At 62.9% G+C, this 56658-nt stretch carries 54 protein-coding genes and 5 tRNA genes; 25 read left to right on the top strand and 34 right to left on the bottom strand.

All coding sequences use genetic code 11. The features are described 5' to 3' along the window. Positions 1-162 precede the first annotated feature (162 nt). A complete protein-coding gene (gene icd / locus CDE01S_RS12530) occupies positions 163-1416 on the bottom strand; it encodes an NADP-dependent isocitrate dehydrogenase (protein ID WP_066707971.1) in 1254 nt (417 codons plus the stop codon). Between the two features lie 180 nt (positions 1417-1596). Here icd and CDE01S_RS12525 point away from each other — a divergent pair, with 180 nt between their 5' ends. Continuing rightward, a complete protein-coding gene (locus tag CDE01S_RS12525) occupies positions 1597-2052 on the top strand; it encodes a DUF192 domain-containing protein (RefSeq protein WP_066707968.1) in 456 nt (151 codons plus the stop codon). Between the two features lie 139 nt (positions 2053-2191). Here the strand turns inward: CDE01S_RS12525 and CDE01S_RS12520 are convergent, their stop codons facing one another. The 3 genes from CDE01S_RS12520 to xseA all read right to left on the bottom strand — a co-directional run bounded on the left by CDE01S_RS12520 (position 2192) and on the right by xseA (position 6682). Further along, the gene (locus tag CDE01S_RS12520) at positions 2192-4429 is read right to left on the bottom strand and encodes an NADP-dependent isocitrate dehydrogenase (RefSeq protein ID WP_066707966.1); all 2238 of its coding nucleotides are present in this window, start codon (positions 4427-4429) and stop codon (positions 2192-2194) included. A 301-nt stretch (positions 4430-4730) separates the two neighbouring features. Then, entirely contained in the window at positions 4731-5312 is a 582-nt protein-coding gene (locus CDE01S_RS12515) for a superoxide dismutase (RefSeq protein ID WP_066707964.1), read from the bottom strand. Between the two features lie 44 nt (positions 5313-5356). Further along, positions 5357-6682: an exodeoxyribonuclease VII large subunit gene (gene xseA / locus CDE01S_RS12510; protein ID WP_066707962.1), complete on the bottom strand. Its 1326-nt coding sequence runs from the start codon at positions 6680-6682 to the stop codon at positions 5357-5359. 344 nt (positions 6683-7026) lie between these two features. Between xseA and CDE01S_RS12505 the strand changes: the two genes are divergently transcribed. The 6 genes from CDE01S_RS12505 (at position 7027) to adk (ending at position 10879) form a co-directional block, all read left to right on the top strand. Beyond that, positions 7027-7662 carry a MotA/TolQ/ExbB proton channel family protein gene (locus tag CDE01S_RS12505; protein ID WP_066707960.1) on the top strand — a complete coding sequence of 212 codons (636 nt, stop codon included), beginning with the start codon at positions 7027-7029 and terminating at the stop codon, positions 7660-7662. 2 nt (positions 7663-7664) lie between these two features. Beyond that, positions 7665-8093, top strand: coding sequence for an ExbD/TolR family protein (locus CDE01S_RS12500; RefSeq protein WP_066707958.1), 429 nt, complete (start codon positions 7665-7667; stop codon positions 8091-8093). A gap of 4 nt (positions 8094-8097) precedes the next feature. Then, entirely contained in the window at positions 8098-9138 is a 1041-nt protein-coding gene (lpxK, locus tag CDE01S_RS12495; RefSeq protein ID WP_066707955.1) for a tetraacyldisaccharide 4'-kinase, read from the top strand. Further along, a complete protein-coding gene (locus tag CDE01S_RS12490) occupies positions 9119-9301 on the top strand; it encodes a Trm112 family protein (RefSeq protein WP_066707953.1) in 183 nt (60 codons plus the stop codon). The genes lpxK and CDE01S_RS12490 overlap by 20 nt, the downstream gene beginning before the upstream one ends. Before the next feature lie 12 nt (positions 9302-9313). Then, positions 9314-10075: a 3-deoxy-manno-octulosonate cytidylyltransferase gene (gene kdsB, locus CDE01S_RS12485; RefSeq protein WP_066707950.1), complete on the top strand. Its 762-nt coding sequence runs from the start codon at positions 9314-9316 to the stop codon at positions 10073-10075. Between the two features lie 147 nt (positions 10076-10222). Continuing rightward, entirely contained in the window at positions 10223-10879 is a 657-nt protein-coding gene (adk, locus tag CDE01S_RS12480; RefSeq protein WP_066707947.1) for an adenylate kinase, read from the top strand. 66 nt (positions 10880-10945) lie between these two features. Here the strand turns inward: adk and CDE01S_RS12475 are convergent, their stop codons facing one another. Beyond that, entirely contained in the window at positions 10946-12025 is a 1080-nt protein-coding gene (locus tag CDE01S_RS12475) for a GGDEF domain-containing protein (RefSeq protein ID WP_066707944.1), read from the bottom strand. A gap of 67 nt (positions 12026-12092) precedes the next feature. After that, positions 12093-13064 carry an asparaginase gene (locus CDE01S_RS12470; protein ID WP_066707941.1) on the bottom strand — a complete coding sequence of 324 codons (972 nt, stop codon included), beginning with the start codon at positions 13062-13064 and terminating at the stop codon, positions 12093-12095. 88 nt (positions 13065-13152) lie between these two features. On the opposite strand from CDE01S_RS12470, the gene lexA reads away from it, so the two are divergent. From lexA to CDE01S_RS12450, 4 genes are all read left to right on the top strand, one after another. Continuing rightward, entirely contained in the window at positions 13153-13836 is a 684-nt protein-coding gene (gene lexA / locus CDE01S_RS12465) for a transcriptional repressor LexA (protein WP_439648676.1), read from the top strand. Positions 13837-13860: 24 nt separating this feature from the next. After that, positions 13861-14199: a hypothetical protein gene (locus CDE01S_RS12460; RefSeq protein WP_066707935.1), complete on the top strand. Its 339-nt coding sequence runs from the start codon at positions 13861-13863 to the stop codon at positions 14197-14199. 139 nt (positions 14200-14338) lie between these two features. After that, positions 14339-15346 carry a D-2-hydroxyacid dehydrogenase family protein gene (locus tag CDE01S_RS12455; protein ID WP_066707931.1) on the top strand — a complete coding sequence of 336 codons (1008 nt, stop codon included), beginning with the start codon at positions 14339-14341 and terminating at the stop codon, positions 15344-15346. A gap of 14 nt (positions 15347-15360) precedes the next feature. Next, positions 15361-16551, top strand: coding sequence for an MFS transporter (locus CDE01S_RS12450; protein ID WP_157077119.1), 1191 nt, complete (start codon positions 15361-15363; stop codon positions 16549-16551). Positions 16552-16566: 15 nt separating this feature from the next. On the opposite strand, the gene CDE01S_RS12445 is transcribed toward CDE01S_RS12450, so the two are convergent. Further along, a complete protein-coding gene (locus CDE01S_RS12445) occupies positions 16567-17232 on the bottom strand; it encodes a glutathione S-transferase (protein ID WP_066707928.1) in 666 nt (221 codons plus the stop codon). A 157-nt stretch (positions 17233-17389) separates the two neighbouring features. Here CDE01S_RS12445 and CDE01S_RS12440 point away from each other — a divergent pair, with 157 nt between their 5' ends. The 6 genes from CDE01S_RS12440 to CDE01S_RS12415 all read left to right on the top strand — a co-directional run bounded on the left by CDE01S_RS12440 (position 17390) and on the right by CDE01S_RS12415 (position 23950). Further along, entirely contained in the window at positions 17390-18910 is a 1521-nt protein-coding gene (locus CDE01S_RS12440; RefSeq protein ID WP_066707921.1) for a 3-hydroxyacyl-CoA dehydrogenase, read from the top strand. Between the two features lie 87 nt (positions 18911-18997). Next, positions 18998-19777: an oxepin-CoA hydrolase, alternative type gene (locus CDE01S_RS12435; protein ID WP_066707916.1), complete on the top strand. Its 780-nt coding sequence runs from the start codon at positions 18998-19000 to the stop codon at positions 19775-19777. Positions 19778-19890: 113 nt separating this feature from the next. Further along, positions 19891-20610, top strand: coding sequence for a Crp/Fnr family transcriptional regulator (locus tag CDE01S_RS12430; RefSeq protein WP_066707914.1), 720 nt, complete (start codon positions 19891-19893; stop codon positions 20608-20610). Between the two features lie 21 nt (positions 20611-20631). Then, entirely contained in the window at positions 20632-21735 is a 1104-nt protein-coding gene (locus CDE01S_RS12425) for a phosphotransferase (protein WP_066707913.1), read from the top strand. A gap of 33 nt (positions 21736-21768) precedes the next feature. Beyond that, a complete protein-coding gene (locus CDE01S_RS12420) occupies positions 21769-23043 on the top strand; it encodes an acyl-CoA dehydrogenase family protein (protein ID WP_066707905.1) in 1275 nt (424 codons plus the stop codon). Positions 23044-23257: 214 nt separating this feature from the next. Beyond that, entirely contained in the window at positions 23258-23950 is a 693-nt protein-coding gene (locus CDE01S_RS12415; RefSeq protein ID WP_066707902.1) for a glutathione binding-like protein, read from the top strand. Between the two features lie 15 nt (positions 23951-23965). Here CDE01S_RS12415 and CDE01S_RS12410 read toward each other — a convergent pair whose 3' ends face one another. The 26 genes from CDE01S_RS12410 to CDE01S_RS18500 all read right to left on the bottom strand — a co-directional run bounded on the left by CDE01S_RS12410 (position 23966) and on the right by CDE01S_RS18500 (position 50048). Beyond that, a complete protein-coding gene (locus CDE01S_RS12410; RefSeq protein WP_066707897.1) occupies positions 23966-25204 on the bottom strand; it encodes a cyclic di-GMP phosphodiesterase in 1239 nt (412 codons plus the stop codon). Between the two features lie 16 nt (positions 25205-25220). Next, entirely contained in the window at positions 25221-26624 is a 1404-nt protein-coding gene (locus CDE01S_RS12405; RefSeq protein WP_066707896.1) for a tetratricopeptide repeat protein, read from the bottom strand. Next, positions 26621-27592: an ExeA family protein gene (locus CDE01S_RS12400; RefSeq protein ID WP_084382865.1), complete on the bottom strand. Its 972-nt coding sequence runs from the start codon at positions 27590-27592 to the stop codon at positions 26621-26623. Before CDE01S_RS12400 ends, CDE01S_RS12405 begins: the two co-directional genes overlap by 4 nt. A 22-nt stretch (positions 27593-27614) precedes the next feature. Beyond that, positions 27615-29429, bottom strand: a complete 1815-nt coding sequence (locus tag CDE01S_RS12395) for a pilus (MSHA type) biogenesis protein MshL (RefSeq protein WP_084382866.1) — start codon at positions 29427-29429, stop codon at positions 27615-27617. 465 nt (positions 29430-29894) lie between these two features. Next, positions 29895-30536 (bottom strand): type II secretion system protein M, encoded by a 642-nt coding sequence (locus CDE01S_RS12385; protein WP_066707884.1) that lies wholly within the window; start codon positions 30534-30536, stop codon positions 29895-29897. After that, on the bottom strand, positions 30533-31156 hold the full coding sequence (locus CDE01S_RS12380; protein WP_169802259.1) for a PilN domain-containing protein: 624 nt from the start codon (positions 31154-31156) through the stop codon (positions 30533-30535). The genes CDE01S_RS12385 and CDE01S_RS12380 overlap by 4 nt, the downstream gene beginning before the upstream one ends. 59 nt (positions 31157-31215) lie before the next feature. Next, entirely contained in the window at positions 31216-32181 is a 966-nt protein-coding gene (locus CDE01S_RS12375) for a type IV pilus biogenesis protein PilM (protein WP_157077118.1), read from the bottom strand. A 136-nt stretch (positions 32182-32317) separates the two neighbouring features. After that, entirely contained in the window at positions 32318-36160 is a 3843-nt protein-coding gene (locus tag CDE01S_RS12370) for a DUF7933 domain-containing protein (protein ID WP_066707877.1), read from the bottom strand. Then, positions 36157-36564, bottom strand: coding sequence for a hypothetical protein (locus tag CDE01S_RS12365; protein WP_066707868.1), 408 nt, complete (start codon positions 36562-36564; stop codon positions 36157-36159). Before CDE01S_RS12365 ends, CDE01S_RS12370 begins: the two co-directional genes overlap by 4 nt. Continuing rightward, positions 36561-37433, bottom strand: coding sequence for a prepilin-type N-terminal cleavage/methylation domain-containing protein (locus CDE01S_RS12360; protein ID WP_066707865.1), 873 nt, complete (start codon positions 37431-37433; stop codon positions 36561-36563). Before CDE01S_RS12360 ends, CDE01S_RS12365 begins: the two co-directional genes overlap by 4 nt. A gap of 2 nt (positions 37434-37435) precedes the next feature. Then, positions 37436-37873 carry a prepilin-type N-terminal cleavage/methylation domain-containing protein gene (locus CDE01S_RS12355; RefSeq protein WP_169802258.1) on the bottom strand — a complete coding sequence of 146 codons (438 nt, stop codon included), beginning with the start codon at positions 37871-37873 and terminating at the stop codon, positions 37436-37438. Beyond that, positions 37866-38300, bottom strand: coding sequence for a type II secretion system protein (locus tag CDE01S_RS12350; protein WP_066707860.1), 435 nt, complete (start codon positions 38298-38300; stop codon positions 37866-37868). The genes CDE01S_RS12355 and CDE01S_RS12350 overlap by 8 nt, the downstream gene beginning before the upstream one ends. Positions 38301-38391: 91 nt before the next feature. Next, complete coding sequence (locus CDE01S_RS19180; RefSeq protein WP_066707857.1) at positions 38392-38778, bottom strand: type II secretion system protein; 387 nt, start codon at positions 38776-38778, stop codon at positions 38392-38394. Positions 38779-38972: 194 nt separating this feature from the next. Next, positions 38973-39482, bottom strand: coding sequence for a hypothetical protein (locus tag CDE01S_RS12340; RefSeq protein ID WP_157077116.1), 510 nt, complete (start codon positions 39480-39482; stop codon positions 38973-38975). Between the two features lie 22 nt (positions 39483-39504). After that, the gene (locus tag CDE01S_RS12335) at positions 39505-40761 is read right to left on the bottom strand and encodes a type II secretion system F family protein (protein WP_066707851.1); all 1257 of its coding nucleotides are present in this window, start codon (positions 40759-40761) and stop codon (positions 39505-39507) included. A gap of 5 nt (positions 40762-40766) precedes the next feature. Further along, complete coding sequence (locus tag CDE01S_RS12330) at positions 40767-42461, bottom strand: GspE/PulE family protein (protein ID WP_245636169.1); 1695 nt, start codon at positions 42459-42461, stop codon at positions 40767-40769. A 141-nt stretch (positions 42462-42602) separates the two neighbouring features. Beyond that, complete coding sequence (locus CDE01S_RS12325; RefSeq protein ID WP_066707847.1) at positions 42603-43235, bottom strand: DUF6806 family protein; 633 nt, start codon at positions 43233-43235, stop codon at positions 42603-42605. A gap of 38 nt (positions 43236-43273) precedes the next feature. Continuing rightward, positions 43274-43367 (bottom strand) — tRNA-Leu (locus CDE01S_RS12320). Between the two features lie 105 nt (positions 43368-43472). Next, positions 43473-43548: transfer RNA gene (locus tag CDE01S_RS12315), tRNA-Gly, on the bottom strand. A gap of 8 nt (positions 43549-43556) precedes the next feature. Then, positions 43557-43630 (bottom strand) — tRNA-Cys (locus tag CDE01S_RS12310). A gap of 80 nt (positions 43631-43710) precedes the next feature. Further along, positions 43711-43786, bottom strand: a tRNA-Gly gene (locus CDE01S_RS12305). A 66-nt stretch (positions 43787-43852) separates the two neighbouring features. Next, complete coding sequence (gene lon / locus CDE01S_RS12300; RefSeq protein ID WP_066707844.1) at positions 43853-46303, bottom strand: endopeptidase La; 2451 nt, start codon at positions 46301-46303, stop codon at positions 43853-43855. Between the two features lie 134 nt (positions 46304-46437). Then, positions 46438-47703, bottom strand: coding sequence for an ATP-dependent Clp protease ATP-binding subunit ClpX (clpX, locus tag CDE01S_RS12295; RefSeq protein WP_066707842.1), 1266 nt, complete (start codon positions 47701-47703; stop codon positions 46438-46440). A 121-nt stretch (positions 47704-47824) separates the two neighbouring features. After that, on the bottom strand, positions 47825-48457 hold the full coding sequence (gene clpP, locus CDE01S_RS12290) for an ATP-dependent Clp endopeptidase proteolytic subunit ClpP (protein ID WP_066707840.1): 633 nt from the start codon (positions 48455-48457) through the stop codon (positions 47825-47827). A 124-nt stretch (positions 48458-48581) separates the two neighbouring features. Continuing rightward, entirely contained in the window at positions 48582-49892 is a 1311-nt protein-coding gene (gene tig / locus CDE01S_RS12285) for a trigger factor (RefSeq protein WP_066707838.1), read from the bottom strand. Between the two features lie 79 nt (positions 49893-49971). After that, positions 49972-50048 (bottom strand) — tRNA-OTHER (locus tag CDE01S_RS18500). A 170-nt stretch (positions 50049-50218) separates the two neighbouring features. On the opposite strand from CDE01S_RS18500, the gene CDE01S_RS12280 reads away from it, so the two are divergent. The 7 genes from CDE01S_RS12280 to CDE01S_RS12250 all read left to right on the top strand — a co-directional run bounded on the left by CDE01S_RS12280 (position 50219) and on the right by CDE01S_RS12250 (position 55054). Next, positions 50219-50428, top strand: coding sequence for a hypothetical protein (locus CDE01S_RS12280; protein WP_066707836.1), 210 nt, complete (start codon positions 50219-50221; stop codon positions 50426-50428). Between the two features lie 6 nt (positions 50429-50434). After that, a complete protein-coding gene (locus tag CDE01S_RS12275) occupies positions 50435-50998 on the top strand; it encodes an RNA polymerase sigma factor (protein ID WP_066707834.1) in 564 nt (187 codons plus the stop codon). Continuing rightward, positions 50995-51453, top strand: coding sequence for an anti-sigma factor family protein (locus tag CDE01S_RS12270; RefSeq protein ID WP_066707832.1), 459 nt, complete (start codon positions 50995-50997; stop codon positions 51451-51453). Before CDE01S_RS12275 ends, CDE01S_RS12270 begins: the two co-directional genes overlap by 4 nt. 1 nt (position 51454) lies before the next feature. Beyond that, positions 51455-51931, top strand: a complete 477-nt coding sequence (locus tag CDE01S_RS12265) for a periplasmic heavy metal sensor (RefSeq protein ID WP_066707829.1) — start codon at positions 51455-51457, stop codon at positions 51929-51931. A 180-nt stretch (positions 51932-52111) separates the two neighbouring features. Beyond that, positions 52112-52738 carry a DUF6448 family protein gene (locus CDE01S_RS12260; RefSeq protein ID WP_066707981.1) on the top strand — a complete coding sequence of 209 codons (627 nt, stop codon included), beginning with the start codon at positions 52112-52114 and terminating at the stop codon, positions 52736-52738. 21 nt (positions 52739-52759) lie between these two features. Continuing rightward, positions 52760-53470 carry a DUF6448 family protein gene (locus CDE01S_RS12255; RefSeq protein WP_066707826.1) on the top strand — a complete coding sequence of 237 codons (711 nt, stop codon included), beginning with the start codon at positions 52760-52762 and terminating at the stop codon, positions 53468-53470. A 282-nt stretch (positions 53471-53752) separates the two neighbouring features. Then, a complete protein-coding gene (locus tag CDE01S_RS12250) occupies positions 53753-55054 on the top strand; it encodes an acyl-CoA dehydrogenase family protein (protein ID WP_066707823.1) in 1302 nt (433 codons plus the stop codon). A gap of 22 nt (positions 55055-55076) precedes the next feature. Here the strand turns inward: CDE01S_RS12250 and CDE01S_RS12245 are convergent, their stop codons facing one another. Then, positions 55077-56063, bottom strand: coding sequence for a Bug family tripartite tricarboxylate transporter substrate binding protein (locus CDE01S_RS12245; RefSeq protein ID WP_066707821.1), 987 nt, complete (start codon positions 56061-56063; stop codon positions 55077-55079). Positions 56064-56358: 295 nt separating this feature from the next. Here CDE01S_RS12245 and CDE01S_RS12240 point away from each other — a divergent pair, with 295 nt between their 5' ends. Beyond that, complete coding sequence (locus CDE01S_RS12240; RefSeq protein ID WP_066707811.1) at positions 56359-56628, top strand: hypothetical protein; 270 nt, start codon at positions 56359-56361, stop codon at positions 56626-56628. Positions 56629-56658 lie beyond the last annotated feature (30 nt).

The following is a 56658-nucleotide window of genomic DNA, read 5'->3' as shown; positions in this document are numbered from 1 at the left end:
GCGCGCCTGCAGCTCGCTGCCTGTAAGTGAATTGGTGACGTTTTTTCTGCATTCAAGCCACAAAATCCGGGCAGCATAAAAAAACCGCCCCCGGCGGATACCGGGCGCGGTTGATCGTTGGGTCTGCGAAACGGCCGTTACGGGCTGCCGCCCAGCCGGGCCTTACATGTGGTCGATCATCACCTGGCCGAAGCCGGAACAGCTCACCTGGGTCGCACCCTCCATCAGGCGGGCGAAATCGTAGGTCACCTTCTTGCTCAGAATGGACTTCTCGAGCGAATGGATGATCAGGTCCGCCGCTTCCTTCCAGCCCATGTGGCGCAACATCATCTCGGCCGACAGGATTTCCGAGCCCGGGTTCACATAGTCCTTGCCCGCGTACTTCGGCGCCGTGCCGTGGGTCGCCTCGAACATGGCCACGGTGTCGCTCAGGTTGGCGCCCGGGGCGATGCCGATGCCGCCGACCTGGGCCGCCAGCGCATCGGAGATGTAGTCGCCATTCAGGTTGAGCGTGGCCACCACGCTGTACTCAGCCGGGCGCAAGAGGATCTGCTGCAGGAAGGCATCGGCGATGACGTCCTTGATGACGATGTCACGGCCGGTCTTCGGATTCTTGAACTTGCACCACGGGCCGCCATCGATCAGCTCGGCGCCGAACTCCTTCTGGGCCAGCGCGTAGGCCCAATCGCGGAAGCCGCCCTCGGTGAACTTCATGATGTTGCCCTTGTGCACGATGGTCACATTGGGCTTGTCGTTGTCGATGGCGTACTGGATGGCCTTGCGCATCAGGCGCTCGGTGCCCTCGATCGACACCGGCTTGATGCCGATGCCGGAGGTCTCGGGGAAGCGGATTTTCTTCACCCCCATCTCGTCGATCAGGAACTTGATCAGCTTCTTCGCCTTGTCGGACTGGGCTTCGTATTCGATGCCAGCGTAAATGTCTTCCGAGTTCTCGCGGAAGATCACCATATTGGTCTTTTCGGGCTCCTTGACCGGCGACGGCACGCCCTTGAAGTACTGCACCGGACGCAGACAGACGTAAAGGTCCAGCTCCTGGCGCAGCGCCACATTGAGCGAGCGGATGCCGCCGCCCACCGGGGTGGTCAGCGGCCCCTTGATGGACACCACATACTCGCGCACCACGTCCAGGGTTTCCTGCGGCAGCCAGACATCGGGGCCGTAGATCTTGGTCGACTTCTCGCCGGCATAGACCTCCATCCAGTGGATCTGGCGGCGGCCAGCGTAGGCCTTGGCCACAGCGGCATCCACCACTTTCAGCATTACCGGGGTGATGTCCAGGCCGGTACCGTCGCCTTCAATGTACGGGATGATGGGCTGGTCCGGCACATTGAGCGACATGTCGGCATTGACGGTGATTTTCTGGCCCGCAGGGGGCACCTGGATGTGCTGGTACATGGAATCACTTCTCCATTTTCTGATGCAAACGCATGTCTTTGTAGGATGACCCGGGGCCATCCGCATCGGCGCCCGGGGTGCAATGCGCGAAGTTTAGTCCCAAATGCATGCCCGGCTCCCCGGCCAGAATGCAGGACAATGCCCTCGCACCCAACTGTTTCCCATGATTCAATGCCATCCATGAAGTCTCTTGCACACAGCCTTGCCGTTCTGCTCATGGTCATGACCGGTCATGCACTGGCACAGGACGCCCCCCAGCTGAACCTGCCACGCGTCCAACTGACTGTCGGCATGTACCGGATCGATGCCCAGGTGGCGCATACCCACGAGCAGCGTGCCACCGGCCTGATGTTCCGCCGTGACATGCCGCTGCACGAGGGCATGCTGTTCGTGTTCGAGCAGCCGGCCGGCCAATGCTTCTGGATGAAAAACACCTTGCTGCCGCTGACGGCCGCCTTTGTGGCCGACGACGGCACCATCGTCAATCTGGCGGACATGAAGCCGCAAACCACCGACTCGCACTGCTCGGCCCAACCGGTGCGCTACGTGCTGGAGATGAATCAGGGCTGGTTCGCCAAGCGCGGCATCAAGGCTGGGGCCAAACTGGGCGGCCAACTGTTTGAAGGTCGCAAGTAAGAGCCGACACAAGGCCCAAGCAACACCCGGCGTCGCAACACGGGTAGCCCCAAAAACAGAGGCGATCCGGACTTGCGTCCGGATCGCCTCTTGGTTGGGTGCCTGCCGGTCGCGTTGACCTTGACCGGCAGCAGGCGGCTTAGGCCTTCACAGAGGCCAGCGCGGCGTTCAAGGTCTTGCTCGGACGCATCACGGCATCGAGCTTGGCGAAGTCCGGCTTGTAATAACCGCCGATGTCCACCGGCTTGCCTTGCACAGCAGCCAGCTCGGCCACGATGGTCTGCTCGTTGTCAGCCAACTGCTTGGCCAACGGGGCAAACTTGGCTGCCAGCGCCGCATCGTCCTTCTGTGCCGCCAGTTCCTGGGCCCAGTACAGGGCCAGGTAGAACTGGCTGCCGCGGTTGTCCAGCTGACCGGTCTTGGGCGATGGGTTCTTGTTGTTGTCGAGCAGCTTGCCGGTGGCGGCATCCAGTGTCTTGGCCAGGATCTTCGCCTTGGTGTTACCCGCCTTGATGCCCAGTTCCTCCAGCGACACCGCCAAGGCCAGGAACTCACCGAGCGAGTCCCAGCGCAGGTGGTTCTCCTCCACCAGCTGCTGGACGTGCTTGGGAGCCGAGCCACCAGCGCCGGTTTCGTACATGCCACCGCCCGCCATCAGCGGCACGATGGACAGCATCTTGGCCGAGGTGCCCAATTCCATGATCGGGAACAGGTCGGTCAGGTAGTCGCGCAGGATGTTGCCGGTGGCGCTGATGGTGTCCAGGCCGCGGATGACACGCTCCAGCGTGTAGCGCATGGCACGCACCTGGCTCATGATCTGGATGTCCAGCCCGGTAGTGTCGTGCTCGTGCAGGTACATCTTGACCTTGGTGATGAGCTGGGCTTCGTGCGGGCGATACTGGTCCAGCCAGAACACCACCGGCATGCCGGAGTTGCGGGCACGGGTCACGGCCAGCTTGACCCAGTCGCGGATGGCGGCATCCTTGACTTGGCACATGCGCCAGATGTCACCTTGCTCGACGTTCTGGCTCATCAGCACTTCGCCGGTGGCCAGGTCGGTGATGTTGGCCACACCGTCTTCCGGAATCTCGAAGGTCTTGTCGTGCGAGCCGTATTCCTCGGCCTGCTGGGCCATCAGGCCGACGTTGGGCACCGTGCCCATGGTCTTGGGATCGAAGGCACCATGCCACTTGCAGAAGTTGATCATCTCCTGGTAGATGCGGGCAAAGGTCGACTCCGGCATCACGGCCTTGACGTCCTTCAGGCGGCCGTCAGCGCCCCACATCTTGCCGCCGTTGCGGATCATGGCCGGCATGGAAGCGTCCACGATGACGTCATTGGGCGAATGGAAGTTGGTGATGCCCTTGGCGGAATCCACCATGGCCAGCTCCGGGCGGTGCTCGTGGCAGGCGTGCAGGTCACGCTTGATCTCGTCCTGCTTGGACTGCGGCAGCGTGGCGATCTTCTCGTACAGGTTGGCCATGCCGTTGTTGACATTGACGCCCAGTTCTTCAAACAGCTTGCCGTGCTTCTCGAAGGCTTCCTTGTAGAAGATCTTGACGCAGTGGCCGAACACGATGGGGTGCGAGACCTTCATCATGGTGGCCTTCACGTGCAGCGAGAACATCACACCGGTCTTGCGGGCGTCTTCGATTTCCTTTTCATAGAACTCGAGCAAGGCCTTCTTGCTCATGAACATGCTGTCGATCACTTCGCGGTCGAGCAAGGACACCTTGGGTTTGAGCACGATGGTCTTGCCGCTCTTGGTGATCAGCTCCATCTTCACGTCACGCGCCTTGTCCAGCGTCATCGACTTCTCACCGTGGTAGAAGTCGCCGTGGTGCATGTGCGAGACGTGGCTGCGCGAAGCCTGGCTCCACTCGGCCATCGAATGCGGGTTCTTGCGTGCGTAGTTCTTCACGGCGGCCGGGGCGCGGCGGTCGGAATTGCCTTCGCGCAGCACCGGGTTGACGGCACTGCCGATGCACTTGGCATAACGGGCGCGGATCGCCTTGTCTTCTTCAGTCTTCGGATCTTCCGGGTAGTCGGGGATCTTGTAACCCTTGGACTGCAGTTCGCGGATGCAGGCGATCAGCTGGCCCTGCGAAGCACTGATGTTGGGCAGCTTGATGATGTTGGTGTCAGGCAGCAGCGTCAGGCGGCCCAGTTCAGCCAGGTTGTCGGGCACACGCTGTGCCTCGGTCAGGCATTCCGGGAAGGCCCCCAGCACGCGCGCGGCCACCGAGATATCGCTGGTGGCCACGTTGACGCCTGCCGGCTCGGCAAAGGTGCGGATGATGGGCAGAAAGGAGCTGGTCGCCAGCAGCGGGGCTTCGTCGGTCAGCGTGTAGATGATGGTGGGTTGCTGGGTGCTCATATACCTTATCTCCAGAGATCGTGGTCGAAATCCTGCCGGTCAGTGGTGCCGATCGGCCAAATCAGTTGATGGTTCGAGATTTTGCTTTCTGTGCTCTGACATTCAACCCGTTTTTTGAATCCGAATCTCACGATGCAAAATTTCCATCAATAAAAACCAGAATTTTTTTCATTTAGTCTTATAAAAGACACATGACTGCCGGCCAAGCCGCCGGTAACACCGCCGTGCCACCGCGTCATCCGGAAACAAAAAGGGCCTGAAGACCGTTGATCTTCAGACCCTTGCGCTGGCGCGGCGGAAATCAGGCGAAATTCTTCGCCGCGAAGTCCCAGTTCACCAGCTTGTCAAAGAAGGTCTCGACGAACTTCTGGCGCAGGTTGCGGTAGTCGATGTAGTAGGCGTGCTCCCACACATCCACCGTCAGCAGGGCCTTGTCGGCGGTGGTCAGCGGCGTGCCGGCGGCACCGGTGTTGACGATGTCCACCGAACCGTCGGCCTTCTTCACCAGCCAGGTCCAGCCGGAACCGAAGTTGCCGACGGCCGACTTGACGAAGGCTTCCTTGAAGGCCGCATAGCTGCCCCACTTGGCGTTGATGGCAGCGGCCAAGGCACCGGTGGGCTCACCGCCGCCGTTGGGCTTCATGCCGTTCCAGAAGAAGGTGTGGTTCCAGATCTGGGCGGCGTTGTTGTAGATGCCGCCGCTGGACTTCTTGATGATGGACTCAAGGTCCATGCTCTCGAACTCGGTGCCCTTTTGCAGGTTGTTCAGGTTTACCACATAGGCGTTGTGGTGCTTGCCGTGGTGGTACTCCAGGGTTTCCTTGGAGTAGTGCGGCGCCAGGGCGTCGATGGCGTAAGGCAGTGCGGGCAGGGTATGTTCCATGATGTCCTCGTGGGTTTGTTGTTCGAAAGCGCCGATTGTAGGAATTAATTTTTGCTGCGTGGTGACACGGTCAAATCAACCTTGCCATCGGCAAGGGTGGCTTGCAACGCCTGGCCGGCAAAGGTCTGGCCCACCTGCGTGATGGTGCGGCCCTCTTCGTCACTCAGCCAGGCATAACCACGCTGCAGCACCAGCGTCGGATCGAGCAGCCCCAAGCGCAAAGCGGCACGCTCCAGCCGCTGCTGCATGCCGGCCAGCCCGCGGCGCATCTGCTGCGGCAAGGCCAGCTCCAGTTGCTGCAGGTCGCGCCGGCACTGGCGGGTGGCGTGCTCCGCCGCAAAACGCAGGCGCTGGGCCTGGCCGGCCAGTGCCAGGCGCTGACGTGCGGCCAGCGCCGAAGGACGCCCGAGCCGGCTGGCCGCCAGGTCGAGCCGTTGGCTCTGGCTGTCGAGCACGCGCGTCACCGCATCGTCCAGCCGCCCCTGCAGCAGATCGAGCGCACCCAGCCAGAGGTCGCGCGGTTCGGCCACCAGCTCGGCCGCAGCTGTCGGCGTGGGCGCGCGCAGGTCGGCCACGAAGTCGGCAATGGTGAAGTCGGTCTCGTGGCCGACACCGCAGACGATCGGCACCGGGCTCTGCGCCATCGTGCGCGCCAGACGCTCGTCGTTGAAGGCCCACAGGTCTTCCATCGAGCCGCCACCGCGCACCAGCAGGATGACGTCAACCGCCGGTTTATCGGCCGAATCGGGCTCCAGCCCTTGTCCCTGCTGCGCCAGGCGATACAAATTTGATAGCGCCGCCACCAGTTCCGCCGGCGCATTGGCGCCCTGCACGGACGCCGGCGCCAATACCACCGGAATGTGCGGCACGCGCCGCTGCAACGCGGTCACCACGTCGTGCAGTGCCGCGGCGCCAAGCGAGGTCACCAGGCCGATGGCGCGCGGCATGGTCGGCAGCGCCCGCTTGCGCGCCGCCTCGAACAGGCCCTCGCCTTCCAGCTTGGCCTTGAGCTTGAGGAACTGCTCGAACAGTGCCCCCTGCCCCGCCCGGCCCATGGATTCGACGATCAGCTGCAGGTCGCCCCGTGGTTCGTACACGCCCAGCCGACCGCGCACCTCGACCAGCTCGCCATCGCGCGGGCTGAAGTCGAGCAGGCTGGCCGCGCGGCGGAACATGGCGCAGCGGATCTGCCCGCTTTCGTCTTTCAGCGAGAGGTAGCAATGCCCGCTGGATGCGCGCGAGAAGCCCGAAATCTCGCCGCGCACCGCGACGGGATTGAAGCGGGCATCCAGCGCATCAGCAATGGCGCGGCACAGCGCGCCAACTTGCCAGATGCGGGCCGAAGAAACGGGAAATTCAGGAGCGGACATCAGTTGAAATGCGGCTTGGCGAGACATGTTGCAGTGCATTACTCCACAAGCGGGCGGGCTGCACGGCCAAAATGGCGAAAGTGGCACCGGGCCACGGACTTTCGTTGCAAGTCATTGATTCTTTTGAGTTTTTCACTGCCTCATTTGTGATCGTTTTGTTGCGAGACCGCATGGATGCGGCCTGCGAGCACATATCAAGGTACTTCTTCACAAAGTTATCCACAATTTTTGTGGGATGACACAACTCGAAACATCCGGCCGCTGAACCCCTCCCCGGCAAGACCGAAGAGCCGTCAGGACGTGGGCCATAATCGCACAGCTTCAATCTGCGCGGAGGGCTCTCTTTGTTTTCGATCATACAAGCCGCAGGCTGGCCGATCTGGCCCCTCATCGCCTGCTCCATCCTGGCGTTGGCCCTCATCATCGAGCGCTTCCTCAGCCTCAAGACCGAAAAAATCGCCCCGCCGAAACTGCTCGATGAAACCCTGCTGATCTCGCGCCAGACGGTGCCGGCACTCGACATCGTCGCCCAGCTGGAACAGAACTCGGCGCTGGGCGAAGTGCTGGCCAGCGGCTTTCGTGCCCTGCACGCCAACCCGCGCTGCAGCGACGACGACCTGCGCGCCAGCATGGAGGCCAGCGGCCGCGCGGTCGCCCACCGGCTGGAGCGCTACCTGAGCGCGCTGGCCACCATCGCCTCGGCCGCACCGCTGCTGGGCCTGCTGGGTACCGTGATCGGCATGATCGAGATCTTCGGCTCGCAAACGCCCACCGGCGGCGCGCCCGGTGGCAACCCGGCGCAGCTGGCACACGGCATCTCGGTCGCCCTGTACAACACCGCTTTCGGCCTGATCGTGGCCATCCCCTCGCTGATCTTCTGGCGCTACTTCCGGGCCCGTGTCGACGCCTACCTGCTGACACTGGAACTGGCGGCCGACCGGCTGGCACGCCACCTCAATCATTTACGCAAGGCCGGATAACGATGAACTTCCGCCCGCGCCAGAAAGATGAACCGGAGATCAACCTGATCCCCTTCATCGACGTGCTGCTGGTGGTGCTGATCTTCCTGATGCTGACCACCACCTACAGCAAGTTCACCGAGATGCAGCTGCGCCTGCCGGTGGCCGACACCGAAGCCCAGCGCGACTACCCGCGCGAAGTGATCGTGGCCGTCAGCAGCGACGGCGCCTACATGGTCAACCGCGCACCGGTGGCCGGGCGCAGCATCGAAGCGCTGGTCAGCGCCCTGAGCGAGGGCGCCAAGGCCGGCAAGGACACCGTGGTCATCATCAGTGCCGACGCCAGTGCGCGCCACCAGTCGGTGGTCACCGTGATGGAAGCGGCCCGCCGCGCCGGCCTGACGCAAATCACCTTTGCCACCCAGTCCTCGGCCCGCGCCGGAGCCAATTAGGTCTATGCCCAGCCCGTCGCAGCCGGCCTGGCAGCGCACCTTGCTGCAAAGCTGGCAGCGGCGCGGCCCGCTGGCCTGGTTGCTGTGGCCGTTCTCGCTGCTGCTGGGCGCGCTGGTGCTGTTCCGGCAGGGCTTGTACCTCAGTGGGTTTCTGCGCCGCGAGTCGCTGCCGGTGCCCGCCATCGTGGTGGGCAATGTGGTGGCCGGCGGCGCCGGCAAGACGCCGGTGGTGATGGCACTGGTTCAGCACCTGCAAGCCCGCGGCCTGCGGCCCGGCGTGATCTCGCGCGGCTACGGCCGCCAGACCCAGGACTGCCGCGAGGTCCTGCCCGCCAGCGCCGCGCAGGACGTGGGGGATGAGCCGGCCCTGATCCAGCGCCGCACCGGTGCGCCCGTGTTCGTGGCCGCGCGCCGGATCGACGCGGCCCTCGCCCTGCTGGCACGCCATCCCGACACCCGTGTCCTGGTCAGCGACGACGGCCTGCAGCACCTGAGCCTGGCACGTGACATCGAGATCTGTGTGTTCGACGACCGCGGCATCGGCAACGGCTTCCTGTTGCCTGCGGGTCCCTTGCGCGAGCCCTGGCCACGCCCGGTCGATCTGGTGCTGCACAGCGGCGCCCGGCCGGCCTTCACCGGCTACCGCTCGCAACGCACCCTGGCTGATCACGCGCTGCGCGCCGATGGCAGCCGTGTCGAACTCACCACGCTGGCCCACAACAGTCAGCCGCTGCTGGCACTGGCGGCGATTGCGCAACCGCAGGCCTTTTTTGCCATGCTGCAGGCCCAGGGCCTGTTGCTGGCACAAACCCAGGCGCTGCCAGACCACTATGATTTTGATAGCTGGTCGCGCCCGTCCGACAAGGACTACATTCTCATTTGCACCGAAAAAGACGCCATCAAGCTGTGGCACCGGCACCCCGACGCCCTGGCGGTGCCGCTGGAGTTCATGCCGGAACCGGGCTTTTTCGCCGCGTTCGATCGTCTGCTCGAAGACGCCATGCACGCGCGGCTATCATCGCCCCATGGACACACGACTTCTTGAACTGCTGGTCTGCCCCGTCACCAAGGGCCCGCTGGAATACAACCGCGACAAGCAGGAACTGATCTCGCGCAGCGCGCGCCTGGCCTACCCGATCCGCGACGGCATTCCGGTGCTGCTGGAGAACGAGGCCCGGGTACTGACCGATGAAGAACTGGAACGCTGACGCTCGCCCGGCATGAGCTACACCGTCCTGATCCCGGCCCGCCTGGCCTCGACCCGCCTGCCCAACAAACCATTGGCCGACATTGCCGGCCTGCCCATGGTGGTGCGCGTGGCGCAGCGCATCAGCGCCGGCCTGCCGGCCGGCACCCGCGTGGTGGTGGCCGGCGACAGCCCCGAGATTCTGCAGGCCTGCCAGCAGCATGGCGTGCAAGCCGTGCTGACACGCCAGGACCACCCCAGCGGCAGCGACCGCCTGGCCGAGGCCTGCGACCTGCTGCACCTGCCCGATGACAGCCTGGTGGTCAATGTGCAGGGTGACGAGCCGCTGATCGACCCCGCCCTGGTCTCCGCCGTGGCCGAACTGCTGACACAGCGTCCCGAGGCCAGCATGAGCACGGCGGCCCACCCCATACACGAGGTGGCCGACTTCCTCAACCCGAACGTGGTCAAGGTGGTGCTCGATGCACGCAACCTGGCGCTGTACTTCAGCCGGGCACCCATCGCCTGGTGGCGCGACGGCTTTGCCCAAGGGGTGAAGGCCCTGCCCTCTCCGGCGCCACTGCGCCACATCGGCCTCTATGGCTACCGGGTCGGCTTCCTGCGCCAGTTCCCCCAACTGGCGCAGGCACCGCTGGAGGTCACCGAAGCGCTGGAGCAGTTGCGCGCCATGTGGCACGGCCACCGCATCGCCGTGCACGTGACGCCGGATGCCCCGGGTGCTGGCGTCGACACCCCTGAGGACCTGGAGCGCGTGCGCCGTCTGTTGGGCCACTGACCGGTTCGCGGGCTGTTAAGGTGAAGCAACCGCCGGTGTAAGCTTGGCCGCAGCCTGCCATGCTATCCTCAGCCCCCAAACGAGCGGTTTAACGCACCTTCGTGGTGCCTAGCATCGCCACTGGTTCTGATTCACCCGAGGATATCCATGAGACTGATTCTGTTGGGCGCCCCTGGCGCCGGCAAAGGCACGCAAGCTGCATTCATCTGCCAGAAATACGGCATTCCGCAGATTTCCACTGGCGACATGCTGCGCGCCGCCGTCAAGGCCGGCACCCCGCTGGGTCTGCAGGCCAAGGCCGTGATGGAATCCGGCGGCCTGGTCAGTGACGACCTGATCATCAACCTGGTGAAGGAACGCATTGCCCAGCCGGACTGTGCCAAGGGCTTCCTGTTCGACGGTTTCCCGCGCACCATTCCGCAGGCCGACGCCATGAAGGCTGCCGGCGTCAAGCTCGACTACGTGCTGGAGATCGATGTGCCGTTCGAAGCCATCATCGAACGCATGAGCGGCCGCCGCTCGCACCCTGCCTCAGGCCGCACCTACCACGTCAAGTTCAACCCGCCCAAGGTGGCTGGTCTGGACGATGTCACTGGCGAGCCGCTGGTGCAACGCGACGATGACAAGGAAGAAACCGTGAAGAAGCGCCTGGACGTCTACAGCGCCCAGACCCGCCCCTTGGTGGACTACTACGGCAACTGGGCCAAGGCCGACCCGGCCGCCGCGCCCAAGTACCGCGCCATCAGCGGCATGGGCAGCGTTGACGAGATCACCGCGCGCGCCCTGCAGGCCCTGGCCAGCTGAGCCCGGCTGCGCTGCAAAAGAAAAAAGGCCGCGTCAGCGGCCTTTTTCATGGGCGGCTGCGCCGCCTCAGAACAGCTCGATCACACCCACCTTGTCATCGGTCTGCAGCTGCCCCTGCTCGATCAGCTGCTCATAGGAGCGCACCTGGTTGCGGCCATGCCCCTTGGCGAAATACACCGCCTGGTCGGCCCGCTCACAGGCCACGCTGGGCGAGTCACCCCGCCGTACCTGGGTCAGGCCAATACTCACGGTGATGCGCCCGACCTGCGGAAACCGGTAGTTCTCCATGTTGGCGCGGACCCGCTCCAGCGCGCTCAAGGCCGACGCCTCATCCGGGCAGCGCAGCAGGACGACAAACTCCTCGCCACCGAAGCGGAAGACGCGGTCCAGCGAACGCAGTGTCGTCTTGAGCAGGCGCGCGACCAGCAGCAGCACCTCGTCACCGATCGAATGCCCGTGCACATCATTGACCTGCTTGAAATGGTCCACATCCAGCATCGCCAGCCAGTAGGCGGCCGGTGCCACATGGCGGCGCTCGGGCCAGCCGGCCGGCGGGGCCACCGCGTCACCTGATTCGTCACCAGGCTCATCACGCAGCACCTTGAAAAAAGCATCGTCAAATGACTTGCGGTTCAGCAGCCCGGTCAACGCGTCGCACTCGCTGTAATCCAGCATGCCCTGCATGTTGCGGTAGACACTCAACAGGCGGCCCAGCACGTTCAATGAGGCCGGGCTCAGGGGGGTGGAGGAGCGAATCTCGATGACACCCTGCCCTTGCGCGCGGAGGTCATCGAACAGGGGCCATATCGCCAGACAGGCGCCACCATCGGTCGTCGGCGCGACGTCCACCGCTTGCAGGTGCTCCAGACAACGCTGGCGATGCGGGTCCTCCTCCAGGCGCTGCAACTGCTGCACCTGAACCCACAAGGGGTCCGACAAGACCTTCAGCCGGCCGCCGCGCTCGCGTTGCACCAGCGGCAGCCAGTAGCGTTGGCCAGCTTCGCTCACCACGCCAACCAGTGTTACCTGCTGCGGCTTGAGCAACGCCATCAAGGCATCCACCAGCGCACCGTCGAGCAAGTCCCGGTCCCGATGCTGCGTCAGCGCAATGACATGATCGACCAGACTGGACATAGCAACGCTCATGTGATTTCCGTCATGGGGTTCCTGAACCGCCGAGGATGGCATTGTGCCGCCTCGCCACCGTGCCGCATCATACGAGAGACAGCATCAAAGCCAGCCGCGCCTTCACCGGGGACAAACCCTGTGAGTCCGGCCAGGCATCTCCCGGCCGCGGCCAGACACGGCCCTGAGCACAGCGGGTGGCCCGCACCACCCGCACACCCTGTGCCACCGCCCGCTGCAGCGCAACTTCCAGCGCTTGGTGCAGGGTCCCGTTGCCGGTGGCGGCCACCACCAGTCCGCGCACCGGCGGTGCCCCGAAACGCGCCGCCACATCCGGCGCCACCAGCGCGTCGATCGTCGCAGCGGTCACCGCCGCATGGCTCAGCACAATTTCAACCCGCGGCCAGGTCGCCAGATTTGCTATCTTTTCAATAGCATCTGGCGCATACTCCACGGCGGATACCGGCCAATTTCGCCACAAGACCACGCGCCCTTGCACCACCTGCCCCAGATCACCCGCCTCGCCCGAGGTGAAGGCGTCAAGCTGCCAGGTGTGGGCCTTCTGCACGTCGAAGGCGCTGTGGATCCGGCCTGCGCACACCACCACCACGCCATGCGCGCCCGGCTCGGCCGCCACCGCAAAGGCATCCAGCAGATTCTGCGGGCCATCGGCGTCAATGGCTGTCGCCGGGCGCATGGCACAGGTCAGCACCACGGGCTTGGTCGGTGCCAGCAGCGCCTGCAGCAGGTAGGCGGTTTCCTCCAGCGTGTCAGTGCCGTGCGTGATCACCAGGCTCTGCACCTCGGGCTGCGCCAGCCAATGCTGGCAGCGTCGCAGCAGGGCCTGCCAGACACCCAGGTCCATGTCTTTGCTGTCGATCTGCGCCACCTGCTCACTCACCAGCTCGAACGATTGCGGCAACGGCAGGCCCGCCAGCAACTCCGCCACCCCCTTTTGCGCGGCGACATAGGCACGGTCGGTCGGGCTGGCGGCGGTCCCCGCAATGGTGCCGCCGGTGCCCAGAACCACTATTTTTTTGCCTTGCGAACGTGTTTGCACTTGCAAATCCCAAAAAACTGGTTAAAAATACAGTTACTGGATATCAAGACAGTAGTCTTAGCCCAGCCGCCAACGAGGAGTCATCATGATGGACCTGCCCCAGTTTCCGGTGAAACTCACCGCCCGCCAGCAACAGATCCTGGACCTGATCCAGAGCGCCATTGCACGCACCGGCGCCCCACCGACACGTGCCGAGATTGCCGCCGAGCTGGGCTTCAAGTCAGCCAATGCCGCTGAGGAGCACTTGCAGGCCTTGGCCCGCAAAGGCGTGATCGAGCTGGTCAGCGGCACCTCGCGCGGCATCCGGCTGCAAGGCGATGCCCTGCGTTCCATCAACGAATCCCGTATCAAACAGTTCTCCCTGCCTCTGCCCGATCTGGCCCAACTGGCCCTGCCCCTGATCGGCCGTGTGGCTGCCGGTTCGCCGATTCTCGCGCAGGAACATGTCGACCAAACTTACTACGTCGAAAACTCGCTGTTCCAGCGCAAACCCGACTACCTGCTCAAGGTGCGCGGCATGTCGATGCGCGACGCCGGCATCATGGACGGCGATCTGCTGGCGGTGCAGGCCACCAAGGACGCCAAAAACGGCCAGATCGTCGTGGCCCGCCTGGGTGAGGAAGTCACGGTCAAGCGTTTCCGCCGCAACAAGCACCTGATCGAACTGCACCCCGAAAACCCGGATTACCAGACCATCGTGGTCGAGCCCGGTGAACCGTTTGAAATCGAGGGTCTGGCCGTCGGCCTGATCCGCAACACCATGCTGATGTAAGCGGCACACAAAGAGAGCACCTCCATGAACATCGCCTTCTTTGCCGAACCGCGTACCTGGGCGCCACTCCAGGGCCTGCTGCGCTGGCTGGCACCGGCCGTCGCGCCTCTGGGCCAAGCCACACCCCAGCCCCGCACCTCACCGGCCGCACGCCTGGACACCCTGCCGGCCTGCCAGCGCCGCTTGAACCGCAGCGATGTCGCTCCGTCGCGGCTGGTGCAGCGCCGCCCCTTGCGCGTTGTCCGCATCATGGAAGCCGGCCAGGCGCCGGCCCAGGTCGGACGCATGGTGATCTCCGGCCGCCTGGCCGATGTCTGCGCCGAACTCGACCGCCTGGCCGCCTGCGAAGCCGCGTCACACTAGGACCTGTTCACACTCATTTGGCGTGGTTTTCGCCTCGTTCGCACTTTGAAATGCGTGTGAACAGGCCTTAACACATTCAGCGGCCCAGTTTTACCCGCACCTGACGCCGTGCGCTGCAGCTCGCAGGCACAATAGCGTCATGAATATTGTGATTCTGGACGATTACCAGGACGCCGTTCGCAAGCTCGAATGCGCGACCAAGCTGGAAGCCTTCCCGGCCAAGGTCTATACCAACACCGTCAAGGGCATCGGCCAGCTGTCAGTACGGCTGCGCGACGCCGACATCATCGTGCTGATCCGTGAGCGCACCCACATCACGCGCGCCCTGGTCGAGAAACTGCCGCGACTCAAGCTCATTGCCCAGACCGGCCGCGTCGGCGGCCACATCGACATTGCCGCCTGCACCGAACGCGGCATTGCCGTGGCCGAAGGCAGCGGTTCACCGGTTGCGCCTGCCGAGTTGACCTGGGCCCTCATCATGGCCGCCATGCGCCGCCTGCCGCATTACATCGGCAACCTCAAGCATGGTGCCTGGCAGCAGTCCGGCCTCAAGGCCGGCTCCATGCCACCCAACTTCGGCCTGGGCAATGTGTTGCGCGGCAAGACCCTCGGCATCTGGGGCTACGGCAAGATCGGCCAATTGTTGGCGGGTTACGGCCGGGCCTTCGGCATGCGCGTGCTGATCTGGGGGCGTGAGCCCTCGCGCGAGAAAGCGCTGCAGGACGGCTATGAGGCCGCCGCCAACCGCGAGGATTTCTTCGCACAGAGCGACGTCATCAGCGTACACCTGCGTCTGAACGACGAAACACGTGGCATCGTCACCGCCGACGATCTGGCACGCATGAAAACCACGGCACTGTTTGTCAACACCTCGCGCGCCGAACTGGTCGAGCCCGACGCACTGATCGGCGCCCTCAACCGCGGCCGTCCCGGCATGGCCGCGGTCGACGTGTACGAGAACGAACCCATTCTGCAGGGCCAGGCCCTGCTGCGGCTGGAAAACTGCATCTGCACGCCCCACATCGGCTACGTCGAGCAGGAAAGCTACGAGATGTACTTCGGCGCCGCCTTCGACAACGTGGTCAATTTCATCAAGGGCACGCCGACCAACATCGTGAATCCTGGCGCACTGCAGGTCCGGCGCTGAGCCGCTGCACGCCCATGCCGGAGTTGCCACGCCACGCCCCCGCCCTGCCTGCCGCGTTGTGGGCGCTGATGGCCGGCAACTTCATCATCGGCACCGGGGTGATGATCGTGCCCGGCACGCTCAATGACATCAGCCACTCGCTGGAGGTTCCGGTCCCGGTGGCCGGCCAGCTGATTTCCGCCGCCGCCCTGATGATGTGCCTGGGCGCGCCCCTGCTCGCCACGCTGGTAGCCCAGTGGGACCGCAAACGCCTGCTGGCCCTGTCCCTGCTCTGGTACGGTCTCATGCATCTGCTGAGCGCCACCATGCCGGGCTTCTCGTCCCTGCTGGTGGTGCGCGTGCTCAGCGTCATTTCACCTGCCATCTTCACGCCACAGGCGGCGGCCTGCATCGGGCAACTCGTGCCGGCCTCGCAACGGGGCCGGGCCATCAGCCTGGTCTTCCTGGGCTGGTCCGTCGCTTCGGTGCTCGGCATGCCGCTGGGAGCCTGGATCGGTGGCACGCTGGGCTGGCGGGCGGCCTTTGTCGGGGTTGGCCTGCTGAGTTTTACCAGCGCCCTCTGGGTCTGGCGCGTCATGCCCGATGGCGTGAAGCCCCCCGCCTTCTCCCTGGGCGCCTGGCGCGAAACGCTGCAGTCGCGTCCGCTCATGCTGTGCGTGGCCGTGACGGCCCTGTTCTCCGCCGGCCAATTCGTCCAGTTTGCCTATCTGGCGCCGTATCTGAAAGCCCTGTTCGACGTCACGCCGCTGCAGTTGAGCCTGATGTTCGCCTGGTTCGGCGCCTTCGGCTTTGCCGGCAACCTCTGGGTATCGCGCCACATCGACCGGCTCGGCGCCTCGCGCGCCGTGATGCTGTCCATGGGTGGCATGGCCTTGAGTCTGGCCCTCTGGCCACTGGGCAGCAACCTGCTGCTCACGGCACTGGTGCTGGTGCCCTGGGCCTTGGGCTGCTTTGCCGCCAATTCGGCGCAGCAGGCCCGGCTGTCCGGTATGTCACCGGCGCTCGCGTCGGGCTCGATTGCCCTCAACACCTCGGCCATCTATGCCGGCCAGGCCCTTGGCGCCGCCAGCGGTGGCTGGCTGATCGCCCATGACCGGATGTCCATGCTGCACTGGGCCGGGTTGGCCGGCATGAGCCTGGCCCTGCTGACCAGCTGGCTGGCCACGCGGGCCGCCCGGAGCCAGACAGCAGGCCAGGGCAGCTGAGCGCCCACCGTCCGCTCAGGCGGTTTTCTTCGCGCGCAGCGCCATCATCTGCTCGGTGCTGCTCTTGCGGTCGGCATTGACGGTCTGCATGCTGGGGCGCTCGCCCATCTTCTTGACATAGTCGCGCACCGGCAGCGCGGCCAGCACGTCCTCACCGTAGATGATCTTGCTGGCGCTGGACACGAGCGGCAGGTGCGCCACGGCAGCACAGTCTGCCAGCGTGAATTCGGGCCCGGCAATGTAGGGCGCGAACTTGGCCAACTTGGCAAAACCATGCACGCCCTTGAGCAGCAGCTTGTGCGTGCGCTCCTTGACTTCGTCCGACACCTTGCCGCCGAAAAAGGCTTCCGGGTAGAGGTTGCGTGCCACCAGCTCCAGATGCAGCTCGCTGTAGATCAGGATCTCGCGCACCTTGGCCGCGGCATAGGGATCGGCCGGCAGCAGCGGCTTTTGCGGATAGGCCGCCTCGATGTACTCGGCACAGGCACCCGACTCGGAGATCGGGCCGTGCGGCGTGTCCAGGAACGGCACCTTGCCCATGGGCGAGCGGTCCACCAGCAAGGCCTCGGTATGACCGGTCCAGACCAGTTCCTCGACAAAAGGAACCTCTTTCTCCAGCAGTTGCAGCTTGATCTTGTTGTAGTAGTTGCTGGCGGAGAAGCCGCACAATTTCAAAGTCATGATGTCTCCAGAAGTTGTTGGTACACCCGGCTTGTTGTTCCATGCCCGGATGCAAGTGAATGGAATTCTTCAGCCACCCGAGTCTCGCCGATGGCTGGCCGCATCATAGTCCGGCAGGTGACTCGGCAGCATTTGAAGGCCGGGAGATAATTCCAGCATGAAACCTGTCTACGCACACATCGCCGTCGTCGGCACCGGCGCCATGGGCCGGGGCATTGCCCAGATTGCCGCCCAGGCTGGCAGCACCGTCACCCTTTACGACACCCAGCCCGCGGCCATGGCCGCCGCCCAACAGGCCATCGCCAGCCAGTGGGACAAGCTGCAGGACAAAGGCCGCATGGACGCAGCGACCGTCGCTGCCTGCAAGGCGCGCCTGCAAAGTGCCAACGCACTGACCGATCTGGCCAGCTGCGACCTGGTGGTGGAAGCCATCGTCGAGAAGCTCGAAGTCAAGGCCGCGCTGTTTGCCCAGCTCGAAGAGATCGTGCGCCCGGAAGCCGTGCTGGCCAGCAACACCTCCTCGCTGTCCATCACCGCCATTGCCGCCAAGCTCAAGCATCCGCAGCGCGTGGCGGGTTACCACTTCTTCAACCCGGTGCCGCTGATGAAGGTGGTGGAGGTCATCGCCGGCCTCAAGACCGCGCCGGCCGTCTGCACCGCCTTGAGCGAGTACGCCCGCCAGATGGGCCACACGCCGGTGACGGCGCAGGACACGCCCGGTTTCATCGTCAACCACGCCGGCCGCGGTTACGGCACCGAGGCGCTGCGCATCGTCAGCGAGGGCGTGGCCGACTTCGCCACCATCGACCGCATCCTGCGCGACCAGGTCGGCTTCAAGCTCGGCCCCTTCGAGCTGATGGACCTGACCGCGCTCGACGTCTCACACCCGGTGATGGAGTCGATCTACCACCAGTACTACGAAGAAGCACGCTACCGCCCCAGCGTCATCACGGCACAGCGCCTGGCCGGCGGCGTGCTCGGCCGCAAGACGGGCGAAGGCTTCTACCGCTATGAGAACAACGTGGCCCAGGTTGCCCCGGAACCACCGGTGCCGCAGGTGGCCGAGATGCCGCCGGTCTGGGTCTCGCCGCGCGCCGCACGCCGCGCCGAACTGCTGCAGCTGCTGAAGGACCTGGGCGCGAAGATCGAGACCGGCCAGTCGCCTTCGATGCAGGCACTGACCTTGGTTGCACCGCTCGGCTTCGACGTCACCACCGTGGCGGTGGTGGAGCGGCTCGACCCGGCGCGCACGGTCGGCATCGACATGCTGATCGACGATGCAGCCACCAAGCGCCGCGTGCTGGCCACGAACCCGGCCACCCGTGCCGACATGCGCGATGCCGCCCACGCCCTGTTCGCACGCGACGGCAAGGCGGTGAGCGTGATCCGCGACAGCGGCGGCTTCGTGACGCAGCGCGTGGTGGCCACCATCGTCAACATCGCCACCGACATCTGCCAGCAGCGCATCTGCACCCCCGCCGATCTGGAAACCGCCGTCACGCTCGGCCTGGGCTACCCGCTGGGGCCGCTGGCCATGGGCAACCTCTACGGCCCGACCAATGTGCTGGAAGTGCTGTTCAACCTGCAGACGGTTTATGGCGACACGCGCTACCGCCCCAGTCCCTGGCTGCGCCGGCGTGGTGCCATCGGTCTGAGCCTGCTGCACGAGGAAGAGTGAACCGGCCCCAGACATGCGACACTCGACAAGCCGCCGGGCCGTTCCCAAGGCGAATTCCATAGCGCGCCGCGCGGAGGTTACCTATTCATGAGCGCACAACTCCACAGCACCAGCCAGGGCCGCACCATGGTGCTGACCCTCTCCAACCCGGGCCAGCGCAACGCACTCGGCCCCGCCATGTATGCCGCCGGTGTCGAGGCGCTGAATGTGGCCGAGACCAATCCCGAGATCAGGAGCGTCGTCATCACCGGTGAAGGCGCGCTGTTTTCAGCGGGCGGCAATCTGCAGCGCCTGCAGGACAACCGCCAGCAGGAACCATCTGTGCAGGCCGAAAGCATCGAGGGCTTGCACAACTGGATCGAGGCCATCCGCACCTTCCCCAAGCCGGTGGTCGCTGCCGTCGAAGGCGCGGCGGCTGGCGCCGGCTTCTCTCTGGCGCTGGCCTGCGACTTCATCGTCGCCGCCAGCGACGCGGTGTTCGTCATGGCCTATAGCAACGTGGCGCTTTCGCCCGATGGCGGCGCCAGTTGGAGCCTGGCGCAGGCCCTGCCGCGCCAACTGGTGAACGAGTTGCTGCTGTGCGGCGAACGCATCAGCGCCGAGCGCCTGCACACGCTGGGCCTGGTCAACCGCGTTGCCCAGCCCGGCCAGGCGCTGGACGATGCCCTGGCGCTGGCGGAAAAACTCAATGCCCGCGCACCCAACACCCTGGCCAGCATCAAGGAGCTGGTCAACGAAGCCGCCGGCAATTCGCTGACGCGCCAGCTGGCGCTGGAGCGCGATCATTTCGTGCGCAACCTGCACCATGCCAATGCCGGCATCGGCATCACAGCCTTCCTGGCCAAGCAGACACCACGCTACGACTGAGCCGCTGCATTCACCTGTGTTGCCGTCGCAGACGCACAGGTGACAACCCCTAGTCGGCCGGGCCGTCCCGCGCGCGACAATGGACCTGTTTTCAGTCACCCAAAAGACAGTCCATGGACGACCCGATTCTTACCATCGAGGAACGATCAGCCATCAACGCTGGTCGCTGGTTTTCAACCCTGTCACCTTCACTGCGACACGACATCCTTCGATGCGCCTACGTCAAACGCTACAAAGACGGCGACCTGATCTGTGCCCGCGGCGAGCCCCCCGAGGATTGGGTGGCCTGCGCCAGAGGTGCGGTACGCGTCAGCTCGACCTCGATCTCGGGCAAGCAGGTCACGCTGACCTACGTCGAGCCGGGCGTCTGGTTCGGCGATGTGTCGATCTTCGACGGCGACCGGCGCACACACGATGCCTATGCGCATGGCGACACCACCACGCTGTGCGTTGCCAAGGCCGACTTCAAGAAAATCCTCGCCAACCATGTCGAGCTCTACGAAGCGCTGCTGCGTCTGCATGCGCGGCGCATCCGCCAGCTCTACGGCCTGGTGGAGGACCTCAACACCCTGCCCTTGCGCGCGCGGCTGGCCAAGCAACTCGTGCACCTGTTGCGCAGCTATGGCGTTCCTTCGCTCAGCGATGGCAGCGAAACACGCATCGGCCTGCAACTGGCTCAGGAGGAACTGGCCCAGCTGCTGGGGGCCTCGCGCCAGCGCGTCAACCAGGAACTCAAGGCGATGGAACGCGAGGAAGCGATCCGTATCGAGCCGGGCGGCCTGGTCATCCGCGACCGCGATGCACTGATGCGCATCATTGAATCCGACCATTAAAAGCTTCCCGCCTCCTTGACCATGAGTGACTTTGACCATTTCGTCGGCACCCGTCCCGTTCCGGCCTCCCACGCCTTTGACGTGGCGGCGCTCCAATCCTGGCTGACAAGCAATCTCGAAGGCTTTGTCGGCCCGCTGAGCGTAGAAGCCTTCAAGGGCGGCCAGTCCAACCCGACCTACAAGCTCATCACGCCCAGCCGCAGCTACGTCATGCGCGCCAAGCCGGGGCCGGTGGCCAAGCTGCTGCCCTCGGCGCATGCCATCGAGCGCGAATACGCCGTGATGAGCGGCCTGTACGGCACCGAAGTGCCGGTGCCGCGCATGTACTGCCTGTGCGAAGACGAGTCGGTCATCGGCCGCGCCTTCTACATCATGGAGTTCATGGAGGGGCGCGTGCTGTGGGACCAGTCGCTGCCCGGCATGACGCCGGCCGAGCGCACGGCCATCTACAACGAGATGAACCGCGTCATTGCCGCCCTGCACCGCGTCAAGTTCGCCGAGCGTGGCCTCGCCAACTACGGCAAACCCGGCAATTATTTCGAACGCCAGATCGGCCGCTGGAGCAAGCAGTACCAGGCCTCGGCCGATGGTGCCGGCCCGATGTCGCAGCCGATCCCCGAGATGGAGCAGCTGATCCAGTGGCTGCCGGCCCACATCCCGGCCGGTGCGCGCGACGAAGCCATGGTCAGCATCGTGCACGGCGACTACCGGCTCGACAACCTGATGTTCCACCCCACCGAGCCGCGCGTGCTGGCGGTGCTGGACTGGGAACTCTCCACCCTGGGCCACCCGCTGGCCGACTTCAGCTACCACTGCATGGCCTGGCACATCCCGCCGGGTGCATTCCGCGGCATCGGCGGGCTCGACTTCAAGAGCCTGGGCATCCCGGGCGAGGACGAGTACATCCGCCTCTACTGCGAACGCACCAGCCTGGCCACGCCCGAAGCCCTCAAGGCCGACTGGAACTTCTACATGGCCTACAACATGTTCCGCATCGCCGCCATCCTGCAGGGCATCGCCAAGCGGGTGGAAAACGGCACTGCCTCCAGCGCCCAGGCGCAGAAATCCGCCGCCGGCGCACGGCCGCTGGCCCAGATGGCCTGGCAGTTCGCGCAAAAAGCCTGACCCGAGCAACGCATTCAACCCCAGGAGATTCCCATGGATTTCGACTACTCCCCCAAGACCAAGGAACTGCAGGCACGCCTGCTCAAGTTCATGGATGAGCACATCTATCCGAACGAGCAGTCCTTCCACGACGAGATCGAAGCCAACACCCGTGCCGGCAAACGCTGGACGCCGCTGCAGCTGATCGAGAAGCTGAAAGTGAAGGCGCAGGAGCAAGGCCTGTGGAACCTGTTCCTGCCGCAGGACAGCGCAGAGATCGCCGGCGTCAAGGCGGCCGGCCTGACCAACCAGGAGTACGCGCCGCTGGCCGAGATCATGGGCCGCGTGCACTGGGCCCCCGAAGTGTTCAACTGCTCGGCGCCCGACACCGGCAACATGGAAACCATCGCCCGCTACGGCTCGGCCGAGCATCGCCAGCAATGGCTGCAGCCGCTGCTGGCCGGCAAGATCCGCTCGGCCTTTGCCATGACCGAGCCCGAGGTGGCCTCCAGTGATGCCACCAACATCGAGACCCGCATCGAGCGCCAGGGCGACGACTACGTCATCAACGGCCGCAAGTGGTGGACCTCCGGTGCCGGCGACCCGCGCTGCGCCATCTACATCCTGATGGGCAAGACCGACCCGGAGGCGCCGCGCCACTCGCAGCAAAGCATGATCCTGGTGCCGGCCAACACGCCCGGCGTGACGGTGGTGCGCCCCTTGAGCGTGATGGGCTACGACGATGCGCCGCACGGCCACATGGAAGTGCTGTTCCAGAACGTGCGCGTGCCGGCCTCCAACATCCTGCTCGGTGAAGGCCGCGGTTTCGAGATCGCCCAGGGCCGCCTCGGCCCGGGCCGCATCCACCACTGCATGCGCCTGATCGGCCAGGCCGAGCGTGCGCTGGAATACATGTGCAAGCGCGCTTCCGCGCGCGTCGCGTTCGGCAAACCGGTGGCGGCGCAGACTGTGACGCAGGAACGCATTGCCGAGGCCCGTTGCAAGATCGACATGGCACGCCTGCTCACGCTCAAGGCGGCCTGGATGATGGACGTGGCCGGCAACAAGTTCGCCAAGAACGAGATCGCCATGATCAAGGTGGTGGCCCCCAGCATGGCCTGCCAGGTGATCGACTGGGCCATGCAGGTGCATGGCGGCGGTGGCATGAGCCAGGACTTCCCGCTGGCCTATTCCTATGCCAATGCCCGTACCCTGCGTTTTGCGGACGGCCCGGACGAGGTGCACCGCAATGCGATTGCCAAGCTTGAGTTGGGCAAGTATGCTGCCAACCCGAAGCCCGTCGAAATGCCCATCACCCGCGGATGCTGACTAAGCTCACCCCCAGGCTGCGCGCACTTCGTGTCGCTCCGCCACCCCCTTGCAGGGGGCAACGCCAGTGGCCCGGCAAAGCCGGTGCCACGGCGTTCCGCGCTTGGACTCTTCGTGTGCGACGGTATCACAGGAAAGCAAAATGCTATTATTTTGATAGCCTCTTGCGCAATAGCGACAAGGTCTTGATGCCAATTTGATACTGAAAGCCGCCATGATCGACCTCTACTCCTGGGCCACGCCCAACGGCCACAAGGTGCACATCATGCTGGAGGAATGCGGCCTGCCCTACCGCGTCCATCCGATCAACATCGGTGCCGGCGACCAGTTCACGCCGGAATTCCTCCGGATCAGTCCGAACAACAAGATCCCGGCCATCGTCGACTCGGACGGCCCCGACGGACAACCGATCTCACTGTTCGAGTCCGGCGCCATCCTGCTCTACCTGGCCTCCAAGACTGGCAAGTTTTTGCCCGGGACCGACCGGCAGAAGTTCGAGGTGCTGCAATGGCTGATGTTCCAGATGGGCGGCGTCGGGCCGATGCTGGGCCAGGCGCACCACTTCCGCATCTACGCACCGGAGAAGATCGACTACGCCGTCAAACGCTACACCAACGAGGCCAAGCGCCTCTACGGCGTGATGGACAAGCAGTTGGCCACGCACCGCTACATCGCGGGAGACGAGTACTCGATTGCCGACATCGCCATCTTCCCCTGGCTGCGCAGTTGGCAAAACCAGGGCATCGACTGGGTCGACTACCCCCACTTGAAAACCTGGTTCGACACGATTGCCAAGCGCCCTGCCGTGCAACGTGGTGTGCAGGTGCTGGCCGATCTGCGCCAGCCGCTGATCGATGACAAGGCGCGAGAAAACATGTTCGGCAGCACGCAGTACCGCACGCGTTGACAGCCCGGGAACAGCTTACCCGCCCGAACTCGGTAGCCCAGACCACAGCTCGTTGAGGTCGGGAAAGTGCCATTGGTCCGGATCTTCCCGATTCGCGATCTTGTCCGTGCAGCTTGGATGCGACAAGTCGACGATCTCGGGCGGAATGCGCAGATTCGATTTGGTGGAGAAGAACACCTTGACACAGGGTGTGGTGAGCGACTTGCTCGTCTGCTCGATCACGACCCCGATACGCCCGGATGCCAGGCGCACCAGGGAACCGATCGGATAAATGCCCACGCTTTTGACGAAGGCCCGGAACACGGTCTGGTCAAAATGGCCATCGGCCCATTCGGCCATCTTGCGCAAGGACTCGGCCGGATCCCAGCCCGATTTGTACGGCCGGTTGGAAGTGATGGCGTCATAGACATCACACACCGCCCCCATCTTGGCAAACAGGCTGATCTCGCTGTCTTTCAGTCCCTCTGGATAACCTGATCCGTCCGTCTTCTCGTGGTGGTGCAGGCAGACATCCAGAACCACCGGGTCCAGCTTGCCAACTTGCTGCAGCAAGCTGTGACCTGCTTCCGGATGGCTCTTCATGATGCCGAATTCGGCATCGGTCAGCTTGCCTGGTTTGTTGAGGACCTCCATCGGCATGACCGCCTTACCCAAGTCATGCAACAAGCCGGCCAGGCCGAGCAATCGGGTCTGCGCTTCGTCCAGCCCCAGCTGACGGGCCAGCGCAATCATCATGGCGCAGACCGCCACCGAATGCATGTAGGTGTAATCATCAGCGGTCTTCAGGCGTGCCAGGCTGATGAGCGCACTGGCATTGCGCGCCAGCGAATCCGATATTTCATCTACCAGCTGCTGCGCACCTTCGGCATCGACCGTTTTGCCCATGCGCACTTCCTGGAACATGGAAAACACTGCCTGCTTGGACTGGTTGCAGATCTGGGCGGCACGTTCGATTTCGACGTTCAGCGGCACCGCCATCGTCTGGCGGGTGCCGAGCGAAGCCTGCTTGAGCTCGGCCTCCGCCTGGGCCTCCGACTCGACTTCCGACACCGCGGCTTCATCGGCCGCGATGTCCACTCCCTTGTCGGCATCGATCCAGACCTCCTTGATGCTGCTGCCCAGGATGAGCTGGATGTCATGGGGGTCGGTGATGACAAAGCTGGTACGCCAGAACGGATGCTCCATCCAGGAGCCACAAAATTCCTTGATGTGCATGCCAAGCACGAGTTGTTCAACACGGATCCGCTTGAGCATGAGGACGATGTCTTCCTTAGCGCAGTGAAACACCCAACTGACGCAGATAAGTCAGAACCTCCGGACTGACCGGACCGGCAGCACGCGCCTTCTCCGCTTGCTCGGCTGCGGCCGCCAGCTGCCCCTGCAAGGCCAGCGACACGGCTGAAGCCAGCATCCAGCGAGGTTCACCCGGACGCAGCTTCAAGGCCATGCCATAGGCATGAACCGACTCCTGATGCTGCCCCAGGCGCTGGGCGGCATTGCCGCGCACGGCCCACAAATCGGCCTGGTCTGCCAGCAAGGGCTCAAACCGCACCAGTTGGTCCAGCAGCTGACTGACCTGTCCCAGCGCCAACTCCATGCGCGCCAGCTCCCGCACCAGGGTCTGGAAGGCCGGCAACGCGGCGGGGTCAGGGGTGGACGTTTGTGACCGCTCTGCCACAGCCACGGCCTGACGCATTGCCTCGAGCGCCGCCTCACGCGAGCCGGTGTTCCACAGACTGCGGGCTTGGGCCACGGCCTCCTGCGCGGCAGCCAGCTTCGGGTTGACTGGCGGGACAGCGTCGCTTGGTTTCGCCGGCCGGGGCAAGGAAGCAGGTTTGCTGGTCACCGGGGATGGTTTCGAGAGCGGAACCTCGTTGGCCTGTGGCACGGCCACTGCCGCAGCTGCACTGGCCACGTCATCGCCGGGACGATCTTTGCGCAACGGGGCAGGCCGAACCGCCAATGCCGCCGTGTCGCTGCCTGCTGTCGGCGAACGTGCCGGAACAGGCGCAGCAGCCCGCGACGCTGTCGCCGAGGTCAACGGCGGGTTGCTCGGTACGACAGGCGCTGGCGTGGCAGCAGGTCGGGGCGCCGGTTTGGCCAGTTGCTGCTGCAGCTCGTAGGCCAGACCAGGCGACTGCGCCGACAGCCCGAGCTGGCCGCCAGGTGTGTTGCGCAGCGTCTGCTGCACCATCTGCTGTCCTTGTTCAGGGGACACGGGGGCAGAAGCTGCTGGCAGCGGCGGCACCAGACGTGGCGCGGCTTGCGGACTGGCGGCGGCCTGGTCCAGCATCTGATTCAAGTGCTGGGAACCCAGGGGCGCGGCAGCCTGTGTTGTCGTCGCTGCGGCCGCGCTGCTCGCCACGGCGACAGGGCCGGCAACTGGAGCAGACAAGGCACTGGGTGCCGGGCCTGTGGCCTGCTGCGGCTTGGCTGACATCAACGGCAGATCCGGTGTCTGGCCGAAGTACCACCAGGCCGCCATGCCCCCCAGCAGCAACAGCGCCACCACCAGCACCACACGTCCCAATGGCACCCCCACGCGCAGCATGGCCGGGCCACCCTTGACACTGGCCGTATCGCGCGTCAGCCCCGCAGGCACCTCGCGTCCCGGCAGCGCCGTCGCGGCGCGGCGGGCATCCAGATCGCGCAGCATCTTGTTGATGACACTCACAATCGGCCCTCCGGCTGCCGGGCCTCGAAATCATGCAGCGGCTGGGTATCTTGCCATGCGGTGTCACGCGAGGTATCGCGCGCCAATGCCTGGCCCGCATCCTGCCTGGCCCAGCGGGCCCGCAGACGTTGCCACCAGGAAGGCTGCATCTGCACGCCTGGCGTGTCGGCGGCAGCCATGCGAACGTGACGCACCTTGACCCGTCGCCCGTTTTCGCCATAGACCAGCATCAGGCTTTTGTGTGCCAGCACATTCACCAACCGGGGTACGCCGCCGCTGTAACGGCTCAGCGCGCGGGCCGCCGCGGCATCGAACAGCTTGACGTCCGTGAGCTCGTCCAACGCCGCCGTTGCCAGGCGGTGTTGCAGATAAGCCGGCACCGAACGCGCCGCCATCGGCCCCAGGTACTCGCTGAAGGTGATGCGCTGCAGCAGCTGCCGGATCTCGGGGCGCGCCAGGCGCTCGTCAAGTTCAGGCTGGCCCAGCATCACCAATTGCAGCAGCTTCTGTTTTTCGGTTTCCAGATTGGACAGCAGGCGCAGGCTCTCCACCGTGCGCAGGGGAATGGCCTGTGCCTCATCAATGCAGACCACCACCTTGCGGCCCGCTTCGGCGTGCTGCAGCAGGCAGGCGCGCAAAGCGTCGAGCATCTGATAACGGCTGTGCGGCGCCGTCAGTTCGACGTTGAGCTCACGCGCCAATGCCAGCAGCAAATCATCCGGCCCCATGTCCGGGTTCGGAATGTAGGCGGTGACGCATTCGGATTGCAGGGTCTTGAGCAGCTGGCGGCACAACACGGTCTTGCCACAGCCGACCTCACCCACGATCTTGAGAAAACCTTCGCCGCTGCGCAGCGCGACCAACAGCGTATTGAGCGCAGCCTGGGCGCCGTCATGCGGAAAGAAAAAGGCCGGATCGGGAGTGATCGAAAACGGTGCCTCACGCAGGGAAAAATGTCTCAGGTACATCGTCGGTGCCTGCTCCCTCTGCTCACTGCACCGGATGCTTCGGCGGGGTGTCCTGCGCGCCACCGTCGAGACGGATCACCCGGTTGCGCGAGGTGTCCATGTCATCCAGCGCCGCGCGCACGCGCCGGTTCTGCTGCTCCCAGTCCTGTTCCGTGCGAATGATGGAGGGCTTGATCAGCACCACCAGTTCCTTTTTGCGCCCCGTGCTGGCCCGGTTGCCAAACAAGGCGGACAGGCCGCCCATCCCCGTGGTACCGGGTACGCCGGAAGCATTGCGGCTGGACTCCATCTGCATCAGGCCACCGATGGCCACAATCCGCCCGTCCTGGATGCGAACCATGGTGTCGGTCTCATTGACGCTGCTCGACGCCAGCGGCAGACGGTAACTGCCCACGCTGCCCAGATCCACCAGCTTGGTCTTCTCGGTCACCGAGGTTACGGAGGGATGGATGTGCAGCATGATGTTCTGTCCATCATCAATCTGAGGCGTCACGTCCAGCGCAATGCCAGAGAAGAACGGGGTCAGCGTCACCGTCGGCATGGTGGTCGACCCCGTCGTGCCCACCACGGTCGTCGTGGCAATCGAGCCCCCAGTGACGTTGGTGATGAAATAGTCATCGGAGCCGACCTTGAGCACGGCCTTCTGGTTGTTGAGCGTGGCGACGCGCGGGCTGGAAAGGGTCTGCACATCACCCTGCGTTTCCAGGAAGCCCAGCACGGCCGCGAACTGGCTCGTCGCCAATGCCAGGCCGAACAAACCGCCCCCCGCCGCCACGGACGGTGACGGCACGACCCCGGACACTGCAGTCCCGCCTTGCAGCAACGGATTGGTGATGCTGGATGCAGCCACCGAACTGCCGAGCACCCCCATCATCTGGGTCGAGTTCGCATCAGAGGAAAACGCGGCCCAGTTCACACCGCTCTGGTAGCCATCGCGCAACTCGACTTCGACGATCTTGGCCTCCAGCATCACCTGTCGCTCCACGGCGCCTTGGGTCGCCTTGAGGAATTTCTCCACTTGGCGCAGCTCGTCGGGCATGGCGCGCACCGCCAGAATGCCGGCCTGCGGGCTCGCGATCACGCTGCGGCCACCGCTGGTACCGATCAGACTGCGCACGGCGTCCGTCATTTCGGTCCAGAAATCGGCACGTGATGTGGTGGACACGCGACTGCTGGGGTTCTGGACACCACCGACACCGGCTGTGCCGGCCGTCGTTCCCGTCGCGGTGGTCGTGCCCGTCGCCACCCCGGTCGCCGTGGTGCCTGCGACCCCAGGCGTTCCCGCAATGGAGGGAGAAGAGCCCGCTGCCACGCGCAGATCACTCGTCCCCGTGCGCTGCGAATGCGGATAGTTGACCGTGAAAATGCGCGTCTGCATCGAAGGGCCGTAGATCGTGATGCGCCGGCCGTCGATCTTGAAGTCGTAGCCATAGACATCGCGGATGGCCTCCAGGGCCTCCAGCACCGTCACGCCACGCAAGGTGACGGAAATCATGCCGCTCACATCCGGGTGCATCAGCATGCTGTAGCGTGTATCGGCCACGATGGCCAGAAACACCTCGCGCGCCTGCGCGTTGTTCACCAGCAGGTCGAGCCGCGGCTCGGGCGGCAGCGGAACCAAGGGGGGAGCGGGCTCGGCCAGTGCCTCGCTGATACGGGCCGGCACCGTGGTCGGTTTTGCGGCGGCAGCGTTCAGTTCTGCACGGACGGCGGCACCCACATCCGGTGTACGCAAAGGCCGTTCTGCAGCACAGCCAAACAGCAGCCCCAAGCCCAGGAACACCGGTACAAACCTTGTTGACCTGATCCGATCTGTCAGCTGTTTGAATTGGCCCATGGTGCTCATGCAGTCACTGTTCTGATTCATAGAGAGCTCGACATCATGGTTGGGCGTCAGGACATGGACTGCCACGAGGCAACGTTCTGGAAGAAGCTTTGGGGCGAACTGCACCCGCTGCACACCCCGGCTCCCCCGACGACGTGGCGCTGCGGCGCTCAATCCCCGGGTAGCGGGACACTTTTCGCACCACAGCCCCATCACGCAACCAGACCTCGGTCTCCGTGATGCGTTCGATACGTGCCTGTCCCAACTTCTGACCCGGCGCGTAGAGACGCGTGCCCATTATCACATGGGGTCGCCCGTCCACCACGATGACGGACAGGGGCGCCAGGTCCGAAGGGGCAGCCCCCGGTCCCGTGGAAGCTTCACCGGCCTGCGCGGGTTCGGCCGTCGGGTCGCGCCAGGTCTGGGCGTAAGCCGCCTGCATGTGCAGCCAGACGATGGCCATCATCAGGAGCCGCATCATGGTGCGGCTCCCAGCCAGAACACCTGCAAGGTCAGCGACGGCACCGGTTTGCCGCTGCTGAGCTTCATGGTGCCCCAACGCAGGGCAGGCAATTCGATTTCCAGCGTTTGCACGTAGCGCATCAATTCCCCGTAAGAGCCACTGACGGTGAACTCCATGCCCTGGCGCTGCAAGGGCGTCGATACCACACCGGCGCCCACCTGGACCGGCTTGGCCGTCTCTGGCGCCAGCGTCGCCGTGCGTTCCAGCGTCAGTCCCTCATAGCGTCGCAGGATATGCAACAACACTTGAGGCAGAGGATCCACCTCTGGCCCCAACCTCGACAGCCGGGTGATCTCACGGTTCACGTCATCCATGCGGCTTTGCAGTGCCGTGATTTCCGAACGCACGGCTTGCACCGCATTGGCCGGCGACGGCTCCACCTGGCGGGTACCGAGTTGCACGCGCAACGCCTGCAGTTCAACACTTTGCTGGCTGACTCTGGTCACCAGTTGCTGCCGTTTCAGCTGTGCAGGTGCCAGCCAGAGTTGATCCCCCAACACCAGACCACAAATCAGCAGCGACACGAAAAGCAAGGCCCGCTCACGCAGACTCAGGGCGTCAATGCGGCCCGCCAGAAGTTTCCACTTGTCCTTCATGGCGAACCTCCCGCCCGCATGGCCGGCACATCGGCTGCCGTAGAGACCAGCGTAAATGACCAACTGGGCCGGGTGCGCGAACCAGCCTGCGCGCCAGTACCCGGCTCGACCCTGGGCGCCTCAACGCCCACGCGTTCGATCTTGACGGCCGACAGGGCGTGCCCCTGAAGAAGCGGGTGAGCAGCCAACCGGGCCACCCACTGATTGAGAGCCGCCGGCTCCAGCGTGTAACCCTGCACTGCCATCTGCCGCTCATCGGCACGCACTTCCGTCACCCAGACTTCGGCGGGAATGGTCTGGGCCACCAGCCGCAAACGTGCTGCATGGCCCTGCCCGTCCTGCAGCAGACCGCGGTTGAGTTCGGCCAACACCTGTTCGCGCTGCTGCAACTGCGCCTGACGTGCCTGCAGCTCCTGCATCAGGCTGGTATCGGCCGGCAAGACACTGGATTGCCGCTGCTTGAGGGCCTCCTGCAAGCGCGCCCGTTCCTGCGAATAACTGTCCAAGGTCTTTCCCAGTTCGGCGCTATGCGCCTCCAGGCTCCAGACCCAGTAGCCGCACAAGGCCGCACTGAATGCCCCGATGACCGCCAAAGCCAGGGCAATCGTGCTGGCCGACAAATAATGCTTTTGCGTCAGCAGTATCGGGGTACGAAGGTTGATTTGCTGCGGCATGGCTGTCAGATATCGCGGTCTTCGGTGCGAAGCAGAACACCCAGCAACGGCAGACACTGCGATCGTGCGTGTGCCGAGCCGTCATCAAGACCTGGGAAAAACGAGTCCAGGTTCATGGGCCTGACAGAAAAACCCAACTGCTTGCTCAGCCAGGCAGCCATTTCCCCGGTGCGCCCACCCGCCTCGACCCACAAGCCATCGAGCGGTAAATCGGACCAGGTGCGGTCCCACACATCCAGTGAACGCTGGATCTCGACCAGAAAACGCTGCGCGATGTCGTCATCGACAACATAGTCACCTGTCTCGTTGGGTTGCCAGGGCTTGTCCATGAAGTCGGGAGCCAGATCGATGCGTCGCGTGTAGAACAGCTCTCCGTTGGCAGCGACCGTGAGCAAGGCCTGGTGTTCATTGAGCATCATCAGCGCGGCATTGGCAGACTCCACCCGTCCATCCCGTCGCGCCACCAGCGTCTGCAAGTTGCGCTGCGCGGTTTCCTGGATATCCACCACCGGCACCTCCCACTGCAGGGCTTGCCCCAGGCGCAGTACCTCGGCCAATACGGCGTTGCCGGCAACCACCACAAACAGTTGCCCTGGCGCCCCGCCCCGGTCAGCGCCGACACGCATCACATCCAGCGTGATGTCGTCCATGTGCATGTCCACCATGTCGCGAATCTGCCACCGTGCCGCTGCACGCATTTCTTCCGGCGCTACGGCCGGCGCATCAATCTGCAGCACCTGGTATTGCTCAGGGCGCAACATGACATGCGCATCAAACCCTTTGAGCCCCAGCCCCTGCAGCCGCCTGATGAAGTCCTCGTTGCTGTCGGGACCCTGGCGCTCCACGCCGAATTGCAGCACTTCATACAAGCCGTCCTGGCGCAAACGGGCACGCACATAGGCCAAGGTCTGCCCTGACCATGACACGACAAACGAGTCGCTCTGCTTACGACGTTTCCAGGGCCAACGCATCAGCAATCCATGCCTACTTGAAGTTTCATCAAAACGGAGCCTTGATTTTCCGGGGAGATCAACCGCACCACCATGCAGGCTTTCCCGCACGGCACCATTGAACGTCCATTGTCCATGAAGATTTGGGCCATTTGCCTCAATAGTTCTCGCGCCGGTAGATCAGGGGCGACTTGTAGACCCCAAAACTGGCTCGCGCGGTCGGGTTGCGGTCGTTGGCGGTGCCGCACCACTGGCCGCTCAAATAAGCCAGTCCAGCCGAGCTTGAACTGCCGTTGGACAAGCCGGCACAGTTGCTGGGCGAGCCCGCGCTGCCCAGGTTGACCACCAAGTCCACACTGCCCGTGGCATAGGCCGTCGGCGCCAGCGTGATGGTGCCCCGCCCCGCGCTGATGGCCCCTACCGTCACCGTGCTCAGGTTGCTGCTGCTCAGCAGCGGCGGCACCGCCTTGGGCGGACTCTGGTAATTGTCCAGCGCGATATTGGCCGCACCGAGAACGGTGCAGCTGTCCTGCGTATGGCGGATAAAAGCCTGGCCGTTCCAGTACTGCGTCTCCCAGGTCATGGGCAAGGCAATGCGCTCGGAACCGTAGGCGTTGAACAGGCGCAAGCGACCGTAGCGCAATGTCGTCGCCGCGCCGACAGCGACCGCCGTACCGGCCGGCACCTCGCCATCGGTCGGCGCGGCGCTGACCGTCAGCAGGGTTTCCGCCACAGGCAGACTGGTTCGGGTGACGAGGTGCTTGGCCGACACGCTGGCGACACCGTTGGCCCAGGTTCCAGACGGTGCGGTGGCACTCCCCATCAGACTGGTTCCCGCAGGCAGCGTCGCGGCACTGAAGCCATAGGCGGTGTAGCTGGCAAGGTTGAATTTCGCCAACGTCCCGGTGTAGTTGGTGGTGGTGGCACCAGAGGCATTCTGGGCGGTCAGCGTGAAGGCCGTCACGAACCCGTCCTGGCCGAAATAGGTGAACGGTGAGGATACCGTGCAGGCCGCTGTCAGAACAGGGCTTGATATCGTCAGTCGGTCGGGAATGAAGCGGCCGACGTCGCCGGTGCCGCAAATATAGCGCCCGGCACAGCTGGCCGCCGTATCGGGCGCATCCACGGCTGCGAAGTCCTGGTCCTGCATCGTCAGGCTGAAGGAACCCACTTCGCTGTAGGTCGCCGCGTTTGACACCAGCACCCCCGCGGTAAAACCACTTCCCCCGAGAACAAAAGAACCCAGTGTCGCAGGACAGGCCGTTCCGCTGCAGGCGGCCACAACCGGGACAACCGTCCCGCTGTAATTGGCGGTGGTGGCGCCGACCGAATTCCTGGCCGTCAGCGTCACGGTGAAAACCTGGCCTGCCTTGTGAAGAACGCCGCCTGTGGCCCCCACATTCGTCAAGGAGCGGGTCGTGCCTGCGGTCGCCATGTCGGCATCGGTTGGCACCACCAGGAAATCGCTGGGCCGGATGGCAAAGTTGTCAGTGGAGCAACCGATGGCCGTGGAGCCACCCACATTGCTCACGCGCACCCTGACATTGCGGTATGCCTCCGCCACGACAAACGGCCCCACGGTGATCAAGCCGTTGTTCGCCGGCGAGAAGGACGGATTCGGGCTCAAGGTGGCAATGACGGTCCAGCTGCTGCGGCAATTGTTGGCATCCAGCGCCGAACTGTTGTTGCTGGCATCGAGCAACTGCACCTGGACCGTGTTGTTGTAGCTGGTGCTGCGATTGCCCCCCGCGTTCAGGGCCACCAGGTCAAGGCTGAATGATGTGCCGGCAACCTTGGTCGTGATGTGGCTGTTGGTCACTGTCGTGCTGCTGGTACAGGTCGCATTCGGCGCAGCCGCCGTATCACAGGCATTGAAGGCGCCGAATACCGGCGCATTGACGACCAGCAGACCTGAAGCGGTGCCGATGTCACCCGCACTGGTGGAGATGATGCCGGTGCTGTTGAGGTAACTGCCGGTGCTGGCCGCGGTGACATTGACCGTGACCGTGCAGCTGCTGGAGGCTGGAATCGCCCCTCCGCTCAAGGAAAGCGTATTGCCATTGTTGGCAGCTGTCACGGTACCACCGCAGGTGCTGACTGGGTTGGCGCTGGCGGTGTTGAGCAGCCCCGACGGGTAGGTATCGGTGAACGCCACACTGGTCACTGCGGACGCCGTGGGGTTGCTCAGGGTCAGGGTCAGGACGGACGACGCACCCGCGGTGATGGTAGCGGGGGCAAATGACTTGACGGCAGCTGGCGTCAGGGCAATCAGGTTGTCATCGCTGGCCGATGCTGTGGCTGTGCCGATCGATACGCTGGCGGTGTTGATGAGGTGGCTGCCCAGCGCAATGCCGCCGGACACCGTGGCATCCAGCGTGAAGATCAGGCTGCTGTTGTTGGGCAGGTTGGCCGAGGGAATCGAGACACCGCTGCCCTGCAGGGCCGACACCGTTGCCGAAGGACAGACGGCGCCATTCGCGGCCGAGCAGCTGACACTGTTCACCGTCAGATTGGCCACGGCGGGGTCCTTGAACACCATGTTCTGTAGCGTGCCACCGGAATTGTTGTTGATGACCACCGTGTAGGTGGTGTTGGCCCCCGGGGCAATGGTGCTGCGGCCATCGGTCTTGCTGATCGCCGGCAACACCACCACCCCCACAGCGACCGTGCTCGCTGGAACATTGCATTTGCTCTTGCCTTTGGGCACCGGGTAGAGATTGGAGGTGCACAGACTGCCGATCGGGCTGCGCTGGCTGTCCCAGCTGAGCGTGTAGGGCACGTACAGCTGCCCGCCGCTTGTGGCATTGGCGTAGCACGGCAGGGTCACGCCCGTCATGCGGCGCACGCCACTGCCGGTGCCGCCATTGATGCTGCTGTTGCCATCACCGCAAGTATCCGTGGTCCCCTGTGGCACGCCATCAAGATCCAGAAAGGGCGAGGTTGTCGGCAGCACCGCCACCGAGCAGCTCGACGCTCCCCCACTGGCCGACAGCAGCGTTGGCAACTTACCGTCGTTCGCAATGAAGATGCCGACGTCATAGCGATCCGGGGAAGAAAAATTGATCGTGACATCCAGATCCACGGTCACGTTGCTGCCGCTGACGCAAGACGAAATCGAACCCGGCGCCAGGGCGATGCTGCTGACGCCGATATCGGCTGCACTGCACGTCAGATCTTCGCCAAACCGGGTGGCAGCGCAGGCGGTGGCCGGGTAAGGTGCCGCGCACGCGCCGGTGGTAAATGAGCCGCCACTGCCATAGGTGGTGCCCTGACTGTTGGTCGCCGCCACCCGGTAGTAGAAGGTGCTGTTGCAATTCAGGCTTTCGAGGTCGGCCGAGACCGCGGCCCCCGTGGCACCGGCTCCCAGCGGGCTCTGGCTGGCCGTGATGGTTTCGCCATAAGCGGTGGTCAGCCCGTACTGAAAGCTGACCGTGGTCGTCGCCGCATTGCTGCTGACCGTTCCATTCAAGGTCGCCGTCCAGGCCGTCACAGCGGTCGCTGCGCCCGTGGTGGCCGTCGGCGGCGACGGTCCGCTGATTACCACCACCGCAGAGGTCATGGTGTACGTTGCACTGGCGCCGCTGCTGCAGGCATCGTCGTTGTAGGCGATGAAGTAAGCGTTGTAGGTCCCCGTCGTCGCGGGGGCCGTGACGGAAAAGGTTTCGCTGTAGGTCCCCGCACCTGAGTAGTTGGTGTGGTTGACACAGGTCACGCTGCCGGGCGGCGAGGTGCCGATGTACCAGCCGGTAGACCACCACCGGGCATTCGAGCCACTGCCATCGGTCGTCACATTGACGACTGCGGTGATGCTGGTGCCGGGCGTCACCGTCACGCTGGAGGCGCCGTTGAGCGTTGCCGAAGTGACGGTACGGGCCGCATGGGCCGACAGCGGCACCCAAGTCAGCGCCAGCACCAGCAAAATCGACAGGCCCTGCCGGGCCATGTCACGCCCAGGCTTGCGGCACAGACAGTAGCGTAAAGCGAGATAGAGCCAGCTCATTTTTCCACCGTCAGAGACAGACTGCGCTCCACATAAGAGAGACTCCCAACACCAGCGCCACAAGGCCCGGGCTGGCAAGCCAATGCGGTGACTCTGATCAGGGTCAGCGCCACACCATCATTGAAACTGGACGTGCCGCAGCTGGTCTCGACCGAAAAATTGTTGACCGTAAAAGTCGGTGTGGCCGTCGGACAGCTGCCGCTGGCAATGACCTGCGGAATCGCCCAGTCGATCCCGGCGCGTGCTGCCCAGTAGGCCTGCGTGCCCCGCACATCCTGCGCCGAGGTCAGTTGCTGGGTGTTGGAGAAGGTGACCATGAACGCGCCCAGCGCCGCCAGCACCACCAGCAGGAAAATCGCCGAGATCACGGCGACACCACGCGATTGAAATGGAAGCTTCTTCATGGCGAATTGTCCACATGAACCTCGTGGTACAGGCTGACCGTTTCACCACTGGCATCCGTCAACGAGAGTGTCATTTGCACCAGACCGTTGCGCTGCAAATCCGAGCCGTTGTAGACGAATGTGCACGTGGCATTGTTTGCCAGTCTGGCAATCGTACCGCCACCGGCAATTGACGTGGAACACGCTGCGGTGTCGGCAATCGAGGTGGGATAGGCGTAGTTTGCCTTGCGCCAGAGCGTGCCGCCAGAACAGAGGAAAGACACAATCTTCTCCCCTCCAGGAACGACATGGAAACGGTTGCTGCCCGAGGGCAGAGGAAACTGACGGGACGTGATGCCGATGTAGGTCTCATTCCCCAAAGTGCCGGTGCCACTGACCACGCTGGTCACGGCGGCCGTATTGATGCTGCCGCCGGTACTGACATAGGCATCCGAGCCGGGAATGCCCAGGTTGTACACCACGACCACGTCATTGGCGGCGATCTGCTGGTTGGCCGGCAAGGCACTGTTGAGCCCCAGCATGTTGAAGCCGGTATCGGCCGCCGAAAAATCCAGGGGGTTGCCGCCGCCGCTGCTGTCTCCCCCCGTGCGGTAACGTCCGCCGGTTTTTGTCGGGATGAATTCGATGCACTGGTCATTGGGGTTGCGCACGCTGTTGGGCAGGGCCTTGCGCAGATCACGTGCCATGCGGCGTACGGCCGTATCGGCCACATCGGTCAGAGCCGCTCGCCGTGCTGAATCGAAGTAGGCATCGATCGGCGCCTTGATGAACACCGCGACAATGGCACCAATGATGCCAATGATGGTGATCACCATCACCATCTCGACCAGGGTAAAACCATTCTCACCTGTTGACCGGGGCTTGACCATGGCTAGTAATTTCCCCGATAGCCCGTCAGCGTGATGCTTTCTGCACCACGACTCACCGTCACCCGGACCCGCTTGACAGTGACACCATTCAGCGGCGCGGGAGCATCCACCACGATGGTGATCAGGTAGGAGGCAAGTGAAGCGGGCAAGTCCGTAAAGGTCGAGTTGGTCTTGCCGTTGTAATCGTCCACGTCGTCAAAGGTAGTCCGGGTGGTTTCGCCGGACGTGCCATCGGGATCGGCATAGTCTTTCTGCAGGATCTCCTCCAGGATGGAGTCTGCCAACGCCAGCGCCTGCTTGCGCACCATGGGGTCGGCGCTGGACGCCACCACCGTGTTCATGACCAACAGGATGCCCGCTATGCCCACCGAAACAATGACGATGAAGATCACCAGTTCGACCAGGGTAAAACCACCCTGACGTCGAAAACCCTTACTCATGAACATAGCCGGTGCCGGCCTCAACCGTGATACTGCGCGCCACGCCCTGCACTTGAAGGGTCTGGGCCGCGCCAGGCTGGCCCAGGGCATCGAAGCTGACCGTCGTCGGCAAGCTGCTATAGCTCACACCGCTTCGAGCCGTGATGGTGCCGGGTGAATCGCCCCGGGGGCCGACCAGATTGGCCTCGCAACCTGCTGTGCCGTCGTTGTCGACTTTCAGCACGGCACTGCTGAGCGTGAACGTCACGCAGACCGTGCGTCGCTGCGCAATGGCCGTTTTCTGCGCATAACGCAAAAACGCGAGGGTTTCATCATGAAACCCTCGCGCATTGAAATCAGTCGAATTGAGCAGACGAGGCGCAGCAAAGACAGCCAGCACTCCAACCAACAAGATCACCATGATCAATTCGATCAGGGTGAAGCCCACCTCTCGAACTTTTAGTGTCCGACGTGAAATTTTCTTACCCGCGTTCCTGTACACATCAAGTCAATAGACTGAACGCCAGACGCCCGCTGGTTCAAGGTGCAACAGCAATGGCGGTGAAAGTTACCGTCGCGGTCGGATTCGATGTCTTCGCAACTTCGCAGGTGGTCGTCACGCTACCGGTGGTAAGCGGGCTCAAGGCCGCAGAGGTAATGGCATAGCCTGAAGGCAATACCCCCCCCTGCAACAAAGCCGCCGCATCGGTGCAATTCTGAACTGAGGTTGCCGTCCCCTTTGCAGTGAATTGCGCGTAATTGATGGCGCTCCCGGACGACAAGGCACCAGCAACACCTTGGGTTGCTGCCACAGCGGCATCCGTTCTCAAGTCAACAAACCTCGGGATCGCCACGGCGGCCAGAATACCGAGGATCACGATCACCATCACCAGTTCAATCAGGGTAAAACCGCGTTGTTGTTTCATATGCCCAACCTTTTAAAAATATCAACCAGCATGTTCCCTAAGCGTGTCTTCATCAAAATTCTGAAGGTGGCGGCATAGGAATAACGTTGCAAATGGTAGCAGCTTCGATTTTGATAGCAAGCCACGCCGTCAATCGTCCATCAAACACTTGATATCCTGTGCATTTGAGGCAACATCTTGATGGCAATTCGTGCTCAAGTCAACGCCTCGCCTTTCCAGACATAGGCTTCCCGCGGGCTCAGTTGCAGCGGCCCGGGCGCACCCACGACATCAAACCAGAGAACACCGTTGCCACTCGGGCTGCTCAGCCATTCCGGGTACAACGGCCGGTAAGCAATGCAGGGGCAGGTCGAATCAAACAACCAGCTGCCGGACGGCAAACTCGCCACGTCTGCTGCCCGCATTTCGCCGGCATAGTTGGAAGGCATGCGATGCAATAACAAAAAGGGGTTGGTCTGCTGCCCCGCCATCGGTTGTATCGACCCGGCACTATGAGAAGCTGCTACTTGATGCGCCAGATAATCGATCGCAAAAGCAGTTCGCAGACCGCCCAGATTCGTCTTGATGGCAGCCCCCTCCACCTGGGCCTGCACATCCCCAAAATCGCGCTGACCGGATTTCACCACAAGCACCGACATCGTGCCCGCCACCAGGCAGGCCATCACCAGATGACGTCCCAGACTGAACTGAACTTGGGTAAGCATGGAACTGCTAGCCTTCATGATTTCAGCCCCCCAGCCGCCCCATGGCAGCCTGCCCCATGTTCCACAAGGGCATGAAGATGCCCAGCGCAAGTACCAGCATCAGCGCCGAGATGACCGCCAACAAAAGAGGCTCAATGGCGGCCGACAAGCTCTTGATGCTCTGATCCACTTCGCGCTCGTACATTTCGGCGATTTCAAACAGCATCGAATCCAGCTCCCCGGTTTCTTCTCCCACCGTGATCATTTGCATGACGACCGGGGTAAAAATGCCAACACTGGCAGCACAATTGGCGATACTGGTGCCACGCTCAATCCCGTCGCGCATCTGCTCGATACGACTCCCAATGTAGGCGTTGTCCACCGTCTTGGCAACCACCGTCAGCGCCGGCACCAAGGGCATGCCGCTTTGGCTGGACAAGGCAAAGCTGCGGGCAAAACGGGCTAGCGTCGCCTTGAGGACAATGCCCCCCACCATGGGCAAGCGGAGCTTTCGCCGATCCCAGCGGTAACGACCATTCGGTGTTTTAAGGTAAGCACGCCAAGCCAAGACTGCGCCAAGTGCGCCTCCCACCACGGCCAACCACCATTGCTGCATCCAGCCAGAAAAAACCAGCAACACACGTGTCAGCAACGGCAATTCGGCATTGAAGCCGGAAAACACCTTGGCAAACACGGGAAGCACGAACACATTCAGGATGACCAGCGCAATCGACATGGCGATCAGTACGAAAGCGGGATAGCGCAAGGCTTGACGAATGCGATCACGCACGTCACGTTCGAACGCCAAGTGCTCGGAAAGCCGCAGATACACCTCCGTCAGCTTGCCGGACATTTCACCCACGCGGATCATGGCAATGTAGAACGCACCAAAAACGTTGGGATGCTGTGCCAGTGAGCCTGAAAGCTCCCTCCCCTGGCTCAGGCTCTCGCGAACATCACGCAGCACCTCCTGCATGGCGGGCTTGGTGGCGGAAGCCTCCAGGCCGGAGAAGGCCCGCAGTATCGGTACACCGGACTTGTCCAGGGTATACATCTGGCGCGAGAAAAGCTCGACATCTTCACTGGTCACGGCCTGACCGCTCAGCCGCAACCACAGAGATTGAACATAACGATGCGTTGTGTGCGCCCCACTCGCCACGCCAGCGGACACCTCAATATGAACCGGCGTGATGTTGATGGCCAGCAACTGGTCGGCCACGACTGCTTCAGTCACGGCATCCATGTTGCCCTTGACCAGCTCACCCCGGGCATTGCGCCCTTGCCACGCGAAAACTGCCATGGCGCTTATTCCATATCGTCAATATCTTGGCCCACACGCAGCGCCTCTGCCAAGGAAGTACGTCCCTGGCGTACCAGTTCCAGCGCATGAAAAGCCAGCGTATGTCCTTTCATGCGAGCGCGCGCTGCCTGCATGAAGGCCACCGGGTCGGCCCGGGTGGCCGCCTGGGTGAGCGCGACATCCATCTCCAGCAGTTCATAGACCCCGTGCCGTCCCGCGTACCCAGTGCCATTGCAGGCAGAGCAGCCCAGGCCGCGCTTGGGTTTCACCGGCGCATCCCCTGGAGCCAGCATGGTGTCCAGCCAGGCCTGTTCCTGGGCTGTAGGTTCGCGCGGCTCGCTGCAAACCTCACAATTCACCCGAACCAGCCGCTGCGCAATCACGGCCTGCAAGGAGGTGGCGACCATGAAGGGCGGCACCCCCATGTCGAGCAGCCGGAACGGCGTGCTGATGGCATCGCGCGTGTGCAAGGTCGACAACACCAGATGCCCGGTGATGGCGGCACGCAGGCCGATCTCGGCTGTTTCCGCATCGCGCATTTCGCCAACCAGGATGATGTCCGGGTCCTGGCGCAAGGTGCCGCGCAGCACCCGGGCAAAAGACAGGTCGATTTTTTCGTTGACCTGCACCTGCGTCACCCCTGGCAGGCGGTACTCCACCGGATCCTCCACCGTGATGATCTTGAGTTCGCTGGAGTTGATCTCGGACAGCGCCGCGTAAAGCGTGGTGGTCTTGCCCGATCCGGTCGGCCCCGTCACCAGCACCATGCCGGAAATCCGTCCCAGCACTTCCCTGAAGCGCTTCAACATCTCCGCCGGCATGCCAATACTGTCCAGCCGGCGCAACACGCTGTTCTGGTTGAGCAGGCGCATCACAACCGACTCGCCGTAGCTGGTTGGCATGGTGGACAGACGCACATCGATCGCCTGCTCCCGCACTCGCACGCTGAAGCGCCCGTCCTGAGGCAAGCGCTTTTCCGAAATATCGATACCCGCCATCAGCTTGAGACGCTGCGACAGCGGGCCGGCGACCCGGTTCTCTGCCAAGGTCTGGGTATGAAGCACACCATCCACCCGGACACGAATCTGCAGCCCCGTCTCTTGAGGTTCGATGTGAATATCCGATGCGCCGATCTGGACCGCATCTTCGAAAATCGACTGCAGCAACTTGACGATCGGCGCACCTTCCTGGCCAACCGTGTTGGCGAGCTCACCAAAATCGACTTCATCGCTGAGGCTGAGGTCCTTCTCCACCGCACGCGCAAAACCGCTGATCTCCTCAGTGCGGCGGTACAGCCGATCGAACGCCAGCGTCAACTGCGTTTCCGGTGCCACGGCCATGGCAATGTTGCGCTTGGTCAGGCGGCTGACTTCGTCAAAAGCAAACAGATCCAGCGGATCCGCAAAGGCCACCAGCAAACGGTTGTCCTTGTCTTCCAGCACCAGGGCCCGGAAGCGGCGTGCCGCTGACTCGGGCAACAGCTTCACCAGTTCAGCCCTGAAGGGGAAAGTCTTGAGGTTGACGTAAGGAATACGCAACTGGCGGGCCAGTCCATTGGCCAAGCCTTCTTCGGTAATGACGCCACTTTCGATCAGCAGGCGCCCCATCTTTTTGCCAGTCTTGCGCTGCAAGTCCAGCGTCTGTTGCAACTGCTCCTGTGAAATCAGACGTTGCTGAAGCAGCACGTCACCCAAACGCATTTTTTGGCGCCGGTCCGGCGTTGCACTCTGACCAGCTTGCGCAGGGGAATCTGCTGCGACCATGTTCACGGAGCCTTTCTGGAACGGATGACTCCAAAAATAATAGCACGCTGCCACCTTTTGGCAGCGTGCATGCAGTCGCTAATGCAGATGCCGTGGCTTGCGGCCACCGCCATGGGCTGCGCCGCCATGGCTGCCACCGGAACCACGCGGTGGCTTGCCCAGCTCAAGGGAGCTTACCAAGGCATCGAATCGCTGCGTGAACAGCTTGTCGATCTCTGCCACCACGCCACCAAGCTCGGCCGCATCAAAGTGACGCTCCATCATGTTGATCGTGTCCTGCACCAGCAGGTCACGCTGCACCTGCATGATGGCTGCAGGTGTGGGGCCGACAAACATCACCAGAAAATCGTCTCGCGATTGCGCTTCCGGCTCCGCGTCTTCTTCGTCGAACTCCGTGTCATAGAAGGTCACCTCGATCGGCGCACCTGCCTGCGACAACTCATTCAGGCTCATGCACATCTCATCGAGCGACTGACGGAAATCCTCATCGCCAGTCACGGTCCAGCACATCTGCAGCACATGCTCGTGCGCATCGAAACGGATGCCGGGCTCTTCTTCGTAACTGCTGTGTGCGCCATCCGCCAGAGAACGCGCGCCAGCGTATGTCCACAAGGGTTTGAGAGCTTCCTGCAATTGCTCAAACGTTGTATCCGCACGCAATGGCACTTGACCATGAACATGGATCTCAAAAGGAGCGTTGTAGCTGGCCATGATGAACTCTCTGTGTATACCGTCACTGCATGATTGGATGGTGCCTCGAACCGGGGTCGAACCGGTACGCCCCTTATGCAGGAAAGCGGCGGATTTTAAGTCCGCTGTGTCTACCAATTTCACCATCGAGGCCTGCAGTCCCCACATTGTCCTGCAAAAACCGGGGACTCCCAGTGCTGCACGGATCCTGCAAACAGGCGGTTGTCACCTGCGAGGCTGATGCGCCGGGGCAATGAATGGAGCGGGAGAAGAGTCTCGAACTCTCGACCTCAACCTTGGCAAGGTTGCGCTCTACCAACTGAGCTACTCCCGCATGGAGTCTGGAGGCGCGGGCCGGAGTCGAACCGACCTACACGGATTTGCAATCCGGTGCATAACCGCTTTGCTACCGCGCCAAAAATCTCTGCCATGACCAGCCCATGGCTGGCCATTCACTTAATAAAAAAGGGAAGCTTTTGCTTCCCTTTTCGGAATTTGGAGCGGGAAAAGAGTCTCGAACTCTCGACCTCAACCTTGGCAAGGTTGCGCTCTACCAACTGAGCTATTCCCGCGTTATCAAGACTCAAATTATAGCGGTATTTTTCTGCTTTTGCAAAGACTCCGCTAAAAATTTTGACTCAGTGTTTGACAGAGCCCCGCGATGCAGCTGCCGGCTCCGATGCAGGCGCAGCGGACGGGACAGCCGCAGCAGCGACCTCGTCATCCGGCAACGGTGTCGGCATGCGCTCCAAGGCGATCTCCAGTACTTTGTCGATCCATTTGACAGGCACGATCTCCAAGCCGTTTTTGACGTTCTCGGGGATCTCCTGCAAATCCTTCGTGTTCTCCTCGGGGATCAGCACGGTCTTGATGCCACCACGCAGCGCGGCCAGCAGTTTCTCCTTCAAGCCACCGATGGCCGTGACCTCGCCACGCAGCGTGATCTCGCCTGTCATCGCGACATCGCCGCGTACCGGAATCCCGGTGAGCGCCGACACCATGGCCGTGGTCATGGCGGCACCCGCACTCGGGCCGTCCTTCGGCGTTGCGCCGTCAGGCACGTGGATGTGCATGTCCTTCTTCTCGAAGAACTCGTCAGGGATACCAAGACGACGCGCCCGGCTGCGCACCACGGTGCGCGCGGCTTCCACCGACTCCTTCATCACATCACCCAGCGAACCGGTGCGTGTGATGACGCCCTTGCCCGGCATCAGTGCGGTTTCGATGGTCAACAGGTCGCCACCGACTTCCGTCCACGCCAGACCGACCACCTGGCCTACCTGGTTCTGCTGCTCGGCGCGGCCGTAGGTGAACTTGCGCACACCGAGGAAATCATTGAGGTTGTCAGCATTGACAACAACCTGCGGTTTCATCTTCTTGAGCTGCAAGCCCTTGACCACCTTGCGGCAGATCTTGGAAATCTCGCGCTCGAGCGAACGCACACCGGCTTCTCGCGTGTAGTAACGCACCACATCGCGCACGGCATCTTCCGTCACCAGCAGTTCGTCGTCCTTGACGCCGTTGTTCTTCAGCTGCTTGGGCAGCAAGTAACGCTGGGCAATGCTGACCTTTTCGTCTTCGGTATAACCCGACAAGCGAATCACCTCCATCCGGTCCAGCAAGGCGGGCGGGATGTTCATGGAATTGGAGGTTGCCACAAACATCACGTCGCTCAAGTCAAAATCGACCTCGACATAGTGGTCGCCGAACTTGTTGTTCTGCTCCGGATCCAGCACCTCAAGCAGCGCGCTGGAAGGGTCGCCACGGAAATCCGTGCCCAGCTTGTCGATCTCGTCGAGCAGGAACAGTGGATTGCGTGTGCCAGCCTTGGACAGGCTTTGCAGCACCTTGCCCGGCATGGCGCCGATGTAGGTACGGCGGTGACCGCGGATCTCGGCTTCGTCACGCATGCCGCCCAGCGCCATGCGCACGTACTTGCGGCCAGTGGCCTTGGCCACCGACTGTCCCAGCGAGGTCTTGCCCACGCCCGGCGGGCCGACCAGGCACAGGATTGGCGCCTTCACCTTGTCCACGCGCTGCTGCACAGCAAGGTACTCAAGAATGCGATCCTTGACCTTGTCCAGACCGTAGTGGTCTTCGTTGAGTACTTCCTCGGCCAGGGCCAGGTCATGCTTGATCTTGGTCTTCTTGCTCCACGGCAGGCTGATCAGCGTATCGATGTAGTTGCGCACCACGGTGGCCTCGGCCGACATGGGCGACATCAGCTTGAGCTTCTTGAGCTCGGCATCGGCTTTCTTGCGGGCCTCGGCCGGCATGCGGGCGGCCTTGATCTTCTTCTCGATCTCTTCGATGTCGGCGCCGTCTTCGCCCTCACCCAGTTCTTTCTGGATGGCCTTGACCTGCTCATTCAGATAGAAGTCGCGCTGGTTCTTCTCCATCTGGCGTTTGACACGACCGCGGATCTTCTTGTCGACATTCAGGATGTCGACCTCACGTTCGAGCTGCTCAAACAGGTTCTCCAGACGGTCCCGCACCTGAGACAAGCTCAGCACAGCCTGCTTGTTGTCCAGCTTGAGAGGCAGATGGGCCGCAATCGTATCGGCCAATCGACCCGGATCATCGATGCTGGCGATCGAGGTCAGGATTTCGGGCGGGATCTTCTTGTTGAGTTTGACGTACTGGTCAAACTGCTGCATCACGGCGCGGCGCAATGCCTCGATTTCGCTGGTCTGTGCAGTCACCGTCGGGTCGGTTTCGGCCGGCTGCTCCACCGGCGTGACGTCGGCCGTGAAATGCGACTCGCCCTCGACAATCTTGTTCACCAGAGCGCGCTGCTGGCCTTCGACCAGGACCTTGACCGTGCCATCGGGCAATTTCAGCATCTGCAGGATGGTGGAGACGCAGCCGACATCGAACATGTCGGACACCTGCGGCTCATCCTTGGCAGCGGCCTTCTGCGCCACCAGCATGATGCGGCGTTCGGCCTCCATCGCGGCTTCCAGCGCCTTGATGCTCTTGGGGCGCCCCACGAACAGCGGAATCACCATGTGGGGGAAGATCACCACATCGCGCAAAGGCAACAGCGGCAATTCGATCGGGGTGGCAGGCAGAGGGGTATGACCGGACATGGGAAAACCTTTTCGTTACCTGTTGAATATGGACTGCAAGTGCGAATTTTCAACCCGCAACCGATTATGGATCGGGCGGGTGTTTCAAAACCATGAAGGAACAGCTGGAATACCGGCTGAATCGAGCCTTCGACTCAGGCCTTTTTGGCGGCTTCGCGGTAAACCAGCAGCGGCGGCTTGTTTTCCTCGATGGTGGACTCGTCCACCACGACTTTTTCGACATTGTCCTGGTTGGGCAGGTCGAACATGGTGTCGATCAGGGCCTGCTCCAGGATGGAGCGCAGGCCGCGGGCGCCGGTCTTGCGTGTCAGCGCCTTCTTGGCAATGGCCTTGAGCGCGCCGGGACGCAGTTCAAGGTCCACGCCTTCCATGGCAAACAGCTTGGCGTACTGCTTGGCCAGGGCATTCTTGGGCTCGGTCAGAATCTGCACCAGGGCATCCTCGCTGAGCTCGGCCAGTGTGGCCACCACCGGCATGCGACCGACCAGCTCGGGAATCAGGCCGAACTTGATCAGATCCTCCGGCTCGACGTCCTTGAACACTTCGGTCAGGCTGCGCTGCTGCTTGCTGCGCACGGCGGCACCGAAACCGATACCGGACGATTCGGTCCGGCTCTCGATCACCTTCTCCAGCCCGGCAAACGCACCACCGCAGATGAACAGGATGTTGGTGGTGTCGATCTGGATGAAGTCCTGGTTCGGATGCTTGCGGCCGCCCTGCGGCGGCACACTGGCCATGGTGCCTTCGATCAGCTTGAGCAGCGCCTGCTGCACGCCCTCGCCCGACACATCGCGTGTGATGGATGGGTTGTCTGACTTGCGCGAAATCTTGTCGATCTCGTCAATGTAGACGATGCCGCGCTGGGCGCGTTCGACTTCGTAATTGCAACTCTGCAGCAGCTTGGCAACGATGTTCTCGACGTCCTCACCCACATAGCCGGCTTCCGTCAGCGTGGTGGCATCGGCCATGACAAACGGCACGTTGAGCTGGCGCGCCAGCGTCTGCGCCAGCAGCGTCTTGCCGGAGCCGGTGGGGCCGATGAGCAGGATGTTGCTCTTGGCCAGTTCCACATCGTCCTTGCGCGCCTTTTCCTTGTGCTGCAGGCGTTTGTAGTGGTTGTAGACCGCCACCGCCAGCGTGCGCTTGGCGATTTCCTGACCGATCACATAGTTGTCAAGGTTGGCCTTGATCTCGGCCGGCGTCGGCAGATCGCCGCGCGCTTCCGCACCCTCGGTACCGGAGGGCAATTCATCGCGGATGATCTCGTTGCACAGTTCGATGCATTCGTCGCAGACGAACACCGAGGGACCGGCAATCAGTTTCTTGACCTCGTGCTGACTCTTGCCGCAAAAAGAGCAATACAGTGTTTTTTCGCTGGAAGAGCCTTTTTTCTCGGCCATGTGAAGAATGCCTTTTGCGGGAAATTACCGAATATTTACCAAATGATACCGAAATGGCAGGCACGCCCTAGCGCCATGGCGCACAGGGCGGTTGCCGCCAACAAGCCGTCAGGCTGAAAACTCAGGGCCGTTTGGCAATGACCTGGTCGACCAGACCGTAGTCTTTCGCTTCGTCGGCCGAGAGGTAGTAGTCCCGCTCGGTGTCACGCTCGATCTTGTCCAGCGGCTGGCCAGTGCGTTCGGCCAGGATCTTGTTGAGCTGCTCGCGGGTCTTGAGGATCTCGCGCGCATGGATCTCGATCTCGGTCGCCTGGCCCTGGGTGCCGCCGAGCGGCTGGTGGATCATGACCTTGGAGTTGGGCAGCGAAAAACGCTTGCCCTTGGCGCCGGCCGCCAGCAGGAAAGCGCCCATGCTGGCTGCCATGCCCACGCACAGCGTGGACACGTCGGGCTTGATGAAGTTCATGGTGTCATAGATCGCCATGCCGGCGCTCACCGAGCCACCGGGCGAATTGATATAGAACGAGATGTCCTTGTCCGGATTCTCGCTCTCCAGGAACAGCAGCTGCGCCACCACCAGGTTGGCAGTCTGGTCATTGACCGGGCCAACCAGGAAGATCACGCGCTCCTTGAGAAGACGCGAGTAAATATCGTACGAGCGCTCGCCGCGACCGGACTGCTCGATCACCATCGGGATCATGCCGAGGGCCTGGGTATCCAGGGCACCGTTGTAGGCGCTGTTGCGCAGATTCATGACTATCGACTCCAGAGAATTGACGTAATTTAGCGAAGATTATGGGCCACAAAGCAAATGGGGCTTGTCGACCGGACTGCAAGCCCGGCACAAGCCCCATCCTGCAGGGAAATTCAGACCGGAATCAGGCCTGACCCATCAGTTCGTCGAAGGAAATGGCCTTCTCGGACACCTTGGCTTTGGACAACACGAAGTTGGTCACGTTGTTCTCGATCACCACGGCCTCGACTTCGGCCAGGCGGCGGTTGTCGCCGAAGTACCAGCGCACCACGTCTTCCGGCTTCTCGTAGCTGGCCGCCAGCTCTTCCACATGCGCCTTGAGCGACTCGGGCGTGGCGTGCAGGTTGTTGGCACGCACCAGCTCGGCCACCACCAGACCCAGGCGCACACGCTGCTCGGCTTGCGGCTGGAAGATTTCGGCCGGGATCGGCGCCTTGTCAGCGTCCTTGATGCCGCGCTGCTTCAGGTCGGCGCGGGCGCCTTCGATCAGACGGTCCACTTCGGCCTGCACCACGGACTTGGGCAGGTCGAGTTCGGCCTTGGCCACCAGCGCATCCATCACGGCCTGCTTGTTGCGGCCCAGCAGGCGCGACTTGACTTCGCGCTCCAGGTTTTTCTTGATGTCGGCGCGCAGGGCTTCGACCGTGCCTTCGGCAATGCCGAGCGACTTGGCCAGTGCTTCGTTGACTTCGGGCAGGTGGGCGGCTTCGATCTTGTTGAGCGTGACCATGAAGTCAGCCGTCTTGCCGGCCACATCCTTGCCATGGTAGTCCGCCGGGAAAGCCAGCGGGAAGGTCTTGCTTTCGCCGGCCTTCATGCCGCGCACGGCATCTTCGAATTCTTTCAGCATCTGGCCTTCGCCGACCAGGAACTGGAAGCCGTCAGCCTTGCCGCCGGCAAAGGGTTCGCCGTCGATCTTGCCTTCGAAGTCCACCGTCACGCGGTCGCCGTCCTGGGCGGGCGCATCCACAGCACGCTGGGCAAAGGTACGGCGCTGCTTGCGCAGGATCTCGACCGTCTTGTCGATGGCGGCCTCATCCACCTCGGCGGTGAGCTTCTCGACTTCGGCCGTGCTCAGGTCGCCGATCTTGACTTCCGGGTACACCTCGAACACGGCGTCGAAGGCCACTTCGCCTTCGGGCGCGCCTTCCTTCTCGGTGATGCGCGGCTGGCCCGCCACACGCAGCTTGGCTTCGTTGGCAGCGCTGGCGAAGGCTTCGCCAACCTTGTCGTTCAGCACTTCGTAGTGCACGGAATAGCCATAACGCTGGGTCACCACGTTCATCGGCACCTTGCCGGGACGGAAGCCGTCCATCTTCACGGTACGGGCCAGCTTCTTGAGGCGGCTCTCGACTTCAGTCTGGATGGCAGCCATGGGCAGGCTCAGCGTGATCTTGCGTTCCAGCTTCTCAAGGGTTTCAACATTAACGGCCATGATTGACTCACTCCAAAAAATTCAAAAAATCGGCTTGCGCCACCGGCGTGGCAGCTTTTTCCGCCAGTGCCGCCTTGTGTGGTGCGCGGGGGGGGACTCGAACCCCCACACCATTGCTGGCGTCAGGACCTAAATCCAAATTCCCGGAACCCGCACAAAAGCTTTTTCACTCGGAAAATCGAAAAATTCTTTGGATTTCTTCGGCTTTCCCAAATTCTTTCCCAAATTTGGTCACAATGCTTGAGAGGTTCCCAAATGCACTGTGCCCACACTTTGGGGAACCCTGGATTCTAACTTAGCCCCGAAAGCCACCCGAGAGTCCCACCATGGCCAAGCCCAAGAACCGCTCCCCCTGGCTCGTCAAGCTGCCAGGCAAAGATCCCCAGAAATTCCGCCTGGAAAAGCAGGCGCTGGCCTATTTGGCAGAAAACGGCCATCCGGACCGCGCCAAGCTCCCCCGAGGCGCCCTGAAGCAGCTGGAAACGGCCTTTGAGGTCCAGATCGTGCGAAAGGACAAGGAAGGCATTCGTTTATAAAGCCAAATGATCGATACGCTGGCCTCCGATGGCTCCGAAGATGACTGGGTAAGGCGTGCGCAAGAAGGCGACCGGAAAGCATTTGCCGAACTGGTGCGGCGTCATCAGAGGCCGGTGCACCGCTATCTGTTGCGCATGCTCGGTTCGCACGACGATGCGATGGAGTTGACGCAGGAAGCGTTTATCAAGGCCTGGCAGGCGCTGCCGCAGTGGCGGCCCGAAGCGCAGTTCCGCACCTGGCTGTTCCGAATCGCGAACAACACGGCGCTCGACGCCCTGAGGCACCGCAAGTTGATCGAATTCGTGCCGCTGGAGGACTCGTTTGATGTGCCTGGTTCCGAGCCCGATCCAGAGCACCAGGCACAGGTCACGCAGGAAGTGCGGCAACTGGATGCGAGCCTGAAGAAGCTGATGCCGGAGCACCGGCAAATACTACTGTTGCGAGAGGTGGAAGATATGTCTTACGAAGAAATCGGATGCGTGCTGTCGCTGAACGAGGGGACGGTGAAGTCGCGGCTGGCGCGGGCGCGAGCCGCCCTGATTGAGATTCGCGCAAGGAGTCGGTCATGAGCTCTGCCGAAAAATGCCCAAGAACCGAGGAGATATCGGCCCTGGTCGACGATGAGTTGGCCGAGCCCGCTCGGGTTGCGCTCGACGCGCATGTCGCGGGCTGTGTGATCTGCGCGCCGGTGCTGACCGAGTTCAGGCAGTTGCGGACCACCTTTGCCGCATTGCCCGACGTGACGCCCAACGTCGATTTCGCCTTTCTGGTGGATCGCCGCATCGCCGCCGCAGGCCTCCCCACGCCCCAACCAAAGCCGCAGCGCTGGCGTTGGTGGCAGCTCGCACCGGCGACGCTCGGTGGCGCCCTCTCGCTTTCGCTCGGAGTCTATTTGGGCGGCACACTGATGCTTGGGTCCCAGGTGATAGCGCAACCTGCGGCGCTGCAGATGGCCGCCTTTGCCGCAATTCCTCCGGGCGCCTTGTGCCCGGCCCTGCAAGCCTGCAATTCAATGGGTCGCTGACATGAACCGCTACTGGGTATATCTGCTGCTCGCGATCGCGCTGCTGGTCAACGTGGGCGTACTCGCCGGCGCGTGGTTTCAGGCCCAGCGGGCGGAAGGCGCGACCGAACTGGCCTTCTTCGGGATGGGTCACGAGCGCGTTCCGGACTATTTGAAGCTCGATGGCACGCAACTCGAGCGCTGGCATGCCATGGAGCAAGATTTCGTGAAGGTCCTGAATGACGTCGGCAGCGAAATCCAGATTCACCGCGAGCGTCTGGTGCGCGAGATCTTCTCTGCTCAGCCCGACACGTCAGTCATCGAGCGCGAGCGCGCTGCAATCTTCACGCTGCAGGAGGCGCAGCAGCGCCGCGTCATTGAGCAACTGCTGAAGGAGCGCGATATACTAACCGCGGAGCAGCGGCTCGCCCTGGCCGACCTGCTTCTCAAGCAGGATCCGCGCGGCACCGCCGGTGCGCAGCGACTGCACGCACGCTGATCCGCACCAGCGTCCATTGCCCGGCCCGGACCGGCCTGATCGGACGCGCCGGCACTGCTGGTCGAAATAAATCCGGAACATATCTCCAACTGCTTCGTTTATCCAAGTAAGGCCCGGTCGAATCAAGACCGGGCCTTGATGAGAACGAAGTCCGCAACCAACACTGGAGAGTTACACATCATGAAATTTCCTCACATCACTGCCAAAGTTTCTGCCCTGGCGACCCTTTCGGTGGCGCTACTATTTGCGGCCGGTCCTGCCTCCGCGCATTGCGATGGCGAAGACGGCCCGGTGATCAAGGCAGCGCAACAAGCGCTCGATACCGGGAACGTGAATCGCGTGCTGATCTGGGTGCAACCTTCTGACCAAGCGCAAATCAAGGACGCGTTCCGCAAGACGCTCGACGTCAGGCAGTTGAACCCTTCCGCCAAGAAACTGGCTGACTCCTACTTCTTCGAGACTCTGGTGCGGGTGCATCGATCCGGAGAAGGGGCACCTTACACCGGGATCAAGCCTGCGGGCCGCGACCTTGGCCCAGCAGTGGTAGCCGGCGACAAGGCGCTTGAAACGGGGTCCGTCGAACCCTTGGCGAACTTGCTCACGAAGGCAGTACACAAAAGCGTCGGGGGGCAGTTCAAGGACGTCATCGCCAAGAAGAATTTCAAGGCAGACGACGTTGCGGCCGGACAAGCGTATGTGAAGGCGTATGTCGGCTATATCCATTCAGTCGAACGGATCTACGAAGCCACTGAAGGTCCCGCGCACGGCGACACTCAGGAAAGCGCTGCAGCGGCCCATCAGCATTAAAGTGAGCTCAAGGTGAACACCATGAACCTGAAAAATCTGCTGAAATCACGCATCACACTAGCGCTCTTTGCGGGTCTCTTTTACCTGACATGGAAATCGTTGGCCCAGTATTTCGGCCTGGATGAATCGATCGGCGGCCTCGGTACGGACGCCATCGGGATGGGTAATGGTGGTCTCGCGCTGGCCTGGGCGCTTGGGCATTGCGATGGGCTGGATGGACCCGTGGTGACGGTGGCACGAAAGTCGCTCGAAACCGGCAACGTCAACCTGGTCCTGCCTTGGGTACGGACCGAGGACGAAGGCGAGATCCGGAAAGTGTTCGACCAGGCGAGGTCGGTGCGCAAACTCGGCGGAGAGGCGAGGGAACTCGCTGACACGCATTTCTTTGAAACGCTGGTACGCATCCATCGGGCTGGCGAAGGCGCGCCCTTTGGCGGCCTGCAACCGGCCGGTCGCGATCTCGGTCCGGCGGTTCCTGCCGCTGACAAGGCGCTCGAAGATGGCTCGATCGAACAGGTGGAGAAACTGCTCGCCGCCGCGATACGCGATGGCGTGCATAAGCATTTTTACGCCGCCTTGGGTCGCCGCAAATTTGACCCGAATGACGTCGAAGCGGGTCGTGCGTACGTCGAGGCCTATGTGCCCTATGTCCACTATGTGGAGCGGTTATGGCAAGCCGCACAGGGCGCGACGCATGCCCATGAGCAGCATCACGCCGGGCACGGACATTAGCCAGCAAACCAGTCTGCCGAGCATGACTGAGCTGACCTGCCCCCTCCCAGCCTGCCAGCGTAAAGTTAGTGAAGTCCGTCACCCTGGAGATTGACCGTATACCAATAATTATCGGACGGACAGATGGATGCCCCTTTTTACATTTTCTGTCGGAGTTGAGGGACCCTCCTCCTCTCCACCACACTGACCAGCCCGGATTGCGCAGTAAGAACCGGCGCAGGAAGACCCGGGTTTCACGGGTCTTCTGCCCGGTGCAAAATATCCTATGATGGGTTCACCGTGATGGATTTCGAGTACCCCCCCAAAGTGCAGGCCCTGCGTCGGCAGCTCGAAGCCTTCATGGAGCGCTACCTGCTGCCCTACAACGCGGCCTGGCATCAGGCGGTGGCGCAAGGCGTCTATCCCCCGCCCTTCATCGAAGACCTCAAGGAATTGGCCCGGACTGAGGGCCTGTGGAACCTCTTCCTGCCGGGCCTGCGCGAGGACGAACCCGGCACGCGGCTGAGCAACCTGGAATACGCCCCGCTGGCCGAGATCATGGGCCGTCTGCCTTGGGCCTCTGAAGTGTTCAACTGCAGCGCACCCGACACCGGCAACATGGAGCTGCTGCACCTGTTTTCCACGCCCGAACAAAACCGGCAGTGGCTGCGCCCGCTGCTCGACGGCACGATCCGTTCGGCCTTTGCCATGTCGGAGCCGGACGTGGCGTCCAGCGACCCCACCAACCTGCAGACCACGATGCGCCATGAAGGTGAGCAGCTCGTGCTCAATGGTCGCAAATGGTTCATCACCGGCGCGGCCCACCCGGCCTGCCAACTGCTGATCGTGATGTGCCGCTGCGGCAGTGAGGGCAATGGCGCCAACGGCAACAATGCAAGCAGCGCCAAGCACCACCAGCACAGCATGGTGCTGGTGCCCATGGACACGCCCGGCCTCACGCTGGTACGCAACATCCCGATTCTGCAGCACCATGCGCCCGAAGGTCACTGTGAAATCCTGCTGCGCGATGTGCGCGTACCTGCCAGCCACCTGCTGGGGCTGGAGGGCGAAGGTTTTGCCATGGCCCAGGCGCGGTTGGGGCCGGGCCGCATCCACCACTGCATGCGCACCATCGGTCAGTGCGAGCTGGCGCTTGCGCTCATGTGCGAGCGCACGCTGGAGCGGCAGGCCTTCGGCAAGCACCTGTCCGACTTTGCCAATGTGCGGGACTGGATTGCCGAGTCGCGCCTGGAGATCGACCAGGCCCGGCTGCTGGTCCTGCGTACCGCCTGGCTGCTCGACCACCACGCTAGCCGTGACAGCCGCATCGATGTCTCCGCCATCAAGGTGGTGGCGGCGCGATTGCAGACGCGGGTGGTGGACCGGGCGGTGCAGGTGTTCGGTGCCATGGGCCTGTCACCCGACACGCCGCTGGCCTGGTTCTGGACCTGGGGCCGGGCCCTGCACCTGCTCGACGGGCCGGACGAGGTGCACCTGCGCGCCATCGCCCGCCACGAGCTCGACCGTGCCCGGGAGAACTTGGGGCACTTGAGCGCCTACTTCACCACGCCCGAGCAGTTGCGGGCCGAGCCGCACATCCGCTAGGCGGCCACTGTGAAGCAGGCGTTCACTCGGCCCTGGCGCCGGAGTCCTTCACCACCTTGGCCCACTTGACGATCTCGCTGCGCTGGTAAGCGGCCAGGTCTTCCGACGTGGAACCCACCGGCTCCAGCCCGATGTCGGTCAGCCGTTTGGCCACCTCCGGCATCTTGAGAATGCGGTTGATCTCGGCCTGGATCTTGTCCACCACGGGCTTGGGCGTGCCGGGGGGCGCAAACATGGCGAACCACGACACCGCCTCGAAGCCGGGCAGGCCGGACTCGGCGATGGTGGGAATCTCCAGCGCGGCGGCGGAGCGCGTGAGGCTGGTGACGCCGAGGGCGCGCAGCTTGCCTTCGCGCACCAGCGGCAGGCTGGACGGCATGTTGTCGAACATCATGGTGACCCGCCCGCCCAGCAAGTCGGGGATGGCGCTGGCACGGCCCTTGTAGGGAATGTGCGTCATGTCGATGCCGGTCATGCTCTTGAACAGCTCGCCCGACACATGGATCGAAGTGCCCGAGCCCGAGGAGGCAAACGACATCTTGCCCTCGCGCTTGCCCAGGTCGATCAGTTCCTGCACCGTCCTGGCGGGTACGTCGTTGTGGACCACCAGCATGTTGGGCGTGGTGGCCAGCAGCGATACGGGGCTGAAGTCCTTGACCATGTCATAGGGCATCTTCGCGTAGAGCGCGCCGTTGATCGAGTGCGTGCCCACCGTGCCCACCACCAGGGTGTAGCCGTCGGGGGCGGCCTTGGCCACGAAGTCGGCCCCAATATTGCCGCCGGACCCCGGCTTGTTGTCGATGACGACGGGCTGGCCCCAGGCGGCCGTGAAGCGCTCGCCCAGCAGCCGCGCAATGATGTCGGGCGCACCACCGGGGGTAAAGGTGACGACGATGCGAAGCGGCTTGTTCGGGAAGGTCTGTGCCGCGGACTGGGCCTGGACCCCCGCCACCGCGCCCAGTGCCATTGAGGTAACGACCAATCGTGCAATCAGTTTCTTCAAACTCATTTCATGTCTCCATGTTCTGGTTTCTACTGCGATGCCCGGCACCATTATGGGGGGATCTGCGCGATGCGGCGGAGAAAGCTGCTGACCCCCTCGCTACTCGGTAGTGGTTGCCCGTGTTATCGCGATGCCGGATGCCTCTACGGGCAGCGCGAACCGGCCAGTTCCGAACGGTCGAGTCGCTGGCGTAAAGCAGGCAGCAAGCGGATTTGTGCCCCTCTCGCACGCAGGCTATAGTGCAAATGCTGAGATTGCCACGTTCATTCAACCTGCCTGCTCATGGCTAGAAGGAGTCGTCATGCTCACACGTCCCGTACGCTACACCCACCTTGCCGCCATCGTTGTCAGTTCGGCGGCGGTGCTTCTCCTTGCTTTGCTGGGTCTGCGCTGGGGCCAGGCTGAAGCGCAAGGCGTCATGTCTGCACCGGCTTGCCAGTGCTCAGCCACGACCTCCATCCCCAGCATGTCCACCAACGTCGTTCATTGCCTCTGCGGCGGCATGTCCTGTGTCGTCAGCGAGCACGCCGGGCAAGGCAGGAATTCGAATCTCATGCAATGCGTCAAGTAGGCATGATTCGATGCGTTAAGGATTTGCTGA

The organism is Curvibacter delicatus NBRC 14919, assembly GCF_001592265.1.
In the GTDB taxonomy this organism is placed as follows: Bacteria; Pseudomonadota; Gammaproteobacteria; order Burkholderiales; family Burkholderiaceae_C; genus Hylemonella; species Hylemonella delicata.
This window is presented reverse-complemented; position numbering and strand designations above follow the sequence as displayed.

Excerpts from the sequence above, each read along its gene's own strand:
- kdsB (WP_066707950.1), top strand. The coding sequence starts at position 9,314 with ATGAGCTACACCGTCCTGATCCCGGCCCGCCTGGCCTCGACCCGCCTG.
- icd (WP_066707971.1), bottom strand. The coding sequence starts at position 1,416 with ATGTACCAGCACATCCAGGTGCCCCCTGCGGGCCAGAAAATCACCGTC.
- CDE01S_RS12265 (WP_066707829.1), top strand. The coding sequence starts at position 51,455 with ATGAACCGCTACTGGGTATATCTGCTGCTCGCGATCGCGCTGCTGGTC.
- CDE01S_RS12330 (WP_245636169.1), bottom strand. The coding sequence starts at position 42,461 with ATGCGTTTGGGTGACGTGCTGCTTCAGCAACGTCTGATTTCACAGGAG.
- CDE01S_RS12355 (WP_169802258.1), bottom strand. The coding sequence starts at position 37,873 with ATGAGTAAGGGTTTTCGACGTCAGGGTGGTTTTACCCTGGTCGAACTG.
- CDE01S_RS12490 (WP_066707953.1), top strand. The coding sequence starts at position 9,119 with ATGGACACACGACTTCTTGAACTGCTGGTCTGCCCCGTCACCAAGGGC.
- CDE01S_RS12525 (WP_066707968.1), top strand. The coding sequence starts at position 1,597 with ATGAAGTCTCTTGCACACAGCCTTGCCGTTCTGCTCATGGTCATGACC.
- CDE01S_RS12445 (WP_066707928.1), bottom strand. The coding sequence starts at position 17,232 with ATGACTTTGAAATTGTGCGGCTTCTCCGCCAGCAACTACTACAACAAG.
- CDE01S_RS12370 (WP_066707877.1), bottom strand. The coding sequence starts at position 36,160 with ATGAGCTGGCTCTATCTCGCTTTACGCTACTGTCTGTGCCGCAAGCCT.
- clpX (WP_066707842.1), bottom strand. The coding sequence starts at position 47,703 with ATGGCCGAGAAAAAAGGCTCTTCCAGCGAAAAAACACTGTATTGCTCT.
- CDE01S_RS12280 (WP_066707836.1), top strand. The coding sequence starts at position 50,219 with ATGGCCAAGCCCAAGAACCGCTCCCCCTGGCTCGTCAAGCTGCCAGGC.
- adk (WP_066707947.1), top strand. The coding sequence starts at position 10,223 with ATGAGACTGATTCTGTTGGGCGCCCCTGGCGCCGGCAAAGGCACGCAA.
- CDE01S_RS12435 (WP_066707916.1), top strand. The coding sequence starts at position 18,998 with ATGAGCGCACAACTCCACAGCACCAGCCAGGGCCGCACCATGGTGCTG.
- CDE01S_RS12500 (WP_066707958.1), top strand. The coding sequence starts at position 7,665 with ATGAACTTCCGCCCGCGCCAGAAAGATGAACCGGAGATCAACCTGATC.
- CDE01S_RS12455 (WP_066707931.1), top strand. The coding sequence starts at position 14,339 with ATGAATATTGTGATTCTGGACGATTACCAGGACGCCGTTCGCAAGCTC.
- CDE01S_RS12515 (WP_066707964.1), bottom strand. The coding sequence starts at position 5,312 with ATGGAACATACCCTGCCCGCACTGCCTTACGCCATCGACGCCCTGGCG.
- CDE01S_RS12450 (WP_157077119.1), top strand. The coding sequence starts at position 15,361 with ATGCCGGAGTTGCCACGCCACGCCCCCGCCCTGCCTGCCGCGTTGTGG.
- CDE01S_RS12440 (WP_066707921.1), top strand. The coding sequence starts at position 17,390 with ATGAAACCTGTCTACGCACACATCGCCGTCGTCGGCACCGGCGCCATG.
- CDE01S_RS12365 (WP_066707868.1), bottom strand. The coding sequence starts at position 36,564 with ATGAAGAAGCTTCCATTTCAATCGCGTGGTGTCGCCGTGATCTCGGCG.
- CDE01S_RS12270 (WP_066707832.1), top strand. The coding sequence starts at position 50,995 with ATGAGCTCTGCCGAAAAATGCCCAAGAACCGAGGAGATATCGGCCCTG.
- xseA (WP_066707962.1), bottom strand. The coding sequence starts at position 6,682 with ATGTCCGCTCCTGAATTTCCCGTTTCTTCGGCCCGCATCTGGCAAGTT.
- CDE01S_RS12340 (WP_157077116.1), bottom strand. The coding sequence starts at position 39,482 with ATGCTTACCCAAGTTCAGTTCAGTCTGGGACGTCATCTGGTGATGGCC.
- lpxK (WP_066707955.1), top strand. The coding sequence starts at position 8,098 with ATGCCCAGCCCGTCGCAGCCGGCCTGGCAGCGCACCTTGCTGCAAAGC.
- CDE01S_RS12410 (WP_066707897.1), bottom strand. The coding sequence starts at position 25,204 with ATGCTCAAGCGGATCCGTGTTGAACAACTCGTGCTTGGCATGCACATC.
- CDE01S_RS12245 (WP_066707821.1), bottom strand. The coding sequence starts at position 56,063 with ATGAGTTTGAAGAAACTGATTGCACGATTGGTCGTTACCTCAATGGCA.
- lexA (WP_439648676.1), top strand. The coding sequence starts at position 13,153 with ATGGACCTGCCCCAGTTTCCGGTGAAACTCACCGCCCGCCAGCAACAG.
- CDE01S_RS12395 (WP_084382866.1), bottom strand. The coding sequence starts at position 29,429 with ATGGGCCAATTCAAACAGCTGACAGATCGGATCAGGTCAACAAGGTTT.
- CDE01S_RS12415 (WP_066707902.1), top strand. The coding sequence starts at position 23,258 with ATGATCGACCTCTACTCCTGGGCCACGCCCAACGGCCACAAGGTGCAC.
- CDE01S_RS12420 (WP_066707905.1), top strand. The coding sequence starts at position 21,769 with ATGGATTTCGACTACTCCCCCAAGACCAAGGAACTGCAGGCACGCCTG.
- CDE01S_RS12240 (WP_066707811.1), top strand. The coding sequence starts at position 56,359 with ATGCTCACACGTCCCGTACGCTACACCCACCTTGCCGCCATCGTTGTC.
- clpP (WP_066707840.1), bottom strand. The coding sequence starts at position 48,457 with ATGAATCTGCGCAACAGCGCCTACAACGGTGCCCTGGATACCCAGGCC.
- CDE01S_RS12255 (WP_066707826.1), top strand. The coding sequence starts at position 52,760 with ATGAACCTGAAAAATCTGCTGAAATCACGCATCACACTAGCGCTCTTT.
- CDE01S_RS12250 (WP_066707823.1), top strand. The coding sequence starts at position 53,753 with ATGGATTTCGAGTACCCCCCCAAAGTGCAGGCCCTGCGTCGGCAGCTC.
- CDE01S_RS12375 (WP_157077118.1), bottom strand. The coding sequence starts at position 32,181 with ATGCGTTGGCCCTGGAAACGTCGTAAGCAGAGCGACTCGTTTGTCGTG.
- CDE01S_RS19180 (WP_066707857.1), bottom strand. The coding sequence starts at position 38,778 with ATGAAACAACAACGCGGTTTTACCCTGATTGAACTGGTGATGGTGATC.
- CDE01S_RS12360 (WP_066707865.1), bottom strand. The coding sequence starts at position 37,433 with ATGGTCAAGCCCCGGTCAACAGGTGAGAATGGTTTTACCCTGGTCGAG.
- CDE01S_RS12520 (WP_066707966.1), bottom strand. The coding sequence starts at position 4,429 with ATGAGCACCCAGCAACCCACCATCATCTACACGCTGACCGACGAAGCC.
- CDE01S_RS12260 (WP_066707981.1), top strand. The coding sequence starts at position 52,112 with ATGAAATTTCCTCACATCACTGCCAAAGTTTCTGCCCTGGCGACCCTT.
- CDE01S_RS12425 (WP_066707913.1), top strand. The coding sequence starts at position 20,632 with ATGAGTGACTTTGACCATTTCGTCGGCACCCGTCCCGTTCCGGCCTCC.
- tig (WP_066707838.1), bottom strand. The coding sequence starts at position 49,892 with ATGGCCGTTAATGTTGAAACCCTTGAGAAGCTGGAACGCAAGATCACG.
- CDE01S_RS12400 (WP_084382865.1), bottom strand. The coding sequence starts at position 27,592 with ATGTACCTGAGACATTTTTCCCTGCGTGAGGCACCGTTTTCGATCACT.
- lon (WP_066707844.1), bottom strand. The coding sequence starts at position 46,303 with ATGTCCGGTCATACCCCTCTGCCTGCCACCCCGATCGAATTGCCGCTG.
- CDE01S_RS12475 (WP_066707944.1), bottom strand. The coding sequence starts at position 12,025 with ATGAGCGTTGCTATGTCCAGTCTGGTCGATCATGTCATTGCGCTGACG.
- CDE01S_RS12325 (WP_066707847.1), bottom strand. The coding sequence starts at position 43,235 with ATGGCCAGCTACAACGCTCCTTTTGAGATCCATGTTCATGGTCAAGTG.
- CDE01S_RS12430 (WP_066707914.1), top strand. The coding sequence starts at position 19,891 with ATGGACGACCCGATTCTTACCATCGAGGAACGATCAGCCATCAACGCT.
- CDE01S_RS12275 (WP_066707834.1), top strand. The coding sequence starts at position 50,435 with ATGATCGATACGCTGGCCTCCGATGGCTCCGAAGATGACTGGGTAAGG.
- CDE01S_RS12460 (WP_066707935.1), top strand. The coding sequence starts at position 13,861 with ATGAACATCGCCTTCTTTGCCGAACCGCGTACCTGGGCGCCACTCCAG.
- CDE01S_RS12335 (WP_066707851.1), bottom strand. The coding sequence starts at position 40,761 with ATGGCAGTTTTCGCGTGGCAAGGGCGCAATGCCCGGGGTGAGCTGGTC.
- CDE01S_RS12385 (WP_066707884.1), bottom strand. The coding sequence starts at position 30,536 with ATGAAGGACAAGTGGAAACTTCTGGCGGGCCGCATTGACGCCCTGAGT.